At 60.6% G+C, this 57,671-nt stretch carries 47 protein-coding genes and 2 pseudogenes (2 of these 49 running past the window's edge); 24 read left to right on the top strand and 25 right to left on the bottom strand.

What is annotated here, in order from left to right:
• The 4 genes from AF70_RS11470 to iolC all read right to left on the bottom strand — a co-directional run.
• A protein-coding gene (locus AF70_RS11470) for a CoA-acylating methylmalonate-semialdehyde dehydrogenase (protein WP_019582692.1) crosses the window boundary here: on the bottom strand, window positions 1–678 show its start. Its footprint begins 825 nt before the window's first position; only the first 678 of its 1,503 coding nucleotides appear in the window; its start codon is at window positions 676–678; its stop codon lies off the left edge, out of view.
• Window positions 679–722: 44 nt separating this feature from the next.
• Window positions 723–1,532 carry a 5-deoxy-glucuronate isomerase gene (gene iolB / locus AF70_RS11465; protein WP_019582693.1) on the bottom strand — a complete coding sequence of 270 codons (810 nt, stop codon included), beginning with the start codon at window positions 1,530–1,532 and terminating at the stop codon, window positions 723–725.
• On the bottom strand, window positions 1,529–2,422 hold the full coding sequence (gene iolE / locus AF70_RS11460; RefSeq protein ID WP_018928033.1) for a myo-inosose-2 dehydratase: 894 nt from the start codon (window positions 2,420–2,422) through the stop codon (window positions 1,529–1,531). Before iolE ends, iolB begins: the two co-directional genes overlap by 4 nt.
• A gap of 183 nt (window positions 2,423–2,605) precedes the next feature.
• Window positions 2,606–4,543: a 5-dehydro-2-deoxygluconokinase gene (gene iolC, locus AF70_RS11455; RefSeq protein ID WP_019582694.1), complete on the bottom strand. Its 1,938-nt coding sequence runs from the start codon at window positions 4,541–4,543 to the stop codon at window positions 2,606–2,608.
• 311 nt (window positions 4,544–4,854) lie between these two features.
• Here iolC and AF70_RS11450 point away from each other — a divergent pair, with 311 nt between their 5' ends.
• Together AF70_RS11450 and AF70_RS11445 are read left to right on the top strand one after the other, a co-directional pair.
• Entirely contained in the window at window positions 4,855–5,775 is a 921-nt protein-coding gene (locus tag AF70_RS11450) for a MurR/RpiR family transcriptional regulator (RefSeq protein ID WP_007939390.1), read from the top strand.
• 109 nt (window positions 5,776–5,884) lie between these two features.
• Entirely contained in the window at window positions 5,885–6,496 is a 612-nt protein-coding gene (locus AF70_RS11445) for a glutathione S-transferase (protein ID WP_028941033.1), read from the top strand.
• A gap of 93 nt (window positions 6,497–6,589) precedes the next feature.
• On the opposite strand, the gene AF70_RS11440 is transcribed toward AF70_RS11445, so the two are convergent.
• Both AF70_RS11440 and AF70_RS11435 read right to left on the bottom strand, forming a co-directional pair.
• Complete coding sequence (locus AF70_RS11440) at window positions 6,590–7,831, bottom strand: M20/M25/M40 family metallo-hydrolase (protein WP_028941034.1); 1,242 nt, start codon at window positions 7,829–7,831, stop codon at window positions 6,590–6,592.
• Window positions 7,832–7,963: 132 nt separating this feature from the next.
• Window positions 7,964–9,037, bottom strand: coding sequence for a diguanylate cyclase (locus AF70_RS11435; protein ID WP_028941035.1), 1,074 nt, complete (start codon window positions 9,035–9,037; stop codon window positions 7,964–7,966).
• Window positions 9,038–9,297: 260 nt separating this feature from the next.
• On the opposite strand from AF70_RS11435, the gene AF70_RS11430 reads away from it, so the two are divergent.
• From AF70_RS11430 to AF70_RS11410, 5 genes are all read left to right on the top strand, one after another.
• Complete coding sequence (locus AF70_RS11430) at window positions 9,298–10,242, top strand: alpha/beta fold hydrolase (protein WP_018928038.1); 945 nt, start codon at window positions 9,298–9,300, stop codon at window positions 10,240–10,242.
• Between the two features lie 63 nt (window positions 10,243–10,305).
• Window positions 10,306–11,805, top strand: a complete 1,500-nt coding sequence (gene glcD, locus AF70_RS11425) for a glycolate oxidase subunit GlcD (protein ID WP_028941036.1) — start codon at window positions 10,306–10,308, stop codon at window positions 11,803–11,805.
• Window positions 11,805–12,854 carry a glycolate oxidase subunit GlcE gene (gene glcE / locus AF70_RS11420; RefSeq protein ID WP_028941037.1) on the top strand — a complete coding sequence of 350 codons (1,050 nt, stop codon included), beginning with the start codon at window positions 11,805–11,807 and terminating at the stop codon, window positions 12,852–12,854. Before glcD ends, glcE begins: the two co-directional genes overlap by 1 nt.
• Entirely contained in the window at window positions 12,855–14,072 is a 1,218-nt protein-coding gene (gene glcF, locus AF70_RS11415) for a glycolate oxidase subunit GlcF (protein WP_028941038.1), read from the top strand. It abuts the gene before it with no gap.
• A 130-nt stretch (window positions 14,073–14,202) separates the two neighbouring features.
• The gene (locus AF70_RS11410; protein WP_019582701.1) at window positions 14,203–15,594 is read left to right on the top strand and encodes a VOC family protein; all 1,392 of its coding nucleotides are present in this window, start codon (window positions 14,203–14,205) and stop codon (window positions 15,592–15,594) included.
• A gap of 121 nt (window positions 15,595–15,715) precedes the next feature.
• Here AF70_RS11410 and AF70_RS11405 read toward each other — a convergent pair whose 3' ends face one another.
• Entirely contained in the window at window positions 15,716–16,498 is a 783-nt protein-coding gene (locus AF70_RS11405; protein WP_019582702.1) for a tellurite resistance TerB family protein, read from the bottom strand.
• Window positions 16,499–16,605: 107 nt separating this feature from the next.
• On the opposite strand from AF70_RS11405, the gene AF70_RS11400 reads away from it, so the two are divergent.
• The 4 genes from AF70_RS11400 to AF70_RS11385 all read left to right on the top strand — a co-directional run bounded on the left by AF70_RS11400 (window position 16,606) and on the right by AF70_RS11385 (window position 19,425).
• A complete protein-coding gene (locus AF70_RS11400; RefSeq protein WP_018928044.1) occupies window positions 16,606–16,971 on the top strand; it encodes a VOC family protein in 366 nt (121 codons plus the stop codon).
• A gap of 197 nt (window positions 16,972–17,168) precedes the next feature.
• On the top strand, window positions 17,169–17,891 hold the full coding sequence (pcsA, locus tag AF70_RS11395) for a phosphatidylcholine synthase (protein ID WP_018928045.1): 723 nt from the start codon (window positions 17,169–17,171) through the stop codon (window positions 17,889–17,891).
• An 11-nt stretch (window positions 17,892–17,902) separates the two neighbouring features.
• Window positions 17,903–18,289, top strand: a complete 387-nt coding sequence (locus tag AF70_RS11390; RefSeq protein WP_019582703.1) for a DUF488 domain-containing protein — start codon at window positions 17,903–17,905, stop codon at window positions 18,287–18,289.
• Window positions 18,290–18,498: 209 nt separating this feature from the next.
• Window positions 18,499–19,425, top strand: a complete 927-nt coding sequence (locus AF70_RS11385) for a universal stress protein (RefSeq protein ID WP_019582704.1) — start codon at window positions 18,499–18,501, stop codon at window positions 19,423–19,425.
• Between the two features lie 181 nt (window positions 19,426–19,606).
• On the opposite strand, the gene AF70_RS11380 is transcribed toward AF70_RS11385, so the two are convergent.
• Together AF70_RS11380 and AF70_RS11375 are read right to left on the bottom strand one after the other, a co-directional pair.
• Window positions 19,607–20,419, bottom strand: coding sequence for a class I SAM-dependent methyltransferase (locus AF70_RS11380; protein WP_028941039.1), 813 nt, complete (start codon window positions 20,417–20,419; stop codon window positions 19,607–19,609).
• A 37-nt stretch (window positions 20,420–20,456) separates the two neighbouring features.
• The gene (locus AF70_RS11375; RefSeq protein WP_019582706.1) at window positions 20,457–20,729 is read right to left on the bottom strand and encodes a DUF4242 domain-containing protein; all 273 of its coding nucleotides are present in this window, start codon (window positions 20,727–20,729) and stop codon (window positions 20,457–20,459) included.
• A gap of 232 nt (window positions 20,730–20,961) precedes the next feature.
• Here AF70_RS11375 and AF70_RS11370 point away from each other — a divergent pair, with 232 nt between their 5' ends.
• Window positions 20,962–21,420 (top strand): GNAT family N-acetyltransferase, encoded by a 459-nt coding sequence (locus AF70_RS11370; RefSeq protein ID WP_019649302.1) that lies wholly within the window; start codon window positions 20,962–20,964, stop codon window positions 21,418–21,420.
• A 17-nt stretch (window positions 21,421–21,437) separates the two neighbouring features.
• Here AF70_RS11370 and AF70_RS11365 read toward each other — a convergent pair whose 3' ends face one another.
• From AF70_RS11365 to AF70_RS11355, 3 genes are all read right to left on the bottom strand, one after another.
• Window positions 21,438–22,646 (bottom strand): cytochrome c biogenesis protein DipZ, encoded by a 1,209-nt coding sequence (locus tag AF70_RS11365; RefSeq protein WP_028941040.1) that lies wholly within the window; start codon window positions 22,644–22,646, stop codon window positions 21,438–21,440.
• 87 nt (window positions 22,647–22,733) lie between these two features.
• The gene (locus AF70_RS11360; RefSeq protein WP_019582708.1) at window positions 22,734–23,006 is read right to left on the bottom strand and encodes a hypothetical protein; all 273 of its coding nucleotides are present in this window, start codon (window positions 23,004–23,006) and stop codon (window positions 22,734–22,736) included.
• A 50-nt stretch (window positions 23,007–23,056) separates the two neighbouring features.
• Window positions 23,057–23,320, bottom strand: a complete 264-nt coding sequence (locus AF70_RS11355) for a DUF2790 domain-containing protein (protein ID WP_019582709.1) — start codon at window positions 23,318–23,320, stop codon at window positions 23,057–23,059.
• A gap of 317 nt (window positions 23,321–23,637) precedes the next feature.
• Between AF70_RS11355 and AF70_RS11350 the strand changes: the two genes are divergently transcribed.
• Window positions 23,638–24,378 carry a response regulator gene (locus AF70_RS11350; protein WP_026286577.1) on the top strand — a complete coding sequence of 247 codons (741 nt, stop codon included), beginning with the start codon at window positions 23,638–23,640 and terminating at the stop codon, window positions 24,376–24,378.
• Entirely contained in the window at window positions 24,375–25,685 is a 1,311-nt protein-coding gene (locus tag AF70_RS11345; protein WP_028941041.1) for an ATP-binding protein, read from the top strand. The genes AF70_RS11350 and AF70_RS11345 overlap by 4 nt, the downstream gene beginning before the upstream one ends.
• 202 nt (window positions 25,686–25,887) lie before the next feature.
• Here the strand turns inward: AF70_RS11345 and AF70_RS11340 are convergent, their stop codons facing one another.
• From AF70_RS11340 to putP, 6 genes are all read right to left on the bottom strand, one after another.
• Window positions 25,888–26,211, bottom strand: a complete 324-nt coding sequence (locus AF70_RS11340) for a hypothetical protein (protein ID WP_028941042.1) — start codon at window positions 26,209–26,211, stop codon at window positions 25,888–25,890.
• 338 nt (window positions 26,212–26,549) lie between these two features.
• On the bottom strand, window positions 26,550–26,858 hold the full coding sequence (locus AF70_RS11335; protein ID WP_019582712.1) for a contact-dependent growth inhibition system immunity protein: 309 nt from the start codon (window positions 26,856–26,858) through the stop codon (window positions 26,550–26,552).
• Entirely contained in the window at window positions 26,855–31,519 is a 4,665-nt protein-coding gene (locus AF70_RS11330) for an RHS repeat protein (RefSeq protein WP_169342476.1), read from the bottom strand. Before AF70_RS11330 ends, AF70_RS11335 begins: the two co-directional genes overlap by 4 nt.
• Window positions 31,519–32,256 (bottom strand): DUF4123 domain-containing protein, encoded by a 738-nt coding sequence (locus AF70_RS11325; RefSeq protein WP_028939633.1) that lies wholly within the window; start codon window positions 32,254–32,256, stop codon window positions 31,519–31,521. The genes AF70_RS11330 and AF70_RS11325 overlap by 1 nt, the downstream gene beginning before the upstream one ends.
• The gene (locus AF70_RS11320) at window positions 32,246–34,264 is read right to left on the bottom strand and encodes a type VI secretion system tip protein VgrG (protein WP_028939632.1); all 2,019 of its coding nucleotides are present in this window, start codon (window positions 34,262–34,264) and stop codon (window positions 32,246–32,248) included. The genes AF70_RS11325 and AF70_RS11320 overlap by 11 nt, the downstream gene beginning before the upstream one ends.
• Before the next feature lie 255 nt (window positions 34,265–34,519).
• Complete coding sequence (gene putP, locus AF70_RS11315) at window positions 34,520–36,004, bottom strand: sodium/proline symporter PutP (protein WP_019581897.1); 1,485 nt, start codon at window positions 36,002–36,004, stop codon at window positions 34,520–34,522.
• 460 nt (window positions 36,005–36,464) lie between these two features.
• Between putP and putA the strand changes: the two genes are divergently transcribed.
• Both putA and AF70_RS11305 read left to right on the top strand, forming a co-directional pair.
• The gene (putA, locus tag AF70_RS11310; RefSeq protein WP_028939631.1) at window positions 36,465–40,418 is read left to right on the top strand and encodes a trifunctional transcriptional regulator/proline dehydrogenase/L-glutamate gamma-semialdehyde dehydrogenase; all 3,954 of its coding nucleotides are present in this window, start codon (window positions 36,465–36,467) and stop codon (window positions 40,416–40,418) included.
• Window positions 40,419–40,561: 143 nt separating this feature from the next.
• Window positions 40,562–42,364 carry an acyl-CoA dehydrogenase gene (locus tag AF70_RS11305; protein WP_028939630.1) on the top strand — a complete coding sequence of 601 codons (1,803 nt, stop codon included), beginning with the start codon at window positions 40,562–40,564 and terminating at the stop codon, window positions 42,362–42,364.
• Between the two features lie 119 nt (window positions 42,365–42,483).
• Here the strand turns inward: AF70_RS11305 and AF70_RS30065 are convergent, their stop codons facing one another.
• The 4 genes and pseudogenes from AF70_RS30065 to AF70_RS11290 form a co-directional block, all read right to left on the bottom strand.
• Complete coding sequence (locus tag AF70_RS30065) at window positions 42,484–43,215, bottom strand: methyl-accepting chemotaxis protein (RefSeq protein WP_371929200.1); 732 nt, start codon at window positions 43,213–43,215, stop codon at window positions 42,484–42,486.
• A 132-nt stretch (window positions 43,216–43,347) separates the two neighbouring features.
• Window positions 43,348–44,376 (bottom strand): annotated as a pseudogene (locus AF70_RS30060) (cache domain-containing protein); the annotation flags it as partial.
• Between the two features lie 145 nt (window positions 44,377–44,521).
• Entirely contained in the window at window positions 44,522–44,824 is a 303-nt protein-coding gene (locus AF70_RS11295; RefSeq protein WP_019581893.1) for a cell division protein ZapA, read from the bottom strand.
• Window positions 44,821–45,051 carry a hypothetical protein gene (locus AF70_RS11290; protein WP_019581892.1) on the bottom strand — a complete coding sequence of 77 codons (231 nt, stop codon included), beginning with the start codon at window positions 45,049–45,051 and terminating at the stop codon, window positions 44,821–44,823. Before AF70_RS11290 ends, AF70_RS11295 begins: the two co-directional genes overlap by 4 nt.
• 209 nt (window positions 45,052–45,260) lie before the next feature.
• On the opposite strand from AF70_RS11290, the pseudogene AF70_RS30055 reads away from it, so the two are divergent.
• From AF70_RS30055 to selO, 5 genes and pseudogenes are all read left to right on the top strand, one after another.
• A pseudogene (locus AF70_RS30055) lies at window positions 45,261–46,097 on the top strand (MCP four helix bundle domain-containing protein); the annotation flags it as partial.
• Window positions 46,080–46,952: a methyl-accepting chemotaxis protein gene (locus AF70_RS30050; RefSeq protein ID WP_371916747.1), complete on the top strand. Its 873-nt coding sequence runs from the start codon at window positions 46,080–46,082 to the stop codon at window positions 46,950–46,952. The pseudogene AF70_RS30055 and the gene AF70_RS30050, both read left to right, overlap by 18 nt.
• A 257-nt stretch (window positions 46,953–47,209) precedes the next feature.
• The gene (locus AF70_RS11280; RefSeq protein ID WP_019581890.1) at window positions 47,210–48,952 is read left to right on the top strand and encodes a potassium/proton antiporter; all 1,743 of its coding nucleotides are present in this window, start codon (window positions 47,210–47,212) and stop codon (window positions 48,950–48,952) included.
• A 34-nt stretch (window positions 48,953–48,986) separates the two neighbouring features.
• Entirely contained in the window at window positions 48,987–52,337 is a 3,351-nt protein-coding gene (mscK, locus tag AF70_RS11275) for a mechanosensitive channel MscK (protein ID WP_028939628.1), read from the top strand.
• Between the two features lie 48 nt (window positions 52,338–52,385).
• Window positions 52,386–53,849: a protein adenylyltransferase SelO gene (gene selO / locus AF70_RS11270; RefSeq protein ID WP_028939627.1), complete on the top strand. Its 1,464-nt coding sequence runs from the start codon at window positions 52,386–52,388 to the stop codon at window positions 53,847–53,849.
• A 6-nt stretch (window positions 53,850–53,855) separates the two neighbouring features.
• Here the strand turns inward: selO and AF70_RS11265 are convergent, their stop codons facing one another.
• Complete coding sequence (locus tag AF70_RS11265; protein ID WP_019581887.1) at window positions 53,856–54,218, bottom strand: type II toxin-antitoxin system PemK/MazF family toxin; 363 nt, start codon at window positions 54,216–54,218, stop codon at window positions 53,856–53,858.
• Window positions 54,218–54,487 carry a PbsX family transcriptional regulator gene (locus AF70_RS11260; RefSeq protein ID WP_019581886.1) on the bottom strand — a complete coding sequence of 90 codons (270 nt, stop codon included), beginning with the start codon at window positions 54,485–54,487 and terminating at the stop codon, window positions 54,218–54,220. The genes AF70_RS11265 and AF70_RS11260 overlap by 1 nt, the downstream gene beginning before the upstream one ends.
• A 269-nt stretch (window positions 54,488–54,756) precedes the next feature.
• Here AF70_RS11260 and trxC point away from each other — a divergent pair, with 269 nt between their 5' ends.
• Complete coding sequence (gene trxC, locus AF70_RS11255) at window positions 54,757–55,191, top strand: thioredoxin TrxC (protein WP_019581885.1); 435 nt, start codon at window positions 54,757–54,759, stop codon at window positions 55,189–55,191.
• A gap of 7 nt (window positions 55,192–55,198) precedes the next feature.
• Here the strand turns inward: trxC and AF70_RS11250 are convergent, their stop codons facing one another.
• Window positions 55,199–55,969 (bottom strand): ParA family protein, encoded by a 771-nt coding sequence (locus AF70_RS11250; protein WP_018928585.1) that lies wholly within the window; start codon window positions 55,967–55,969, stop codon window positions 55,199–55,201.
• Between the two features lie 356 nt (window positions 55,970–56,325).
• Between AF70_RS11250 and AF70_RS11245 the strand changes: the two genes are divergently transcribed.
• Together AF70_RS11245 and AF70_RS11240 are read left to right on the top strand one after the other, a co-directional pair.
• Window positions 56,326–57,051, top strand: coding sequence for a beta-ketoacyl synthase chain length factor (locus AF70_RS11245; protein ID WP_019581883.1), 726 nt, complete (start codon window positions 56,326–56,328; stop codon window positions 57,049–57,051).
• Window positions 57,027–57,671: the 5' portion of a 1-acyl-sn-glycerol-3-phosphate acyltransferase gene (locus AF70_RS11240; RefSeq protein WP_018928587.1), read on the top strand. Its footprint extends 168 nt past the window's final position; 645 of the gene's 813 nt are visible here — the first part of the coding sequence; its start codon is at window positions 57,027–57,029; its stop codon lies off the right edge, out of view. Before AF70_RS11245 ends, AF70_RS11240 begins: the two co-directional genes overlap by 25 nt.

The following is a 57,671-nucleotide window of genomic DNA, read 5'->3' as shown; positions in this document are numbered from 1 at the left end:
AAAGGAAATCGCCTCGATGTCCGGGTGTTGCAGCAAGGCATCGACCGCCGCCTTGTCGCCCTGGACCACGTTGAACACACCGTCCGGCAACCCGGCTTCGGTGAGCAAACGAGCCATCAACAAACTGGCGGATGGATCACGCTCAGACGGTTTGAGGATGAAGCAGTTGCCGGTGACCAGCGCCAACGGGATCATCCACAGCGGCACCATCACCGGGAAGTTGAACGGCGTAACGCCCGCGCAGACGCCCAATGGCTGGCGCAGGTTCCAGTTGTCGATGCCACCGCCGATGTTGTCGCTGAAATCGGTTTTCAGCAGGTTCGGCGCACCGCAGGCGTATTCGACGATTTCGATGCCACGGGTCACTTCGCCCTTGGCGTCGGAGAACACCTTGCCGTGTTCGCGGCTGATGATTTCGGCCAGTTCGTTGTGATGGCGATCGAGCAATTCCTTGAACTTGAACATCACCCGCGAACGGCGCAGGGACGATTGCTCGGCCCAGGCCGGGAACGCCTTCATGGCCGAAGCGACGGCCTCATCCACAGTCTTCTGGCTGGCCAGCCCGACCCGCGCCTGAACGCTGCCGGTGGCCGGATTGAAGACATTGCTGAACCGCTCGCTACCACTGTCCTGCAGCTGACCGTCGATGTAATGGCCTATGACCGGGGCGTCGCTCATTATTCTTGTTCTCCGTTCGAATGTTTGAATTCAGGCGTTGTAATTCAGAGATCCAGAAGCCAGCTGTGCTGCGGATCGTTATGGAACTGCCAGACGCGTTTCGGGCCGGCCATCACATTCAGGTAATACGACTCATAGCCGTAGGGCACGCTGACCGGGTGATAACCCTTGGGCACCACCACCAGGTCGCTGTTTTCCACCGCCATGGCCTGATCGATACTGCGATCGTCGGTGTAGACCCGCTGGAACACGAAGCCCTGGGGCGGGTTGATCTGGTGGTAATAGGTTTCTTCGAGAAAGCTCTGGTGCGGCAGATCGTCGGTGTCGTGCTTGTGCGGTGGGTAGCTCGACGAGTGACCGGACGGCGTACGCACTTCCACCACCAGCAGCGAATGGGCGGGCTCGGTGTCCGGCAAAATGTCGCAGACATAACGGGTGTTGGCACCCTTGCCGCGCACGCTGCGTTTCATGCTGTCGGGTTTGATCAGCCGCGCGCCGAGGTTTTCGGCGGTCGAACCGGGCGCCGCGCACACGGCGATTTGCACGTCGCTCAACGCCACCACCTGGGCCTGACTGCCGGGAGGCAAATACACGGCGAACGGTGATTTGTCTTCGAACACCGACTGGCGATCGCCGATGTTGTCCCAGTCGAACGCGCCCTGCCCCGGTGCTTCACCCTTGATGCCGACCCGACCGCTGAGCAGCACCAGGCACAATTCCTTGTCGCCCGCGCTGACCGGAAGGGTTTCGCCAAGACTCAGGCGGTAAGCGGCAAAACCGACGTATTCCAACTCACCCTGACCCAGCTCGACCATGGTCCGGCCGCGGGCATTGCTCTTGACCAACAGGCTCATCGCGCGGTCCTCTCGTCGAGCAAGGCACGCAAGGTGTCGTAGCCTTTTTTGGCGTAGACGTAACTCGGTGCCACCGCCGGATCCTGCTCAGCTTCCACCACCAGCCAGCCGTGGTAATCGGCGCCCAGTAGCACGTCGAGCAAGGCGCCGAAGTCGATGTCGCCATCGCCAGGCACGGTGAAGGTGCCGTTGATGATGCAGTCCGGAAAGCTCCAAAGGTTGTTGCGCGACAGTTGCACCACCGGTTTGCGCACATCCTTGAAATGCACGTGGCAGACCCGTTCGATGTGTTTGCACAGCACCTGCAGCGGTTCGCCGCCGCCCATGTAGCAGTGACCCGAATCGAACAGCAGGCCGACTTCGCTGCCGGTCAACGCCATCAGTTTGTCGATGTCGGCCGGGGATTCGACGTAGGCCCCCATATGATGGTGATAGGCCAGACGCACGCCCTGGGACAGGGTGAAGCGCGCCAGTTCGGTGAGTTTGTCGGCATATTCTTGCCAGGCCTGCTCGGTGTGGAAACGTGGGCGCTCGACCAGTGGAATGCGCTGGCCTTGAATGGAGTCGGCGACTTCGCCATAGACCAACACCTTGGCGCCGTTCTTCGCCAGCAGCTCGACATGGCTGCCGATGGCGTCGATTTCCTCGGCCACGGAACGGCGGGCCAGACGACTGGAATACCAACCGGACACCAGCGCCAGGTCATACGGGCGCAATACATCGCCGACGCCCTTGGCATCCTTGGGGAATTTGCCGTTGAGTTCGAAGCCTTCGTAGCCGATGTCCTTGCCTTCGCTGAGGGCGGTGCTCAACGGCGTCTCGCCACCGAGGGACGGCAGGTCGTCGTTGCTCCAGGAGATCGGGTTGATGCCAATTCGGATAGCGGGCATGGCTGCACCTTTTATTGTTTTCTCAAAAATGTTCAACCGATAACCTGTGGCCAGTGGCGCTCTTGTGGCGAGGGGGCTTGCCCCCGTTGGAGCGCGAAGCGGTCCCAAAATAGCGAGTGCTACGCACTCGAACGGGGGCAAGCCCCCTCGCCACAAAAAGCCCAATCGACCACATGACTTTGTTCAGGCTCGGGCCGTGCGCCAGGCATCGATCAGTTCGACGAAGGTGCCCTGCACCTGGCGAATCAGCGCTTCGTCGTCGATTTCACCGGCCAGCCACGCGCGGCTCGGTTCCTGGAAGATCGTCCGGCCCACGGCGAAACCACGGCAGGTCTGGCTCTGGCTGGCCTGTTGGAACCCTTCGGCCAGGGTCGCCGCCGGGGCATTCAGGCCCAGCAGCACCACGCCACGGCAATACGGGTCGCGTTCCTGGATCAGCTCGTCGAGTTGTTTCCACTCCTCGGCGCTTTGCGCTTCGATCTTCCACCACGCCGGGTAGATGCCCAGGTTGTAGAGGCGTTTGAGGGCGCGATAGAGCACGTCCGGATGCGGTGATGGGTGATCCTTGGGCGGAATGATCTCCAGCAGCAATTCATGCCCGCTGACTTGCGAGGCCTGATACAGGCCCTTGATCTGCGCTTCCTGCTCCAGACGCAGCAATGGCTCGTCGTCGGGATGGAATTGCACCAGGCATTTGATGATCTGTTCTTGCGGCCACGCGATCAGGTTGCTGCCGATCGAGCGCCCGTGTTCGAACGCCAATGGCCGCGAACCCTGCACTTCCACTGGCCGCGCCACCCACCAGCCGCGACCGGTGGCGGTGTTCAGCGAGTCCTGGCCGAAACGTTGATCGGCCAGCAAGCCGACATCGGCGTCGACGCCCTGCTCACGCAAATCCGCCTCGACCCGTTCCACGGCTTTGATAAAGAGTTGTTTGAGCTCGCAGATGGCGCTCAGGTCGCGCCCGCCCTTGTGGGCCAGCTCTACCAGTTGCCCGCGATGATCGAAGGCAAAAATGAACAGTTGCTTCCACTGTTTACGCGGCACGCTGACCTGATGCAGACGCTGCAATGTCACGTCCTGATCCGGCCGGGTGATCGGCACCGGGCTGTTGAACAGGTAATCGAGTTCGGCGCGGGTCGGCATCGCCGGGGCGCAGGCATGGCGCGACACCACCAGACCGCCGCAGGCATTGGCCAACTGGCAGCAGCGCTCGTCGCTGGCGTCCTCCAGCCAGCCACTGAGGAAACCCGACATGAAGGCATCGCCGGCCCCCAGCACATTCAGCACTTCGACGCGCACACCGGGATAGATCGCGCCGTCTTCGAGACGCGCCGGGATCGCCCCATGAATCACCGTGCAACCTTGCGGGCCGAGCTTGACCACCAGGGTTGCCGCGCTCAGGCGCCGGACATTGCGCAGCGCGGTGAGCAGATCCTCGGCGCCGCCGGCGATCAGGAATTCTTCTTCAGTGCCGACGATCAGGTCGAAACGCGGGAGGATTTTCTGCACGTGCTGGCTGACGTTCTGGTCGGCGACGAAACGGGTTTCGCCGTCTGCCTTGCCGGCCAGACCCCAGAGCACCGGGCGGTAGTCGATGTCCAGCACCCGTTTGACGTTATGCTTTTCGGCATAGTCCAGCGCCTGAATGCTCGCCTTGTAGACGCCGTCGGTGGAGAAATGGGTGCCGGTGATCAGCAGGGCTTTGCTGGAAGCGATAAAGGCTTCGCTGATGTCTTCGGCGCGCAACGCCATGTCGGCGCAGTTTTCGCGGTAGAACACCAGGGGAAAGGTTTCGCGATCCTTGAGGCCCAGCAGGACCATGGCGGTCAGGCGTTCCGGATCGACCTTGATGCCGCTGACGTCGCAGCCTTCACGGACCAGGGATTCAACGAGGAAACGGCCCATGTGGTCGTCCCCTACCCGGCTCAACATCGCCGACTTCAGCCCCAGCCGCGCGGTGCCGAAGGCGATGTTGGCGGACGAACCGCCCAGGTACTTGGCGAAGCTGCTCACATCCTCCAGCCGCGCCCCGACTTGTTGCGCATAAAGATCGACGCCAAGGCGTCCGAGGCAAATCAGATCCAATTGACGCCCACTGGCAAAACGAGTCTGGCCCATGCTGGCTCCTGTTATTTTTATCAGCCTGCGTTCGGGGCGATGAAGGCGCCGAACACTCTTGGTGGATGCAGACTAAAACGACCGGGGCCGAACAATCAATATTTATTCTATATATTTTTTACGTGGAATATTTTTTCCAATAAACTTTGATACAAGCGTTCCAGACACCGTGCATCGTTTCAGCAGACCCCAGGCCGATTGCAAGCTCAAGATTTTATTCCGGCCTACCCTGTAGACTGCGCACAGCCAACCTATTGTCAGGGGATGACGAGAACCGTCATCCCTATAAGAACAAGCCAGAAGGATTTCTTATGTCCCGCACCGATCAGCCGGCTACGACCGAGAGCTCGCCCGACAGCGATCTCGCCAGCCCTCCGATCAATGCCGAGCGTCTGTTGCAGCTGATCACCGAGGAGTACGAAAGTCTGCCGCGCCAGCTCAAACGCATCGCCAGCTACATGAGCCAGCAGAGCGACCGGATCATGGTCGACCGCATCAGCGACATCGCCCGCGAATGCGAAGTGCACCCGTCGGCCATCGTGCGCTTTTCCCAGCGCTTCGGCTTCAGCGGGTTCAGTGAAATGCAGGCGCTGTTTCGCGAGGCCTACACCCACAAGACCACGCCGGTGCAGAACTACCAGCAACGCATCCGCAGCATGATCGCCAACAAGTCGCAGAAGGCCAGCGGCGGCGACCTGGCGCGCGAATGCATCAACGCCACCCTGTCGGGTATCGAGCGTTTGGGGCTGGAACTCGATGACCAGGCCTTCGACAAGGCCGTAGACCTGGTGGTGAATGCCGATAACATCTACGTGGTCGGGGTGCGTCGCTCGTTTGCGGTGGCCGATTACCTGGTCTACAACCTGCAACACACCAACAAGCGCATCCACCTGGTGTCGGGCCTTGGCGGCAGCTACCGCGAGCAGATGCGCAGCGTGCGCGCCAACGACCTGGTGATCGCCATCAGCTTCACGCCCTATGGCAAGGAAACCCAGCACTGCCTGCGCATCGCCCAGCACCATCAGGCGAAAACCCTGATCATCACCGACAGCAACCTCTCGCCATTGGCCAAGCGCGCCAACACCGTGCTGCTGGTCAACGAGGGCAGTTCGTTTGCCTTCCGTTCATTGAGTGCCACCCTGTGCCTGTGCCAGGCGCTGTTCATCGCCGTGGCTTATCGACTGGAATTGAAGGTCGATGAGATTCATGAACAGGCAGGCTTTGAGGATTAGCCTTCGAGGATGAACGATAGGCCTGAGGATTAGCGCGAAACCGCTTGCAGGTCGCTGAACCTCGGCTAAGGTTGTCCCTCCCCAAGGACCGTCTGTAAGGAGAGGCTCAATGAAACTGATCGGCATGCTGGATTCGCCCTACGTGCGGCGCGTCGCCATTTCCGCCAAATGCCTGGGCATCCCGCTGGAACACGCGTCGGTTTCGGTGTTCAGGCACTTCGAGCAGTTCCAGCAGATCAACCCGGTGGTGAAGGCGCCGACGCTGGTGCTGGATGACGGTGAGGTGTTGATGGATTCAACGCTGATCATCGATTACCTCGAAGCCTTGGCCGCTCCGGGTAAAAGCCTGATATCCGACAATCCGGTTCAACGCTTGCGCTCGCTGCGGCTGATCGGCCTGGCATTGGCGGCGTGCGAGAAGTCGGTACAGCTTTACTACGAACGCAACCTGCGGCCAGCGGAAATTCAGTACGCGCCTTGGGTGGAACGGGTCGAAGGGCAATTGGCGGCGGCGTATTCGGCGCTGGAGCGGGAGCTGGAAAAACAGCCGCTGAAGACCGACGGCTCGATTGCGCAGGACGGGATTAGCTTGGCGGTGGCCTGGAGCTTTACCAACCTGGTGGTGCCGGATCAGGTGGAGGCCAAGCAGTTTCCACTGATCAACGCGTTTACGGCGTATGCCGAGGGGCTTGAGGTGTTTGTCGATACACCGATCGAGTAGGCAATACGCAGTAAGCCGAAACACTGAAAATCCCTGTGGGAGCGGGTTCCGCATTGGGCAATGCTCACCACAGGGCCCTGACGATCTGGCCGATTACCGCTTGGCCAATTCCATAATCATCCGCGACAGCAAATAAATCCGCGGCGCCACGCTTTCGACCTCGGCGTACTCCTCAGGCGTATGGATATTGCCGCCGACAATCCCGAACCCGTCCAGCGTCGGCGTACCAACACCCGCGGACAAACTCGCATCTGCCGCCCCGCCGCTGCCTTCTTCCGTCAACTTGCGGCCAATTTCGCCGTAAATGCCCTGGGCCATGGCCATCAAGCGATCCGATTCCGCCGTTTGCGGCATCGGTGGCAAGCCGCGCTTGAGGCTGGTGGTGACTTGCGTATCGGCAATCAGTTTGTCCTTCGACACCCGCGCCAGGTCCTTTTCGATCCGGTCGAATTCCTCCGGCACCGCCGCCCGCACATCAGCCTTGGCCGTAGCCTGATCCGGAATCACGTTGGTGCGGTCACCGGCCTTGAGCACGGTGAAGTTGATGGTGGTTTTCTTCGCTTCATCGCCCAGTTTGCCGAGTTGCAGAATCTGGTGCGCGGCTTCCATGGCAGCGTTACGCCCCAATTCCGGGGCAACGCCCGCATGCGCAGCCTTGCCTTTGACCTCGACCACGGCGGTAGCACTGCCTTTGCGCCAGACCACCAGGCCATCGGCCGGGCGACCCGGTTCGAGGTTGAGGGTCACGTCGTGGGCCTTGGCGGTTTTCTTGATCAGGTCAGTAGCGACGTCCGAGCCGGTTTCCTCACTGGCATCGAGCAGGAAGGTGATCTGCGCGTAGTCCTTGAAGTCGAGGTTCTTGAGGACTTTCAGCGCGTAGATCCCGGCGACGATGCCGCCCTTGTCGTCCATCACGCCCGGCCCATAGGCGCGGCCGTCCTTGATGTGGAACGGGCGCTCGGCGGCGGAGCCTTCCTTGAACACAGTGTCCATGTGCGCCATCAGCAGGATCTTCGCCTTGCCGGTGCCTTTGAGGGTAGCCAGCACATGGTTGCTCTCGTCCGGGGTGTTGGGCACCAGTTCGATGGTGGCACCCAGTTTCTTCAACTCTTCGATGGCGATGTCACTCACCTGGGTCAGGCCCGGTTCATAGCCGGAGCCGGAGTCGATGTTCACCAGCCGTTCCAGCAGTTTCAGGGCTTCAGCCTTGTACTGTTCTGCATCGGCGAGGACTTGTTTGTGGGGTTCGGCGAAGGCTGCGGGGGTGAAGGCGCCGAGGGCGAGGGTCAGGCCAAGACTGGTGGCCAGGAAGGAACGCGGGAGCTTGAACGTCATGAATCGATCCTTGTTTCGTGTCGGGGTCTTTAGACCCTACCTGACTACGACGCAAGGCTCTACACCGGATGCGACACATACAGATTTGATTCACCGCACATCCCCTGTGTGCGGGCTTGTGTGGTTATTGGGTTACACAGAATCAAGCAACTCTTTACGCGGCTTGCCGTCGCCATGGCAGATGACGCGGTTACGCCCGGTGGTCTTGGCTTCGTAGAGCGCCTGATCGGCGTCGTTGAGCCACAGGGTCGCGTCGTCATGGTCCGGGTTGAAGGCCGCCAGGCCGATGCTCAAGCTGACCTTCAGCGCCGGGTTCTGCTCGTAACCCAACGTGGCGAAACGAGCACGCAGCGCATCCATCGCCACGGCGGCGCGCTCCAGCGGCAGGTCCGGCAGCAGCACGCAGAATTCGTCGCCGCCATAGCGTCCGGCGACATCGGCGGCACGCAGGTTCTGCTTGAGGATTTTGCTCAGCTGACGCAAGACGATGTCCCCGGCGACATGGCCGTAGGTGTCGTTGATGGTCTTGAAATGATCGATGTCGATCAACGCAATCGCCCCGCCCTTCTGCTGGCGCCGGCAACGCTGAAACTCGATGTCCAGCTGGTCTTTCCAGGCGCCGTGATTCAGCAGGCCAGTCAGGCTGTCGGTGCGGCTCAGGGCCAGCAACTCGCGCTTGTGTCGGCCGAGGGTGTGGGCCTGACGGAAGCAGACCCAGCCCAGGGACATCGGATAAATCGACAGTAAAGGTAAACAGGCGTATAGCTGAAATGGACTGGTTTGCGGGACAAAAGCCGGCATGAACACCAGCAGCCCGAGGCCGATCCCGAGGATCTGCGCGACGGCGCCCGCCAACAGAAAACGCAAGCCACCGATGGCCACGTTGTGCATCGCCATCATCGACAGCGTAGCTGCGCTGGGCAGCGGATTGAACTGCATGGCGGCCACCCAGAAACCGCCGAGAAACGCGTCCACCAGAATGTTGCGGTGTTCGGCGTGATAAGGAATTTTCGCCCGACGCGCCCATTGATAGGCCACATGCGGCCAGATGACGCCGTTGAACAGCATCACCACCCAGACCCAGGGCGCGGGGTCGAGTGGATACATCCCTGCACCGACACACAATAGTCCAAGGGCCAGACCCAGGATGCGCGACCCATAAAGCCTCCTGGCCAATGAAAGTCCCTTTCCTCCCTTTTTTTCCATAGAGGCCTCTGTACTACTGAACCGAGCCTGACAACACATGGGTGAAAGTGTTTGAAGTCTATCAGGGGAACGGCGAATAGCCATCACCGGATGACGGTCTGACAGCTGGTAGCTCCAATAGTGTGGCATCGCGATGAGGCGAGTGCCCAATGTTTGTCTATACATGAAGTAAGGGATCGATAAACCACGATAAACAGGAGGCCGCTGCAGAGGCTCCGCCAACCACCCTCCGTCCTGATCACTGCAAAAGGAATAGCCTGATGCTTTTGTTGGTTGTCGCTATCGCCGTTTTCGCGGCCTGGAGCTGGTTGAGCTACCCGGCCATCGGTTACTGGCTCTATGACTTGAACATGGCGCTGGAGGCCCGGCTGTATCGGTTGCACAAGCTTATCGTGCCGATCACCGAAATGACCGTTTCGACCTGGCAGGGCGGGCCGTACGAAGCCTCCAGCAACATACTGATGCTGCACGGCTACAGCGCCGACAAGAATATCTGGCTGCGCTTCGCCCGGCATTTTGTCAACGACTACCGGGTGATCATCCCCGACCTCGCCGGCCATGGCGAAACCGGCTTCAAGGCCGGTGGTGGCTACGACATTCCGGTCCAGGCCAAACGATTGATCCAGTTGCTCGATGTCTGCGGCGTCGAGAAGGTGCACGTGATCGGCAATTCCATGGGTGGCTACATCGCGGCATGGCTGGCGGTCAATTACCCCGAGCGTATCGTTTCACTGGCGCTGCTCGATCCGGCTGGCGTCACTGCCCCGGAACCCAGCGACATGGAGCGCCACCTGGCTCGCGGCCATAACCCGTTCCTGATTCATTCCCGCGAAGAGTTTCAGCATTTCTACGCCATGACCATGGCTTCTCCGCCATGGGTACCGGGGATCGTGCTGGACGCCGTCGCCCAGCGCTATGAACAGCAGCGCGACGAACTGGAAGAAATCTTCAGGGACTTCCGGGCCAGCCCGCCGATGGAGCCAAAACTGCCCGATATCAAATGCCCGGCGCTGCTGCTGTGGGGGCGCAAGGACCGCTTGATCGACGTCAGCAGCGTGCCCGTCTGGAGCAAGGGCATCGCCGATCTGCGGGTGGAAATCTGGGACGGTGTCGGCCACATGCCGATGGTTGAGCAGCCGACCAAAACCGCACGCTTGTACCGGGAGTTTTTGCGGGCGCATCACATGACCCCCACCGCCTCATAGCAGCTGCTATGGGTTGGCGGATAATTCGGGAGGATGCTCGGCGATTCATACGAGGCGCGATTGATGAACATTCTTTACGACGAACGCATCGACGGCGCCCTGCCCAACGTCGACAAGGCGGTGCTGCTCAAGGCCTTGCAACAGGAGGTGCCGGACCTGGACATTATCTGGCGCGAGGAAGAACTCAAGCCCTACGAATGCGACGGTCTCTCGGCCTATCGCACCACGCCGATGCTGGTGGCCCTGCCCCGGCATCTTGAACAGGTGCAGGCACTGCTCAAGCTCTGTCATGCCCGGAACGTGCCGGTGGTGGCGCGCGGGGCCGGCACCGGGTTGTCCGGCGGTGCGCTGCCGTTGGACAAAGGCGTGTTGCTGGTGATGGTGCGATTCAACAACATCTTGCACATCGACCCCGCCGCCCGCACCGCACGGGTCCAGCCAGGGGTGCGCAACCTGGCGATTTCCCAGGCAGCGGCGCCCTTCGGTTTGTATTACGCACCGGACCCGTCCTCGCAAATCGCTTGTTCAATCGGCGGCAACGTCGCGGAAAACGCCGGTGGCGTGCATTGCCTCAAGTACGGCCTGACCGTGCACAACCTGCTGAAACTCGAAATCCTGACCCTTGAAGGCGAACACCTGACCCTCGGCGCCGACTCGCTGGACGCGCCGGGGTTTGACCTGCTGGCGCTGTTCACCGGCTCCGAAGGCTTGCTGGGGATCATCACCGAAGTCACGGTCAAACTGCTGCCCAAACCCCAGGTCGCCAAAGTCCTGCTGGCCAGTTTCGATTCCGTGGAAAAGGCCGGCCGCGCGGTGGCCGAAATCATCGCCGCCGGGATCATTCCCGGCGGCCTGGAAATGATGGACAACCTGGCGATCCGCGCCGCTGAAGACTTCATCCACGCCGGTTACCCAGTGGATGCCGAAGCGATCCTGCTGTGCGAACTGGACGGCGTCGAAGCCGATGTCCAGGACGATTGCGAACGAGTCCGCGAGGTGCTGCAACAGGCCGGCGCCAGCGAGGTGCGCCAGGCGCGGGACGAGGCCGAGCGCGTGCGGTTCTGGGCCGGACGCAAAAACGCCTTCCCGGCCATCGGCCGTCTATCGCCGGATTACTACTGCATGGACGGCACCATCCCCCGTCGCGAACTGCCCGGCGTACTCAAGGGCATCGCCAACCTGGCGCAAGAATACGGCTTGCGGGTGGCCAACGTGTTCCACGCCGGTGACGGCAACATGCACCCGCTGATCCTGTTCGACGCCAACCAGCCCGGCGAACTGGAACGGGCCGAAGCCCTCGGCGGCAAGATCCTCGAACTGTGCGTGAAAGTCGGCGGCAGCATCACCGGCGAGCACGGCGTGGGCCGGGAGAAAATCAATCAGATGTGCGCGCAGTTCAACAGTGACGAGTTGACCTTGTTTCACGCGGTGAAAGCCGCGTTTGACCCGCAGGGGCTGCTCAACCCCGGTAAGAACATCCCGACCCTGCACCGCTGCGCGGAATTCGGCGCGATGCACATCCACGCAGGAAAACTGCCGTTTCCTGAGCTGGAGCGTTTCTGATGGCGGACTTCGATGCCAGTGCAGCCCTGCTCGAGCAGGTCAGGCAAGCGCGAGAGAACGCCACGCCGCTGCGCATTCAGGGAGGGAACACCAAGGCGTTTCTCGGCCGTGAAGTGGCCGGGGAAGTGCTCGATACCCGCGCCCACTGCGGCATCGTCAGCTATGACCCGACGGAACTGGTGATCAGCGTTCGCGCCGGCACACCGCTGAGCGAACTGTTTGCTGCACTGGACGCCGCAGGGCAAATGCTGCCCTGCGAACCGCCGTCGTTTGGCGAAGGCGCCACGGTCGGCGGAATGATCGCCGCGGGGCTGTCCGGGCCGCGGCGCCCATGGGCCGGTTCGGTGCGCGACTTTGTCCTCGGTACGCGGGTGATCAGCGGCTTGGGCACTCACCTGCGCTTTGGCGGCGAAGTGATGAAAAACGTCGCCGGCTATGACCTGTCGCGCCTGATGGTCGGCAGTTATGGCTGCCTCGGAGTGCTGACCGAAGTCTCGCTCAAGGTGCTGCCCAAACCCCGGCAATGCTTGAGCATCAGCCTGGACATCGACTGCGCCCGCGCCTTGGCCAATCTGGCGCAATGGGGCCAGCAACCGCTGCCCATCAGCGCTGCCAGCCACGATGGCCAGCGTTTGTACCTGCGCCTGGAAGGTGGCGAAGGCTCGGTCGCGGCGGCCCATCAACGGCTCGGCGGCGAACCGTTGGACTCGGCCTATTGGTCCGACCTGAACGAACAACGACTAGACTTTTTTAATGAGGGTCTGCCGCTGTGGCGCTTGTCACTGCCCAACAACCTCGGGCCGCTGGACTTGCCCGGCGAGCAATTGATCGACTGGGGCGGTGCGCAACGCTGGCTGAAGACCGCAGCCGATAACATTCAATCACTGGCTCAGCAGCACGGCGGCCATGCCACCTGCTTCAGTCATGGCGTCACAGAAACGCCTTTCCAGCCCCTGGCCCCGGCGCTGCTGCGCTATCACCGGCAACTCAAGGCGCAACTCGACCCGCAAGGGCTGTTCAACCCTGGCCGGATGTACGCGGAGTTCTAGATGCAAACCAACCTTAGCGAGCAGTCCCGGAAACTGCCCCGCGCCGAAGAAGCGGACAAGATTCTGCGCACCTGCGTGCACTGCGGGTTTTGCAACGCCACCTGTCCGACCTATCAACTGCTCGGCGACGAACTGGACGGGCCGCGCGGGCGTATCTACCTGATCAAGCAAGTGCTCGAAGGCGCCCCCGCCACGGCACAGGCCCAATTGCACCTGGATCGCTGCCTGACCTGCCGCAACTGCGAAACCACCTGCCCGTCCGGGGTGGATTATCACAACCTGCTGGACATTGGCCGCGCCGTGATCGATCAAGCGGTGCCACGCCCGGCCAGTCAACGGCTATTGCGTCAGGGCCTGCGGGCATTGGCGCCAAACCCGATCCTGTTCAAGACCCTGCTGCAGATCGGCGCCACTTTCCGGCCGTTGCTGCCACGGGGGGTTGAGGCGAAGTTACCCCACGACCTCCCTGCTCCGGGCAAACGCCCCGTCCCTCGGCATGCGCGCCAGGTGTTGATGCTCGAAGGCTGCGTACAACCCGGTCTGTCACCGAACACCAACGCCGCGACGGCGCGGGTGCTGGATCGGCTGGGGATCAGCGTGATTGCGGTGCCGGAAGCCGGTTGTTGCGGCGCGCTGGACTATCACCTCGACGCCCAAGCCGTGGGCCTGGACCGCGCCCGACGCAACATCGACGCCTGGTGGCCGCACCTGGAAAGCGGCGCCGAAGCCATCGTGCAAACCGCCAGCGGCTGCGGCGCATTCATCAAGGATTACGGGCATCTGCTGGAGCGCGACCCGGTTTATGCGGCCAAGGCACGGCGAGTCAGCGAACTGGCGCTGGACCTGGTGCAAGTGCTGGCCGATGAACCGTTGGAACGGGTCTGCGCCGCCACCGACCGACGGATCGCCTTTCACTGCCCCTGCACCTTGCAGCACGCACAGAAACTCGGCGGCGCGGTCGAGGCCGTGCTGACGCGGTTGGGCTTCAATCTCACAGCTGTGCCCGACAGTCATTTGTGCTGCGGCTCGGCGGGCACCTATTCGATCACCCAACCGGAGTTGGCCCGGCAACTGCGCGACAACAAACTCAATGCGCTGGAAAGCGGCCACCCCGAAATCATCGCCACCGCCAACATCGGCTGCCAGAGCCACCTCAACAGCGCCGGGCGCACCCCAGTCAGGCACTGGATCGAATTGGTGGACCAAGTGCTGCGTTAACCGAACACTTCCGCGTTGCAAGAACAGTCCTTGGCAGAATGAAGTTCGTCAGAAACTTCGTTTGTCGGCGCCGCCGAAGGCTGCGATCTTTTCCGGCATCCGTTACGTCACTGCGCCAGGAATTTTTTTCATGAGCCACCCGAATTTCGTCAGCCCTGACCTGATCCGCCAACGCTTCTCCAAAGCGATGTCCGACATGTACCGCGAAGAAGTGCCGCTGTACGGCGCGCTGATGGAACTGGTGGAACAGACCAACCGCCACGTGCTGGACAGCGACCCGCAAATCGCCCGCCAGCTGCACAGCACCGGCGAAATCCAGCGGCTGGACCTGGAGCGCCACGGTGCAATCCGCGTCGGCACCGCCACTGAACTGGCAACCCTCGCCCGCCTGTTCGCGGTGATGGGCATGCAACCGGTGGGCTATTACGACCTGACCCCGGCCGGCGTGCCGGTGCATTCCACCGCGTTCCGTGCCGTGCATGAGGCGGCGTTGCAAGTCAGCCCGTTCCGGGTGTTCACCTCGCTACTGCGCCTGGAACTGATCGAAGACACCGAACTGCGGGCCTTTGCCCAATCAGTGCTGGACCAGCGTTCAATCTTCACCCCGGCTGCGCTGACGCTCATCGAGCGCGCCGAAACCCAGGGAGGGCTGACCGAATACGAGGCGCAGGACTTCGTCGCACAAGCCTTGGAAACCTTCCGCTGGCACCACAGCGCCACCGTCACCGCCGAGCAGTACCAACAACTCAGCGCCCAGCATCGACTGATCGCCGACGTGGTGGCGTTCAAAGGCCCGCACATTAACCACCTGACGCCGCGCACCCTGGACATCGACATCGTCCAGGCACAAATGCCCGCCCATGGCATTACCCCCAAAGCGGTGATCGAAGGCCCACCCCGCCGCCAATGCCCGATTCTGCTGCGTCAAACCAGCTTCAAGGCGTTGGACGAGCCGATTGCTTTTACCGATCAAGCCGAGATGCGCGGCAGCCACAGCGCCCGCTTCGGTGAAATCGAACAACGCGGCGCAGCGCTCACGCCCAAGGGCCGGGCACTTTACGACCGTTTGCTCAACGCTGCCCGGGATGAGCTCAAGGAGTTCCCCAACGAAGCCAATGCCGCACGCTACAACGCGCTAATGACGCAGCACTTTGGCGAATTCCCTGACACCGTAGAAGAAATGCGCCAACAGGAACTGGCGTACTTTCGCTACTTCATGACCGAAAAAGGCCTGGCGGCGGATGGGCTGAAAGACGCGTCTCTGGAGGATTTGCTCCGCGACGGGTATGTGCGGGTTGAACCGCTGGTGTACGAAGATTTCCTGCCGGTCAGTGCGGCGGGGATTTTTCAGTCGAACCTGGGGGACGCGGCGCAAACCCACTATGGTGTGCACTCGAACCAACAGGCGTTCGAAAAGGCGCTGGGACGGTCGACGATTGATGAGTTGGGCTTGTATGCCGAGACGCAGCGGCGATCGATCGAAGAGTGTTTTGCAGCATTGGGCTTGAAGGTTACCGATTAGGCGTTATGGCCGCGAAAAGATCGCAGCCCTGCGGCAGCTCCTGCAGAAATACGTATTTCATGCAGGAGGGGCCGCCCCGTCGTTCGTCGCGTCGTTGCCGGCACGGCACGTTTTCGACCTTTTAAGCCGCACCGCCCTTGGCCTGTTGCTCCAGGTGCAGTTGCAGCTCTGGATCGATCTTCAGCGCAGCGGCCAGTTCGTCCAGATAATTGCGCTCGGCATCCTGCTGATCGTCCACCAGCATCACGCTGGCCAGGTACATCTCGGCGGCCATGCCCGGGTCCTGGGCGGACTGCGCCACATCGGCGGCATCCAGCGGCCGGGCGACTTCGTCATCGAGCCATTGTTGCAGTTGCGGGTCGTCGGTATGGCGGCCGATTTCAGTGCTGATCATTTGTTTCTCGGCGTCGTCGATACGGCCGTCGGCCTTGGCGGCGGCGATCAAGGCGCGAAGGATGGCATGGCTGTGGTCTTCGATTTCCGGACCGGACAACAGATCAACGGTACGCGGCGCCTGTTGGGGTGCCGAGGCCTGGCTGCGTTGCCATGCCTGATAGGCCTGGAACGCCATCATCCCCAAAGAGGCCAGCGCCGCATAGTTGGTGCCGCCCGAGCGCGTTTGGCTTGAACCGCCCGAAGGGGAACCGCCGCCCAACAGACCACCGAGCAAACCTCCCAGACCTCCGCCGCCAGCACCTCCACCCGCGCTGCCACCCAACAGGCCACCGAGCAAGCCACCCAAATCGCCCAAGCCGCCTTGAGTCGACGCCGCACCACCACCTTGTTGCGACAACGAGCCCTGGCCGGCCCGCAGTAATTGCTCAAGCAAATCGCTGGTGTTCATGACGACGTCCTCATTGATGGGCAGAAACCAAGTCAGGCAACGATAGTCCTCGCCGGACATTCCGCCAACTCCGTCTGGCTGACGTCAAAAGGTGCCCCTTCACACTCCTGACAGAAACTGACAGCGCCTCCTTTTATGCTGCGTCCACCTTCTAATGGAGCAACCCCATGATCACTCCCCGTTTCATTTTGCTTTTCGTGGACAATCCCGCCGTCAGTGCACGGTTTTATGAGTTTCTGCTGGAGCGCAAGCCCGTGGAAGAGTCGCCGACCTTCGCCCTGTTTGTCCTGGACGACGGCTATAAACTGGGGCTCTGGTCGCGGCATACCGCCGAACCTGCAACGACTGTAACGGGCGGCGGAACCGAGCTGGCGTTCCCGGTAGAGTCCGCCGAGCAGGTCGATGCACTGTTTGCCAAGTGGAGCGCCCTGGGGCTGACCATGCTGCAAACACCGACCGAACTCGATTTCGGTCGCACCTTCGTCGCCCTTGACCCGGATAGCCATCGGCTGCGTGTGTTCTTTCCTCATTAAGCTGACAACACAGGCAGACAACGCTCATGACGTACCCCGGATATTTCCGGGGTATTTTTTTGCGCGGCGTCTAAGATTCAAAGGTGGTGAACCTTATCCCCGAAAATCCGGTCGATACCTGCAACCCGATCCGGTTTGCCGACACCCTCAATAGCAGGGTGATAACTGGCTTGCTTCATTTTCTGGAGAACGCCCCCGTGATATCCACCGTACACATCGCCAGGCTCAAAGCATGGGGCGCCCATGGTTTTACCGCCACCGGCGTGGTCACTGCTTTCCTCGCGACCCTCGCCCTGCTGGAGAACCAGCCCACCCATTGCCTGCTGTGGCTGGGCGTGGCGCTGATCGTCGACGGGCTGGACGGCGCGCTGGCACGCAAGGTCAATGTGCAATCGGTGCTGCCTAGTTTCGACGGCTCGATCCTCGATCTGGTGATCGACTACCTGACGTATGTGTTTATCCCGGCGCTGTTCATCTACCGTTACATCCCGTTGCCGGACTACACCCTGCTGCTGACCGTGTCGCTGATTCTGGTGTCGTCGCTGTTCTGCTTCTGCAACGTCAACATGAAGAGCAAGGACAACTACTTCCAGGGCTTCCCCGCTGCGTGGAACGTGGTTGCGCTGTGCCTGTACATCATCGGTCCGTCGCCGTGGATCACGTTGCTCACCGTGATCGGCCTGGCGCTGTTGACCGTGACTCGAATGAAATTCCTGCACCCGTTCCGCGTGCGCCGCTTCATGCCGATCAACATTGCCGTGACGGCCATCTGGTTGCTGTGCAGCTTGTCGCTGGTGCTCAACCATCCGGTCATCAATCCACTGGTGATGGGCCTGTGGCTGCTGATGTCGGCGTACTTCCTGGGGATCTGCATCTGGCGCACGGCGCTGGAGTGGTTCGACGGCTCGCGGCTCAAATAGGCACTGCAATCATGCCCATCCATATCGTGCGACTCGGCTCACCCCGCACCGCGAATGAAGGCCTGCGCCTGGGCACGGTACGCCGCCCGCCCCGTGGCGTACCGAAGGCCGAATTCGCCAGCCGTGATTTCTATGATGTGTGGCAACCGCTGCTGTCCCCCAGCCCCGAACTGGTGGCCGAAGCCAAAGCGGCAGAAGATGCCAAAGCCTGGGAGAACTTCAAGCGCAAGTTCAAGGCCGAGATGAACCATCCCGCGCCCAGTCAGCTACTGGACCTGTTGGCCGCCCTCTCCCATCAAACCTCACTGGCCGTGGGGTGTTACTGCGAAGACGAGGCGCACTGCCATCGCTCCGTATTACGGGAGTTACTGGAGGCTCGGGGCGCAAAGGTTGTTTAGATAAAAAGAACACCAAAATCCCCCTGTGGGAGCGGGCTTGCTCGCGAAGGTGGTCTGTCTGGCACATCGATGTTGGATATGCCGACGCCTTCGCGAGCAAGCCCGCTCCCACATTAGAACCGGACGAGGGGTTGATCATGGTCAATAATGAAAGGATTGAGATGTATTGAACGACCACCGTCTGCTCGCTTACCCACGGGAGGTTTGTCATGTCTGGTCAACCGCGCTTCATGCTGGTCGCCTCACCGCTGATGGAACACAGCCCCGCCTTTGACCGGGCTGCGATGCTGGCCAAGGCCGAGGGGGCGGCCCTGCACATCGTGGCCTTCGACTATCTGGAAGGCCTGGCGACCGCCAGCCTGGTCAACGAAAAGGCCATGGAGCAGATGCGCTTGGGCTATGTCGAGCGCCACCGCCAGTGGCTTGAAGAACAGGCCCACCCCTTGCGCAAGATCGGTGTGAACGTCACCACCGAGGTGGCCTGGGTCGAGCATCCGCTGGAGGAGATCCTGATTCACCTCAAGGAGCAGCCGATGGACGTGCTGATCAAGGCGCTGGATCATCCATCGCGGCTGTCGCGGCTGGTGTTTACCCCCCTCGACGTGCATTTGTTGCGTGAATGCCCGGTGCCGCTGCATTTCGTCAGCCATGCCACTCGCGCGTTGCCGCGCAAGATCGTCGCGGCGATCGACCCGTTTCACCGCGATGATCAATACAACAGTTTCAACGACCGGATCCTTCACGAAGCCTCAAAACTGGCGAGCGCCTGCAATGCCGAACTCGATGTGGTCTACGCCTATGACCTTTCATCCATCAGCGCGGACGAGTTCAACTTCTATAACGGTTCGGCGCTTTTCTCTTCGGACCAGGTCAAGACCCTGTTCGACCTCCAGGAGAATGCCTTCAACGAACTGGCCGCGCGCAACGGCATCGCGCCGGAGCAGCGGCACATGATCATGGGCAACCCCACCAAGGTACTGACCCACTACACCGAGACCCATGATGTGGATGTGATCGTCATGGGCCGGATCGGCCATCGCGGCATGGGCCGGTTGATCGGCAGCACGGTGGAGCATGTGCTGTACAAAATGCCATGCAGCGTGTGGGTGGTGTACACCGAGTCACTGGATGAGTGACTGCAACGGCTGAATACCAAATTGTGCACATACCTTTGTGGACGCGACCCCTGTGGCGAGGGGGCTTGCCCCCGTTGGGTCGCGAAGCGGCCCCAAAAGCTTTGCGACTGCTTCGCAGCCGAACGGGGGCAAGCCCCCTCGCCACAGGAGGTCGCGCCCACGGGGATTTTGTGTTCTCGACTCAGCGCCGGGTGATCACCACCTCCAGGTATTCGCTTGGCACCACCAACGACCGCTCCCCCGCTCGGTTCAGGCGCTTGAGCAGTTCCGTCAGGTCGTTTTCCAGGGCGGCGGCCCCTTCAGGTGGCAGGGTCGCAAAGGCCTTGTGAACCGGGCCATACCAGGTGCGGAAGGTGTCGATGAAATGAGCCGCCGAGCGATAGCGGAAATTGAACAATCGCCGCGTTACCTGAAGCACGAAGTCGCGCTGATCGAACTGTGAGTGCAACCACGCTTCAGAGCCCCAGTTTGAAGGCGGTTGAGCGCCCACGGGTGGCGGCATGTGGCGCCCCAGGACCTTGAACATCTGGCCAACGAAACCTTCAGGCGTCCAGTTGGCAAGGCCGATCCGGCCTCCCGGGCGGCACACCCGCGCCAATTCCGCGGCAGCCTTTGGCTGATCAGGGGTAAACATCACCCCAAAGGTCGAGAGCACAGCATCGAAACTGGCATCCTCGAAAGGTAGCGCCTCGGCGTCGGCCACCTGAAAGGTCACGTTCAGGTGTTCCGCCCGTGCCCGGTCTTCGCCGCGCTCAAGCAGCTTGGCCACATAGTCGGTGGACGTGACCTTACAGCCCCGGCGCGCAGCGGCAAGCGTGGCATTACCGTTGCCCGCAGCGACGTCGAGCACGAGCTCATCGCAGAGCAGGTCGCAGGCTTCAGCCAGTTGTTCGCCAACGATCTGTAACGTGGTGCCGATCACGGCATAGTCGCCGCTGGCCCACGCAGTCATCTGACGGTTTTTCAGGGCGGTGAGGTCAATGGGTGTACTCATGAAGTCTGCTCCGCTGCGGGTTGTAACGGGTCCCGGCTCACTCCGCCGTGGTGGGGTCGATGATGCTCATGACTCGGGAAACGCTGTTGATCGGAAAGCCACCTTGTTTGGCATGCTCCCTGATGAGCTCCTCGCTCGGCGCGATGTACACGCAGTAAATCTTGTCGCCCGTGACGTAACTCTGCTGCCATTGCACTTGCGGCCCCAATCCGCGCAACACATCGCAGGATTTTTGCGAGATCGCTTTGAGTTCCTGTTGTGGCAGTGCGCCGGCTCCCGGAAGCTCGCGTTCAATAATGAACTTAGGCATAACCCTCTCCCTTTCATGATCGTGATGGCAGGGTCGCAAGTGACCCCGTCCACAAACTAAAGCTCCCGGATAGGTATCCGTCCTGCCCGGTCGTCCGGCAGACTCACGAAATACACCGATCTCCGATACATGGTCATGCGTTTGTAACGCAGGATTAACACCCGCCCCCCGGGATTGCCGATGTGCCCTGAATCAGCTCTTATGGGCCACCGTTTTTTGAAAGGATTCCCCCATGCCTCGCCTGGACTGGCTCGCTCACCACATGCACCACAGCGACATCTTTGCTTCATGGATTCACCAACAATTCCACTATGAATACGCCGACCAGCCCTTGCCTCAGTGGCAACGGGAATTCGCTGACGGCCAATTCGACGGCACGTGGCAATGTTTGATCGCCCTGGATGAAGACCGCCTGTTGGGTGGTGCGGCACTGGCCACCGCCGACCTGGCTCACCGGCCTGACCTGGGTCCTTGGCTGGCTTGTGTGTTCGTCACCCCCCAAGCAAGGGGAAAAGGATTGGCGGAGCGTTTGATTGAGGGGATATGCGCGCAGGCCAGGGAACGTGGCGTGGCGAAGATCTATTTACACACCCGGGACCAGAGCGATTACTACGCCAGACGCGGATGGACAGTGCTGGAGCGTTTTCAGGCCTGGGAAAACGACCAATGGCTCATGGTGCGCAACCTGTGAGCCATTGATTGGAAAGGTTACGCGGCAGGCGCCTTGGCCTCTTCCAACAACTGCCGGATCATCTGCTCCTGAGTCTCGTAGCGACCCTCGCCAAAGTGGCTGTAACGCACCTGCCCCTTGGCATCGATCAGGTAGTGAGCCGGCCAGTATTGGTTGTCGAAGGCGCGCCAGATCGCGTAGTTGTTGTCGATCGCCACCGGGTAGGTGATACCGAGCTTTTTCACCTGATCGCGAACGTTGTCGAGGATGCGTTCGTAACCGTATTCCGGGGTGTGCACGCCGATCACCACCAGGCCGTCCTTTTCATATTTTTTCGCCCAGTCCTTCACGTAGGGCAAGGTGTGCTGGCAGTTGATGCAGTCATAGGTCCAGAAATCCACCAGCACCACCTTGCCGCGCAGGGAGTCGTTGCTCAGCGCTGGCGAGTTGAGCCATTCGACCGCGCCAGAGAGTGACGGCATCGCACCTTTGGCCGCGTCCATCGGGTCGGCCTTGACCTTGCTGACCAGGTAATCGACCACCTTCGGCACGGTTTCCAGCACCTGCTGTTCCACCGAGGTAACACCTTCGGAGGAGGTGCCGGCGAGCAATCTGTTATCGGTTCCGGTGGCAATGACCGCCGCCGCGACCAACACCCCAGCACCGGCGCCGCGACGCAGCCAACCGGTAACCGGAATCGACGGTTTCAAGCGATTGACCAGACCGCGACCGGCGAAGATCAAGGTGCCCAGTGACAACGCGCTGCCCAGGCCATACGCCACCAGCAGCAGACTGGTCTGAGCGTTGGCGCCTTGCAGCATGGCGCCGGTGAGGATCACCCCGAGGATCGGCCCGGCACACGGTGCCCAGAGCAGGCCGGTGGCGACGCCAATCATCACCGAGCCCAGCGGGCCGGACATTTTGCGAGTGTTGGGGTCGAGGCGATTGCCCAGCAACACGAACGGTCGCGCCAGCCAGCCGCCGATGCGCGCGGAGATCAGCGACAGCGCAAACAGCACCATCACGATCAACGCCGCATGGCGACCGGTGTTGTTGGCTTGTATCACCCAATCGCTGCTGACCACGGCCAGGCTGGAGATCAGGGCGAAGGTCAGGGCCATGCCACCGAGGGTGAGCAGGATCGAGGTGCGTGTGCGTTTAACACCGGCAAACAGAAACGGCACGACCGGGAGGATGCAGGGGCTGAGGACGGTCAAAATGCCGCCCAGGAATGCGATGAGAAACATGGGTTCACCTTGAGAATACGAGTCCCATGTGGGGGCTAGCCTGCTCCCACACTGGGAATATTGAGTTCATCAGAACAGTGCCTGGCTTCAAGCCATCTGGTTTTCCAACTGCTGGCCCTGTGGCGTCCGGCTGTAACCGTTCTCTGCAAGCAATTGCCCCTGCGGTGTGTGGCTGGAGCCATTCTCTGCAACCAATTGCCCCTGCGGTGTGCGGCTGGAACCATCCTCAGCCACCAGCGGCGTCAGTTGGAAGCAGGTGCTGCTGCCACAGCTGCTCTGTTCAACAGCCGCGTTGGCATGGGCGGCGACGCCGGCTACGGAGAAAACGATGGCGGTTAAAAAGCGGGTGACGTTGTTCATGGGGTTCTTCCTGTTTCAAAAAAGGGGTTGATAACGGGTGAGCAAGGGACTCAGTTGTCTTCGTTGCAGTTGTCCGCGAACTTGCTGTAATTCAGGGCCTGGGTTTTGCCTTGGGAATCCAGGTAGGTCATCCGCGCATTCACAATCCCGCAGGAAGGCGTGGCGTCCTCTTTCATCGACAGCACTTTCTGGATGTCCAGGTGCGTGCCATAGGTGTAGGTTTGCGGGGTGACATTGGCTTCGGCCCGGGCCGACAAGGTGCAGATGTTCAGGGCGGCAAACAGGCAGGCGGCGTAGACGGCTTTGGTATTCATGGTGGTTTCCTCGGGGCTTCAATGGGTCAATCGTTGCCAAATCGTTGATGGGGCCGAGGCGGTTTGGGTTTGCCTCGATGGAAGCCATTAGAAGCCCGCGAGGTATCCCGTCTGTGTCTGGAACAGGCGCGAGTAAATTGCTATGTATCAACACCGGCCGGCGATACACAGCGATACAAAACCCCTGAAACCGGCTGTTTTTGCGTCCCCGTGTATCCGCCGACAGGCCAGATACACTGCAATACAAACCGCTGCGGGCGAGCGAGCCTTGACTCGGTAGACTGCGCGAAAACTCCTACTCAAGAGGCATGGCTACCATGGAACACGTCGATCACATTCTCATCGTGGACGATGACCGCGAGATCCGGGAACTGGTAGGCAATTACCTGAAGAAGAACGGCCTGCGCACCACCGTGGTGGCGGATGGACGGCAGATGCGCGCGTTTCTGGAGACCACGCCGGTGGACCTGATCGTGCTCGACATCATGATGCCGGGCGACGATGGCCTGCTGCTCTGCCGTGAGCTGCGCGCCGGCAAACACAAGGCCACGCCGGTGCTGATGCTCACCGCCCGCAACGATGAAACCGACCGCATCATCGGCCTGGAAATGGGCGCCGACGACTACCTGGTCAAACCGTTCGCCGCCCGTGAACTGCTTGCCCGGATCAACGCCGTGCTGCGCCGTACGCGGATGCTGCCGCCGAATCTGGTGATCACCGAAAGTGGTCGCCTGTTGGCGTTCGGTCGCTGGCGCCTGGACACCTCGGCCCGGCATCTGCTGGACCAGGATGGCACCATGGTCGCGCTCAGCGGCGCGGAATATCGTTTGCTGCGGGTGTTCCTCGATCATCCTCAGCGGGTGCTCAATCGCGACCAGTTGCTGAACCTGACTCAAGGTCGCGACGCCGATCTGTTTGACCGCTCCATCGATTTGCTGGTCAGCCGCTTGCGTCAGCGCCTGCTCGACGATGCCCGGGAACCGGCCTACATCAAGACCGTACGCAGCGAAGGCTATGTGTTTTCCCTGCCGGTGGAAGTGCTCGGTGCGCCGTCATGAACCTTGCGCTGCACTGGCCCCGCACGCTGGCCTCGCGGCTGTCGCTGATTTTCCTGATCGGCCTGATCCTCGCCCAGGCGCTGTCCTTTGGCGCGCAGTACTACGAGCGTTACGAAAGTGCGAAAAATACGATGTTGGGCAATCTGGAAACCGACGTTTCGACCTCCCTCGCCATCCTCGACCGCTTGCCTGCCAACGAACGAGCGAGCTGGCTGCAGCGCCTGGAACGCACCAACTATGGTTATCTGCTGAATGAAGGTTCGCCCGGCACTCCGATGGCGCCCAGCGATGTGCCGATTGCAGTCCCCTCGATTCAGGACGCCATCGGCCATGAATACCCGCTGACTTTTACCGACATCCCCGGCCCGAAGAAACACTTCCAGGCCCATCTGAAACTGAAGGACGGCAGCCCCGTCACCATCGACGTGCGACCCGCGATGGTGCCTTTGTCCCCGTGGTTACCGGCGGTATTACTGGGGCAACTGGCGCTGCTGATCGCCTGCACCTGGCTGGCCGTGAGAATCGCCATCCGCCCGCTCACCCGCCTCGCCCAAGCCGTGGAAACCCTCGACCCCAACACCCACGCCGTGCACCTCGATGAAAAAGGCCCGACCGAAGTCGCCTACGCCGCCAGGGCATTCAATGCCATGCAAGCGCGCATCGCGGCGTATCTCAAGGAGCGCATGCAACTGTTGGCGGCGATTTCCCACGACCTGCAAACCCCGATCACGCGCATGAAACTGCGTGCCGAATTCATGGACGACTCCAGCGAAAAAGACAAACTGTGGAATGACCTCGGCGAGATGGAACACCTGGTGCGCGAAGGCGTGGCCTACGCCCGCAGCATCCATGGCGCCACCGAGGAAAGTCGCCGCACCGATCTGGATTCGTTCCTCGACAGCCTGGTGTTCGACTATCAGGACATGGGCAAAGACGTGCAGCTGGGCGGCAAAAGCGCCGCAGTGATCAACACCCGGCCCCATGCCTTGCGGCGAGTGCTGGTTAACCTGGTGGACAACGCGCTGAAATTCGCTGGCGCGGCTGAGTTGTGGGTGGAAACGAAGGCCGACGGCAGCTTGTCGGTGAAGGTCATGGACCGAGGGCCGGGGATTGCCGAAGAGCAATTGGCCCAGGTGATGCAGCCGTTCTACCGCGTGGAGAATTCGCGTAATCGCAGCACCGGCGGGACCGGGTTGGGGTTGGCGATTGCCCAGCAATTGGCGCTGGCGATTGGCGGGGCACTGACCTTGAGCAATCGCGTGGATGGTGGGTTGTGTGCGGAGCTCAAGTTGCCAAAGCCCCAATAAACACCGCCCATCCAATGTAGGTGTGGTGTTTGGGGGATTGTGTGCGGTCAGGCCCTTGTGGCGAGGGGGCTTGCCCCCGTTCGACCGCGAAGCAGTCGCAAAGCCCCCCCTAGCGAGCCTGACAAAACCGGATTGCTGATTTTGGGGCCGCTGCGCTGCCCAACGGGGGCAAGCCCCCTCGCCACAAAAGCCGCGCTAGACGCTACTCCGAAGGCCGAGCCCGCAACCGCCGTCCAATGACATCCAGCACATCGCAGCCATCGCGCAATGGAATGGCACAGAGCAAAGCAAAATCACTGAGAATGAAGGATTCGCACTCGACTGAACCGCGCATCGACATGTTCTCAAGCACCTGAGTAACTGCGCGAATTCGATAGCTGGCAGTGTCATACAAAACATCGATCGGCGCGTGGGTATCGACGAACAGGGTGGGCATGTCGGTGCAGTTGCCGGTGAGGGCCATGAAGCGGTTTTCGGGGTGGGGGATTGGTTTTTCGTAGGGTGGATCGGGTGTAAGCGTCTTCATCGATTTAAGTCCTAACGTATGGATTGAAGCCGCCAGAAATCACTTCCACGCGAATAGGTGGCGGCTGTACGCAGGTGTGGAAGACCGGGACGTTAGGCACCCGGCGCACTCGAAAGCGCCCCGCGCACAGCCACCATGAAACACAGACGATAAAAAACGCCGAACTGGTGGCGCTTGATGCGCCTAACGATAGAAGGGCTTCCACGCCCTGTCACTGAATTTGCAGTGACCGCCCAAAGACTATCGATGAGGCGCGCTGCGCACCAGTTCATGGAAACCGCTACAACTTGAAGGAAACTTCCGACGACTTTGCCCAGAAATTTCGCAGCAATTTTCCATCAAGGACGATCCAGCCGACTAGCCAATCTGTTGGCGATATGGAGCAACCACGACTCGCCTGATTCCCACGCATTCCAGTAGCAGTAGTAACAGCTCAGTTCTTTCAATAGGTAATCCCTTAACACCAGCTCATCTTTCCGCTGATCAAGCAGTGTGTTGAGTTCATGCTGGACTACCATCAGATCCTCGGGATCGGAGTCAGCTAAAAAAGCATCAATCACTTGCTCAGCCGTATCATGTTCGACCGTCCAATCTTGATGGAAGTACGCTCCAAAAAAGTCGTGTAACTCGGGAAATTCTTTGTTCATATCTCTGGAAACCCTGTCAGCAAAAAATATCCCTCAGGACGTCGGGCGTCTTTTATCAATACCAACAATACTTTCGAGGCTGGCACATAGTCGGTACTACCGTTAGGCAAACTGATTCCTACTGGCAGGTCGAATTGATGCGTAATGGTCGTCTTGCTCTTTTTACTTTTAAGGAACTTGTCGATCCGTTTTTTGTTTTCAGATAGCGCCCTCGCGACAGCCGACTCAGCAATAGCTCGATCAGGGAATGTTGAAGCGGCAGGGATAGTTGGCTCTGCTTCCAGTCTTTGTGCTAACTGCAAATCCGTTCTCCCGATATGCTTCGCAATAAGATGCCCTCCTTGGGCCTCGTGTGCTGCTAAACCACCACCCGGAACAATTTCGCTGAACGGCCCATCAGCCTCTATTTCTCCGGGACACGGTAGACATGCCAACCCCAACGGATCAACCCACCCCGTCGGATTCGGCGTGTACTGGTACTGGTTCAGCCCACCGGCTAGCTTGATCGGATCCGGTGTCAGATACCGACCCACCTCCGGATCATAGTACCGATGCCGGTTGTAGTGCAGGCCGCTCTCGGCGTCGAAGTACTGCCCCTGGAAACGCAGTGGTTGGTCGAGCTGCTCGCCTCCACCGAGTGCCAGATGCGTGAGCTTGCCGTAGGCGTTGTACTTCGCCGACCAGACAATCTCGCCACCGAAATCCGTCAGTTCCTGCGGCGTGCCGAGGTGGTCGAGTTGGTAGTAGAACGGGCAGGCCTTTTTCGGGCCTTTGCCGTCGAGCATGGCCAACGGGCGGAAGCTGCCCGGCTCGTAGACGTAGCTGCGGTAGTGCTCTTTGCTGCTTTCGGCGACGACTTGGTCGCCCTGCCAGAAGAACTCGGTAGTTTGGCCGTCGACGGTTTTGGCGATGCGGCGGCCGAAGGCGTCGTAGCGATAGCTCGCGCAACTTCCATCCGGCAACGTGACGCCGACCAGCCGATGCTGGCAGTCATAACGGTATTCGGTGACCAGTTTCTGCCCGGTGCCGCGGCGCTCGTGGATCAGGTTGCCGAAGGCGTCGTAGTCGTAATGGCGGTCGCCTTGCATCAACAGGCGATTGCCTTTGACGGTCGNCGGGCCNGGNCGNTCCTGCATCAGCANGTTGCCGGCCGGATCGTGGGCGAAGNTTTCCGGTGGNTCGTCGCGGGTGTGGCGGACGCGGGTCAGGCGGTTGAGTGCGTCGTAGTAGTAGCTGCGCTGGCCGTGACGGCTGTCGGCGATGGTCGCCAGGTTGCCGTTGACCGCGTAGCTGTAGTGGCGCAGGTACAGCGGCCGGGTTTGCTGGTTGATCGCGTGGGCTTGTAACCGGCCTTGTTCGTCGTAGTGGTATTGGCTGGTCAGTTGTCCTTGCTGGCGTTGCTGTTCGCGGCCGAAGACGAACTGGTGGCTGGTGAGCCGCGCGCCGTTGAGGTCAATGGCCGTCAGCGCACCACCCTTGGCGTGGTGGTAGTCGAGTTTGCTGCCGTCCGGCAGGCGCAGGCGGTTGAGCTGCCCGCAGGCATCGTAGCCATAACGCAGCGTGCCCCAGCCTTGGTGCTCGGTGATCAGGCGGTCCTGCTGGTCGTATTCGAATTCCAGCGGATGGTCGTGTCCGTCGTCGACGCTGGTCAGCCGGCCCAACGAGTCGTAGCGGTATTGGACCTGGATGCCGTCGGGCAAGGTCTTGACCAGCAACCGCCCGGCCGAGTCCCGTTGATAGCCCGTGACAAGCTGCGAGCCGTCATCGCCGAACTCGGTTTTCTCCAGCAGGTGCCCGTTGAGATCGTAGGCGTAGGCGGTGCGGCGGCCGTCGAAGCCGGTTTCCTGTCGGATCAAGCCGCCTGGCGTGTAGTCCAGCCGATATTTTTCGCCGGATTCGTTCTCGATTTCCGTGAGCAGCAGCTGCGCGTTGTCGTAGCGATAACGCAATTGCGTACCGTCAGGGTTAATCCGGCGGCTGACCAAATGCAGATCGTCGACATATTCGTAACGCGTGATGCGGCCCAGTTCATCGCGTTCGGCAGTGATCTTGCCGTAGGCGTTGTAGCTGAACCCACGGGTGGCCCCGGTAGGCAATGTCGTCTGGATCAGTCGGCCAACGGCGTCCCATTGGTACTGGGTAACCGCACCGTGTTCGTCCTGACGAGTCGTCTGCCGTCCCAGCGCATCGTAGGAAAACGTTCGCTGCCCACCATCCGGCAGTGTTTCCTCAAGCAACTGGCCCAGGGCATTCCAGACAAAGACATGGCGACTAGTGTCCGGGTAGCGGATCGACAGTAGCCGGCCTTGTTCGTCGTAGTGGTAATGGGTGACCTGACCGTCCGGATCGGTCGCCTCGGTGACATCGCCCTGGGCATTGCGCCGGTAGGTCCACACCGCTTTGCCGCGATAGCGCGCATGCAGGAAACCGTTGCGATACTCGTAGGATGTCGGTTCGTCCTCCGGCGGAATCAGCGCCACCAATCGTCCGACGTCGTCGTAGCGGTATTCAGTGACGGCCCCGAGTGGATCCTGCTCGGCCACCAACCGGCCCTGCTCGTCGTAGGCCTTGAGCTGTTCACCGCCATCCAGCCCAACCCGGCGCACCAGCCGCGCCCGGTCGTCGTGGACGTAAACCTCTTCACTGCCGTCGATGTTCAGGACCGTGACGCTGCCCGCATCATCCCAGACGTAGCGCGCATCCATCTGCGCAAACGACGCCCAGTGCCGCACGCAGCGCGCCGCCTTGCCGGACCTTTCCCACTCCCAGAAGAAACTCGCGCCACCGGCCAGTTGCCGCTGCAAAATTACGTGGTTGTCGTCGTAGTCGTAACGTTCGCTTTCGCCGGCGGCATTGCTCGCTTCGATCAGTTGATCGCGTTCGTCGTAGTGATAACTGACCAGCGTCTGCTCGGTATACCAGGCCTCGGCGAGGGTCTGCGCCGGGCGGAAACACTGGTAGTCGACGGCGATCAGGTGGGCGCAGTCGTAACGCAACAGCAAGGCGCGGCCGGCGCCGTTGTCGAGGCGCTGAATGCGCTCCTGGCGGTCGCGGGTGATGCGCAGGCGGTTGTCGTAGGCGTCGCTGATCGCCGTCAGCCGACCCTGGTGAAAGTGGTAGAACCGCGTGTCGTCGCCGGCCTGGGCGAGGATCAGTTCTTCAGGGGCATCGCCGAGATAAATCGCCGCGCGCGACAGGCTGTTGTGGATCGCCGGGCGTTCGCTGCTCGGCAGCGGGAAAGTGGTGCGGCGGTTTTCGTGGTCGATCCAGATGACCTGGTCGCCGTCGATCTCCAGTCGATGGGCGAGCGAATGGCTCCAGCCAAAGCCGAGGCCGCAGTCGATCTCGGCGGCGCTGGTGCGATAGAGTCGGGTGAAGTCGAACGGCAGGATGCCGTCCAGCGCACCGTCGGTGAGGGTCAGCAGTTCTTCGCCGGTGACCATCGACACCGGGCATTTGTTGGTCGCAGTTTTGTCGACTGAGTCGGCGCTGTCGCCGTTGGGGTTTTTCGCCTGATCCGGGGAGTCGTCGTGGTGTTCGTTTTGCTTGAGTGTGGTGTTGCGTTTGGCATCCCAGCGCAGTTGCATCCGGCCTTTTTTCAGGCCCGCTGCAACACCGCGTGCGGCGACCGCTTTGTACTGGTCGACGTACTTCATGAAGGCGCTGAGGATATTGAACGTTGCCTCAACGAAGCGCATCGCGAGACTGGCCAGCCCCATCCCGTATTTAAGACCGCGAGCCGTTAAATAGGCTTTGGCGGCGGGTATGCCGACACCTGTGAAAGCCAGTACCGAAGCAATCAGAATATCGATCAGCACCGAGACGATGACTTGGCTGGCCGCCTCTGCCGCGTTGCCGGCGATCTCGCTGGGCGGCAGCATTTCCAGCCAGAGACTGGCAGTACGCAACAGTAAACAGAGCGCCGCTTCGTCACTGGCCAGTAGCTGGATTTTTTGCATCACTTGCGGTGATTTTTCCGCCAGCTCACGCAACTGATCGGCACCGCTGCCCAACCGCTCTGCGAACCGGCCGGGATCCTTGAGGATGTCCGAGAGCAGGCTGAGGCTGTCCCAAACGCCCATGACTGCCGCCCAACTGCCCGCAAGCAGGCCGCTACCGGCAGCCGCAAAAGTCGATTGCGACCACTGAGGTTTGAAACCTTCCCACTCACTGCGTAGCCAGCCCTCCAAGTCGCTGGTCAGGCCTTTGTAAGAATCAAAAAGATCGTTGATTTTCGAGGGTGCAACTTCACCCTGGACATGAACGCGATAGAACTTGCCGGGTGTGCCTGTGAACTGCCCTTTACCATGTTCATCGAGCGTGACTGGCGTGCTTTCGCCGCCATCAACGGCAATCACATCGACCTGAATATTCCCCAATGGAATGTCATAAACCGATTCGAACTTGCTCTCGATCTGCAGAGTTCCGCCGTCCGGACACTGCGCAAGACCCGAGATAAAATCATCGTCGCCACTGCTCACCGCAGTCGTGGTGTCGCCGAGTTTTATCACCCGCTCCATATCCAACAGCGAAGGCATGTCCATCGCCCGGCTGACCTTGTCCGCATTCCGGCTCAAGAAGTTGCCAAGCTGTTGGCGATACAAAACCAGTGTGTCTTTGAAACCGTCGAGCTCCTGCTCGATCCGTACGATCTGATCCATCAGTCCAGCTCCGTCATCAGGTAATCCACCAACGCTGATTTCGGCGCTTGAGGCAGGTCGGGCGTCTCAAGAAAGCTCGCGACTTTGCGCCGCAACACGCTTTCGGAGAACGCCTCATAAAGATCAGGACGGTCCTCGCTCAACCACTTCAGCAGGTTGTTGATATGCGTTGTCGCGGACTCGGTGGCTAGGTGGTTGAGCAGCGATTCAGATACTTCCCACCAGGGGAAAACCCTGGCGCTCTTCAGCGCGCTGCCACCGATATCCAGCGGTTGGCCATTGATCAGGCAGCGCCCGATCACCGGCATCAGTTGCGCAGCGTTAACCTCGGCAGACTGCAGAATCGGCAGCACATAGCGCCCATCCCAATAGCGGAAAAACACTGCGTTGCCGTTGGGCATCAGAACGTGTGTGAGGCTGCGCAAATGCTCGACCAATGCCTCTTGAGTGGCGCAAGACACCGCCAGCCACCCCCAATCGCGAGACTCAGTGGTGGCGACCCAATCCAGAAACTCACTGTCAGCAGCGACGATTCCGACATAGGGCATCACCGCTTCCCACTCGGCGTAGGCAGTACCAGCCCAGATCGGGCTCGGCGCTTGAGACGTGATCGAGCATTGCCAGGCTTTGAACGGTTCAGCTGCACTGGCGCTGCTGAAAATCGCGAATAGTTGCTCCGACGGTTGCAGTGGCTGGCGCTCCAACCAGGCGCGAGGCGACAAAACATCAGGCAGCACAGACACCGTCCTTACAGCGCTCACACTCTTCGCAGAACGGCGCATCGCTTTGCAGGCTGAGAATCTGCGCGGCACTGAGCAGCGCCGCCGGGGCTGCTGCAAGTTTCAACGGCACATCCGGCAAGCTCGGCGCAGAAGCCATGGCCGCCATCAGAGCACCACCGACCTGAATCGGCACGCTGCTGAAAATCCCGCCGGGGCCGATGTTGATCCACTGCCCGCCCGCCTGAATGGTCGCGCTGGCGCCGCCGTCGATGACCACTTGCTGGCCGGCGCTGACGTGGAATTGCTGACTGGCATTGAGGGCTTGATTGCTCACGCGAATGTGCCGGTCGCCGACCACCACCAGGTGATCGTCCAACCGCACTTCGGTCTGGCGCTGGCCGTGGGTGATGCGTTTTTCGTCGGCCTTCAGCTCATGGCGGGCGGTGCCGGTGACGACGATGCTGCGCCGGTTATCGACCTGCACCTGTTGATCGTTGAGGACGTGCTGAGTCCAGTTGCGCTGGGCGCGCAGGTAGATTTCCTCGGCGCCTTTGCGATCCTCGATGCGCAATTCGTTGTAACCGCCGCCACCGGGACTGCTTTGGCTGCGGAAAATACTGCGGGTCTTGTCCGCCGGCAGATCGAGGGGCACAGGCGTCGCGGCGTTGGGCAGGCAACCCATCACCAGCGGTTTGTCGGCATCGGCATCGATAAACCCCACCAGCACTTCCATGCCGACGCGCGGAATCATCACGCTGCCGTAACGGTCGTGAGCCCAGCCCGTAGCGACGCGCAACCAACAACTGGAGTGTTCGTTGAGCTGCCCGTCGCGGTCCCAGGCAAGCTGAACCTTGACCCGACCATACTCGTCGCAATGGATTTCGCTGTCCGTCGGGCCGGTGACCACGGCGGGTTGATAGCCGAGCATCCGTGGCTTTTCCGGCCCCAGCGGTGGGCGAAAAGAAACGTCCCACGGTGTCGCCAGAAACGTATTGCGATAGCCCTGGAAATCATCCGGGCTGTCGCTGGTGGCCGACTCCTCCAGCACTTGCGGCTGACGGCCGCGGTGTTCGATTTCGGTGATCAACCACAAGTCATTCCACGCCTGACGCGGGTGTTCGGCCAGGTGTAGGAAATGCCCGCTGGCCAAAGCGGATTCATCGCCGCGACCTTCGGCCTGACGGTAATCCGCGCTGTGCCGTTCCAGCGCTCGTTGAGCCAGATGCTTGCCGTGTTCACGATCAGTGAATTGGCCGGGGAAGTGGTAGTCCTCCAGCACCGGCCGCTGCTCGCTGTCGAGGCGGCTCTCGAGTTGCAATCGCGGTTTCTGGAAGTCGTAGTCACGACGGGTGACTGCGGTGGTGCGGGTTTCCAGCCGTACATTGAAACGCTTGATGGCCGGTGCATCCGCGGCCATCCCGCTGCCCGGCAGGTACAGCGTCGGTTCGGGCAAGCGAGGGAAAACTGTCTGATCGTCGCCGAACACCAACAGATGGCCGTCGGGGCTGTGCTGGAAGTGGTAGTGAATACCGACCTCGGCACACAGGCGCTGGATGAACGCCAGATCGCTTTCAGCGTATTGCACGCAGTACTCGCGCTGGGGGTAATCACTGCCGAGCCGGAACTCGAAGGCGTCGCGTTGGATGCCGTGGTCCTTGAGGATTTGCGTGACGATCGTCGGCACACTTTTGTGCTGGAAGATCCGCTGATTGATACGCCGGTCGAGATACGCCAGACGCGGTACGAGACTGATCTGGTACCCCGTCAGACGGTGCCCGGAATCGCTTTGGCCGACGCGAAGAATCTGACCATGAATACCGGAACCTTGCGTATCGAAACTCAGAAACGCCTGACGATGCAGCAGGCTTTCGAGCTCTATGTCGGGTCGCTCGCTGACCAGTTCCAGGTCAAAACGGTAGGGTTGGCTGATGGCTTCCTTGCCCGTGAACTCAAGCACCTTGAGCTCATTCTGGACGCCGTCGAGGGTCAACGTGAAACGCGGTTGATTGGCAGGCGCGAACATCCGATGTGTCTCTGCAGAATGAAGGCGGGCGATTCTGCATGAGCGACAAGGGGTGTTGATGGAGGGACAAGGAAATCAGATTTACCCTGCTTTTTTAGGGATTTTTCCTTCAAAAAACTGGATAAGGCACTACAGACATTCCTGTCAGAAGCACCGCCGAACAAATGTGGGAGCACAAAAAAAAACGGCCCGCCTCCAAAAGGAAGCGGGCCGTTTTCATGTTCGGCGAAAGGTCAGAGCATCAGCTCATCCCCCTCACTGGTTCAGGCGGAAATCCTTCTCGGCCGCGGCGAAGCGCGAAAGCATGCCGCTGGTCGGCGCGCCCATTTTGCTGACGATGTAGATCGCCAGGCTGGCGAAGATGAAACCAGGGATGATTTCGTACAGGCCCAGCAGTTCGAAGTGTTTCCAGACGATCACAGTGATCGCGCCGACCAGGATGCCGGCCAGTGCGCCGTTGCGGGTCATGTTTTTCCAGATCACGGAGATCAGAACAACCGGACCGAACGCAGCACCGAAACCTGCCCAGGCGTAGCTGACCAGACCCAGTACACGGTTTTGCGGGTTAGCCGCCAGAGCGATAGCGATCAGCGCAACCAGCAGCACCATGGCACGGCCGACCCAGACCAGCTCAACCTGGGAAGCACTTTTACGCAGGAAAGTTTTGTAGAAGTCTTCGGTCAGGGCGCTCGAGCACACCAGCAATTGGCAGCTCAGCGTACTCATCACCGCCGCCAGAATGGCCGACAGCAACACACCGGCAACCCACGGGTTGAACAGGATTTTCGCCAGTTCGATGAACACACGTTCGTGGTTTTCGCTCACCGGCAAGGCCAGGGCAGGGTTGGCCGAGAAGTAAGCGATGCCGAAGAAACCTACCGCGACGGTGCCGCCCAGGCACAGGATCATCCAGGTCATGGAGATGCGACGGGCGTTGGCGATCGACTTGACCGAATCCGCCGCCATGAAACGCGCCAGGATGTGCGGCTGGCCGAAGTAGCCAAGACCCCAGCCCATCAGCGAAATCACGCCGATGAAGGTGGTGTTTTTCAGCATGTCGAAGTTGCTTGGGTCTTGCGCTTCAATGGCCAGGAACGTGGTGTCGATGCCGCCAGTGGCCAGCAGTACGATGATCGGCGTCAGCAACAGGGCGAAGATCATCAACGTGGCTTGTACGGTGTCGGTCCAGCTCACTGCCAGGAAACCACCAACGAAGGTGTAGGCAATCGTCGCCGCAGCACCGGCCCACAGCGCGGTCTCGTAGGACATGCCGAAGGTGCTTTCGAACAGACGGGCACCGGCCACGATGCCGGAAGCGCAGTAGATGGTGAAGAACACCAGGATCACGACCGCGGAGATAATCCGCAGCAGGCCGCTTTTATCTTCGAAACGGCTGGAGAAGTAGTCCGGCAGGGTCAGCGCATCGCCGTTGTGCTCGGTCTGCACACGCAGACGGCCGGCGACGAACAGCCAGTTCAGGTAAGCACCGACGATCAGGCCGATGGCGATCCAGCTTTCGGAAAGACCGGACATGTAGATAGCGCCCGGCAGGCCCATCAACAACCAGCCGCTCATGTCGGAAGCACCGGCAGAGAGTGCGGTCACGACGCTGCCCAGGCTACGGCCGCCCAGAATGTAGTCAGAAAGGTTGTTGGTGGAGCGATAGGCCATGAAGCCGATCAGCACCATTGCTGCGATGTAGATCACGAACGTGATCAGGGTTGGATTGCTTACGCTCATTGAGTTACGCCCTGGCATTGTTTTTATGTAGCGGCGGCTGGTGAACCGCTCGCAAACGATGACGTTTGACAGACGATTCGGGGGCCCGCGCATTTATGACTGATGTTTCCCCAGGAAAGCCATCAGCCGGTGCTCCGATTTTTTGACCGGTTGCACCTTGGCCGCGAATGCTATTCAACAATGCAAATAAGGTGCAACCAGTTTCGTTCGAATAAGTTGCACCTAATCGGATTTACCTGAAAACAGTCGGTTTTTGCTCCTTTTTAGGGCGTTTTCCGGATTGCGCTAGAAGTAAAAGCACCAAGCAGGAGCGGTCCGGGTGTACCAGAATTTATTTCCTGACGAGCTGCTTATTATTCCGGCAAAAAAAGGGTTGCACCCGGTTGCACCTCAACCAGCGCACAGCTAATCTTGCCGTCAGCTGATGCCACGCGGTCGTGGCAAACATGAGGATAAAAATATGGCTACCACCACCCTTGGGGTCAAACTTGACGACCCGACCCGCGAACGCCTCAAGGCCGCCGCGACCTCGATTGATCGCACGCCGCACTGGCTGATCAAGCAGGCAATTTTCAATTACCTGGAAAAACTCGAGGGTGGTGCAACCCTGTCCGAGCTGAACGGTTTGAATGGCAAGGAAGTCGATGAAGCCGGCGAGGTCCACGTCGATCACGCGCACCAGTGCTTCCTGGAATTCGCCGAAAGCATCCTGCCGCAATCGGTGCTGCGCGCCTCGATCACTGCCGCTTACCGTCGCCCGGAACCTGAAGTGGTGCCGATGCTGATCGAACAAGCTCGCTTGCCGGCACCGATGGCCGACGCCACCAACAAGCTCGCCGCCTCGATTGCCGAGAAACTGCGTAATCAGAAGAGCGCCGGCGGCCGTGCCGGAATTGTTCAGGGCCTGTTGCAGGAATTTTCCCTGTCCTCCCAGGAAGGCGTGGCGCTGATGTGCCTGGCCGAAGCGCTGCTGCGCATCCCGGACAAAGGCACCCGCGACGCGCTGATCCGCGACAAGATCAGCACCGGCAACTGGCAACCTCACCTGGGCAATAGCCCGTCGCTGTTCGTCAACGCCGCCACTTGGGGCTTGCTGCTGACCGGCAAACTGGTCGCCACCCATAACGAAGCCGGCCTGACCTCGTCCCTGAGCCGCATCATCGGCAAGAGCGGCGAGCCGATGATCCGCAAGGGCGTCGACATGGCCATGCGCCTGATGGGCGAGCAGTTCGTCACCGGCGAAACCATCGCCGAAGCCCTGGCCAACGCCAGCAAGTTCGAAGCCAAAGGCTTCCGCTATTCCTACGACATGCTGGGTGAAGCCGCCCTCACCGAACATGACGCCCAGAAGTACCTGGCCTCGTACGAACAAGCCATCCATGCGATCGGCAAAGCCTCCCACGGTCGTGGGATTTACGAAGGCCCGGGCATTTCGATCAAGCTGTCCGCCTTGCACCCGCGTTACAGCCGCGCCCAGTACGAGCGCGTGATGGACGAGCTGTACCCGCGCCTGCTGTCGCTGACCCTGCTGGCCAAGCAATACGATATCGGCCTGAACATCGACGCCGAAGAAGCCGACCGCCTCGAGTTGTCGCTGGATCTGCTGGAGCGCCTGTGCTTCGAGCCGCAACTGACCGGCTGGAACGGTATCGGTTTCGTGATCCAGGCTTATCAGAAGCGCTGCCCTTACGTGATCGACTACGTGATCGATCTGGCTCGCCGCAGCCGTCATCGCCTGATGATCCGCCTGGTGAAAGGCGCTTACTGGGACAGCGAAATCAAACGCGCCCAGGTCGAAGGCCTAGAGGGCTATCCGGTCTACACCCGCAAGGTGTACACCGACGTTTCCTACATCGCCTGCGCGCGCAAACTGCTGTCGGTACCGGAAGTCATCTACCCGCAGTTCGCCACGCACAACGCCCACACCCTGTCGGCCATCTATCACATTGCCGGTCAGAACTATTACCCGGGTCAGTACGAGTTCCAGTGCCTGCACGGCATGGGCGAACCACTGTACGAACAGGTTGTAGGCAAAGTCTCCGAAGGCAAGCTGAACCGTCCGTGCCGCGTGTACGCTCCGGTCGGCACCCACGAAACCCTGCTGGCGTACCTGGTGCGTCGTCTGCTGGAAAACGGCGCGAACACCTCGTTCGTTAACCGCATTGCCGACCAGTCGATCTCGATTCAGGAACTGGTGGCCGATCCGGTGGCCAGCATCGAGCAGATGGCGACGCTGGAAGGCGGCTTCGGCCTGCCGCACCCGCGCATCCCGCTGCCACGTGACCTGTACGGTGCCGAGCGCGCCAACTCCAGCGGCATCGACATGGCCAACGAACATCGTTTGGCTTCGCTGTCGTGCGCGCTGCTGGCCACCGCGCACAACAACTGGAAAGCCGCGCCGATGCTCGGTTGCGCCTCCAGCACTGAAACCCCTGCGCCAGTCCTGAACCCGTCCGATCTGCGTGACGTGGTGGGCCACGTGCAGGAAGCCACCGTCGAAGACGTCGACAACGCGATCCAGTGCGCCTTGAATGCTGCGCCGATCTGGCAGGCCACGCCGCCGGCCGAACGCGCCGCGATTCTGGAACGTGCCGCCGATTTGATGGAAGGCGAGATCCAGCCGCTGATGGGCCTGTTGGCTCGCGAAGCCGGCAAGACGTTCGCCAACGCCATCGCCGAAGTGCGTGAAGCCGTGGACTTCCTGCGTTATTACGCGGTGCAGGCACGCAACGATTTCACCAACGACGCCCACCGCCCACTGGGCCCGGTGGTGTGCATCAGCCCGTGGAACTTCCCGCTGGCAATCTTCAGTGGCCAAGTGGCTGCTGCTTTGGCCGCCGGTAACCCGGTACTGGCCAAGCCTGCCGAGCAAACCCCGCTGGTCGCTGCTCAAGCCGTGCGCCTGCTGCTCGAAGCCGGGATTCCGGAAGGCGTGCTGCAACTGCTGCCGGGCCGTGGCGAAACCGTCGGTGCCCGCCTGGTCGGCGACGATCGGGTCAAAGGCGTGATGTTCACCGGCTCCACCGAAGTCGCGCGCCTGCTGCAACGCAACATCGCCGGTCGCCTGGATGCCCAGGGCCGTCCGATTCCGCTGATCGCCGAAACCGGCGGCCAGAACGCGATGATCGTCGACTCCTCGGCACTGACCGAACAAGTCGTCATCGACGTGGTGTCGTCAGCCTTCGACAGTGCTGGTCAACGCTGCTCGGCGCTGCGGGTGCTGTGCTTGCAGGAAGATTCCGCTGATCGTGTCATCGAAATGCTCAAGGGCGCCATGGCGGAATGCCGTCTTGGCAATCCAGAGCGCCTGTCCGTGGACATCGGCCCGGTGATCGACGCCGAAGCCAAGGCCGGCATCGAGAAGCACATCCAGGCCATGCGCGACAAAGGTCGCAACGTGTACCAGGTGGCGATCGCCAACAGCGAAGAAGTCAAACGCGGCACCTTCGTCATGCCGACCCTGATCGAGCTGGAAAGCTTCGACGAGCTGCAACGGGAGATCTTTGGCCCGGTGCTGCACGTGGTGCGCTACAAGCGCAAAGACATCGACCAACTGATCGGCCAGATCAATGCATCCGGCTACGGCCTGACTCTCGGCGTGCACACTCGCATCGACGAAACCATCGCCAAGGTGATCGACAACGTCAACGCCGGTAACGTCTACGTCAACCGCAACATCGTTGGTGCCGTGGTCGGCGTGCAACCGTTCGGCGGCGAAGGCCTGTCGGGCACCGGTCCGAAGGCTGGCGGTCCGCTGTACCTGTACCGCCTGCTGTCGACGCGTCCTACCGACGCGATCGAACAATCCTTCGCTCGCGGCGATGCTATCGCTGCACCGGATGTGCGTCTGCGTGACGCCATGAGCAAACCGCTGACCGCGCTGCAAGCCTGGGCCGACAGCAACAAACTCACGGATTTGAGCGCCCTGTGCGTGCAGTTCGCGGCGCAATCGCAAAGCGGGATCACCCGCGTGCTGGCCGGCCCGACCGGCGAGCGCAACAGCTACGCCATCCTGCCGCGCGAACACGTGCTGTGTCTGGCGGATGTAGAAGGCGATCTGCTGACTCAACTGGCCGCGGTATTGGCCGTCGGCGGCTCGGCGGTGTGGCCGGACGCGGAACCGGGCAAGGCCTTGTTCGCACGTCTGCCGAAAGAAGTGCAGGCACGGATCAAGCGGGTAGCCGACTGGACCAAGGACGAAGTGGTGATTGATGCCGTTCTGCATCATGGCCATTCCGATCAGCTGCGTGCGGTGTGCCAGCAAGTGGCCAAGCGGGCGGGGGCGATTGTCGGGGTTCATGGTTTGTCCCAGGGTGAAACCAACATTGCGCTGGAGCGTCTGGTAATCGAGCGGGCGTTGAGCGTAAACACCGCTGCGGCGGGTGGTAATGCCAGCTTGATGACTATCGGTTAAACCGTAATAAAGCCGGGCGCCTGCAATGGGCGTCCGGTTTTTCAAGCAAGATCTTTTGCTTCTCCATCACCAAGATCAATCATCCTGTTCAGCCTCTATTCCCACGCCTAGACTCGGACCATCCCAAATAAAGGTAGGCCGCCATGTCCGAGACGTTGCTCAGTTCCCGCAATCTGGCTTTCGAGCTGTATGAAGTCCTTGATGCCGAGGGCCTGACCCAACGTGAGCGTTTCGCCGAGCACAATCGCGAGACCTTCGATGCCGCCATCGGCACCGCCCGCAACATCGCCGAGAAGTTCTTCGCCCCGCACAACCGCAAGGGCGATGAGAACGAGCCGCGCTATGAGGACGGTCAGGCGATTCTGATTCCAGAAGTGAAACCGGCAGTGGATGCCTTCCTCGAAGCCGGTTTCCTCAACGCCGCGCGCAGTTTCGATGCCGGCGGCATGCAACTTCCTACGCTGCTGTCCCAGGCTTGCTTCGCGCACTTTCAATCGGCCAACGCGGCGTCGACCTCCTACCCGTTCTTGACTATGGGCGCGGCCAACCTGATTGAAAGCTTCGGCACCGATGAGCAGAAGCAGCGTTTTCTGCAACCGATGATCGACGGTCGCTTCTTCGGCACCATGGCACTGACCGAGCCCCACGCTGGCTCATCACTGTCGGATATTCGTACCCGCGCCGAGCCGGCGTCCGACGGCACCTATCGACTCAAGGGCAACAAGATCTTCATCTCCGGCGGTGACCACCCGCTGTCGGAAAACATCGTGCACATGGTGTTGGCCAAGTTGCCGGACGCACCGGCTGGGGTGAAGGGGATCTCGCTGTTTATCGTGCCCAAGTTTTTGGTCAACGATGACGGCAGTCTCGGCAAGCGCAACGATGTGCTGCTGGCCGGTTTGTTCCACAAGATGGGCTGGCGCGGCACCACCTCCACCGCGCTGAACTTCGGCGACAACGGTGAGTGTGTCGGCTATCTGGTGGGCAAGCCGCACCATGGCTTGAGCTACATGTTCCAGATGATGAACGAGGCGCGGATCGGTGTCGGCATGGGCGCGGTGATGCTGGGCTACGCCGGGTATCTGTATTCCCTGGAATACGCCCGCGAGCGTCCGCAAGGTCGGGTGCCGGACAGCAAGGATCCGACCACCGCACCGGTGGCAATCATTCAGCACGCCGACGTCAAACGCATGCTGCTGACCCAGAAAGCCTACGTCGAAGGCGCGTTCGACCTCGGGTTGTACGCCGCGCGGCTGTTCGACGACACCACGACGCTTGAAGGCGAAGCCGAGCGCAAACAGGCCCACGAGCTATTGGATCTGCTGACGCCGATCGTCAAATCCTGGCCGTCGGAGTTTTGCCTGAAGGCCAACGAACTGGCGATCCAGATTCTCGGCGGTCACGGCTACACCCGCGAATATCCGGTGGAGCAGTATTACCGCGACAACCGCCTGAACCCGATCCATGAAGGCACCCACGGCATTCAGTCGCTGGACTTGCTGGGGCGCAAACTGGCGCAAAACGGTGGCGCGGGGCTCAAGCAATTGATCCGTCTGATCGCCGACACCGCCGAGCGGGCGCAGGCGCATGAGTCGCTGACTCCATTGCGTGAACCGCTGGAAAAACTGGTGGCTCGCCTGCAAACCGTGACCATCGGCCTGCTGACCGATCTGGCCCAAGGCAAGGTCAACAGCAGCCTGGCGAACTCGGCGCTGTACCTGAAAGTGTTCGGTCATACAGTGATCGGCTGGCGCTGGCTGGAACAGGCGATTCGTGCCGAGGAAGGGTTGGCCAAGGCTAATGCGGCGGATGTGAGCTTCTATAAAGGCAAGTTACAGGCGGCGCGGTATTTCCTGACGTGGGAAGTGCCGGGTTGCCACCATGAACTGGCGATTCTTGAGGCGCGGGATGATGTGTGCCTGAGCATGCAGGATGAGTGGTTCTGACCCCCTCACACTGATCGTTCCCACGCTCCGCGTGGGAATGCCTCAGGGGACGCTTCGCGTTCCAATGGGACGCGGAGCGTCCCGGGCTGCATTCCCACGCGGAGCGTGGGAACGATCGGTTAGGTGAGTTTGAAACTGCCCATCTGCCGCGCCAAATCATCGGCCAGGCGCTGCAACGTCTGACAGTCTTCACGACAAGCCCTGACCTCCCCCGCCGTCGCCCGCGCCAAATCGGAAATGCCCTGCACGTTGCGGTTGATCTCTTCCGTCACCGCCGATTGCTCTTCCGTCGCTGTGGCCACCTGATGGTTCATGTCGCTGATGTGCTCGACCTGCCCGGTAATCGCCGTCAACGACGCCCCGGTGCGCTGGCTTGACTCAACCCCCGTGCCGGTCGCCGCTTGCCCGGCGTGCATTGAAGACACTGCATGCTCCGCGCCCTGCTTGAGGCTGCCGATCATCTGCTGGATCTCGTCGGTGGACGACTGCGTCCGTCGCGCCAGGGTCCGCACTTCATCGGCCACCACCGCAAAGCCGCGCCCCATATCCCCGGCCCGCGCCGCTTCGATGGCGGCGTTGAGCGCGAGCAAATTGGTCTGCTCGGAAATCCCGCGAATCACCGCCAGCACTTGATCGATGGACGCCACCTGCAGGGCCAACTCACCCACCGCTCCGGCGGCGACGCCAATTTCGTCAGACATACTTTCTATATGCCGAATCGACCCACCCACCACTTCCCGCGCCTGCAGCGCTTCATCCCGCGCGGTTTGCGAAGCGACCGCCGCGTTGCCAGCGTTCTGGGCGATTTCCTGCACGGTCAGCCCCATCTCATGGACGGCGGTGGCAACCATGTCGGTCATTTCCTGCTGACGTCCAGAACGCTCAGCAGTGTTGTCCACCACCCGCGCCACCTGGCCGACCGCCGTGCGTAAACGCTCACTGGTGGCCAGCACTTCGCCGATCATCTCGCGCTGACTTTCCAGGAACCGATTAAAGCCGCGAGCCAGGTCACCCAACTCATCGGCGCGGCTGGAATCTAACCTGTGGGTCAAATCTCCACCACCGCTACCGATGGCAACCAACGCCGCTGTTACCTGACGAATCGGTCGCACCAATCCACGAGCCAGCAACACCACCAATAAAAGACAAACCAACGCCACCGCCAGACCAATGCCGCCGCTCATCCACATCGCCCGGCGAGCTTCAGCGTAGATCTGCGACTGCGGCACTTCGGCCACCAGGGTCCAGCCCAGATCACGCAGCGGCAGGCTCAAGGCCAGAAACTCTTCGTCATCGCGCGCAAAACTGCTGCTGCCAGACGCGGTGGAGGTCATCACCGCTTGCGCCGCCGAAGCGCCGATCTGTTCGACCAGCGTACGTTTGCCGCTGAACTGCGCCTCGGGATGAACCTGGATCAAACCGTCGGAGCGCACGAGATAGACCTTGCCGCGCTCACCGAAGTTGAAGTTGTGGATCAGCTCCGACAGCTCTTTCATGCTCAGGCCCAGCCCGGCCACGCCCACGACTTTACCGGCCTGCTCGACCTTGAGGTCGATGAACAGCGCCAACTCGCCGGTGGCGGTGTCATTGTCGATATTGAGGGTGCGCGGTTGATTGCTGTCGAGGAACGAATAGAACCAGGCGTCATTGGGATTGGAGCGGCTGAGTGTGCGGTCCAGGCCCTTTTCGGTGAGGTAATGGTTTGAAGCGGCACCGATGATCAGCGCGGTAAAGGCTTTGTGCTCAGCGCGGATGCCTTCCAGGTAACTGACGAAGGTCGCGGTCTGGGCAGTGTTTTCGCCTCCGGCCAACCAGTCGCGCACCATGCTGTTACTGGCGATGTCCTTGGCGGCGGTGAGGGGTTGAACGAGGATGCGCTCGATGTCGTTGCGCATCGCTTCGATGCTCGACGGCAACGCCTGCTCGACCAGATAGCGCTGGGCGAGGCGGTTGACCACGAGGGTATAAATGCCAACCACGATCAGAATACTGACCAGCAGGGCGGTGCCCATGCTCAGGATCAACTGCCATTGAATACTGCGTCGCCAGACCTGCATGGAGCACCCCCAAAGAATAAGAGGCTGAAACACTGCAACAGCCATGCCGATTGTATACAACACAAACGACAATTTATTCTTTGGTTGTGCGCAAAGCCGCTCAGGCCTGTTTGATCGTCTTGGCGATCACTTCAACCGTGGCGCTGACTTGCTCTTGGTAACGGTCGAGTTCCTGCTGGTGACGCTTTTGCATTTCGATCTGCTGCGAGCACAGATTCATCGCCGCCAGCACCAGCAAGCGGTCACCGATCAGCGCCGGGTATTTCTTTTTGGTCTCGGCCAGAGCGGCCTTCAACATTAAGGCGGCGTCCAGCAGGGTCTGCTCTTCCCCGGCCGGCGCCTTGATTGAATAGTCTTCACCTAGAATCGAGACGACTTTTACCCCTGCGGCGCCGTAACTCATGCGCTGACAGGGCCGGCGCTGACGCGCTCAACCAAGGCCTGAATGCGTGCAACGGTGGCGCCTTGTTTCTCTTCCTGCTCCATCAGGCTCAGTTGCAAGCTTTCGTTTTCATCCTTGACCTGGGCCAGCTCCGCACTCAGGGATTGATTGGTGCCGAGCAGAACCTGGTTCTGTTGCACCAGGTCGCTGACCAGTTGTTCCAATTGGCTTAGGGATGCTTCTAACATTTTGATTTTCCGGGCATTTTCAAAGGGCGCGTACGATAAAGAAAAGTCACTGTGGAAGCCAGGGTTATGCAGGCGCAAGGCCTTGATTTTCCTGGCAGTCGACCTTCCTCGCGAACTTTAAAGACTGTGATTGGCGGTTCTGGTTCCTGCACTTCGTCGTCGCGGCCCTACTGCGACAAATACGCGCAGCGACTCAAGACTTTAGTCGTATGACCGATAAGTCATCCATACAACAGTCTCAGCCTCGCACGGAGGCGCTTTTTTCGGTGAACACCATGTCCCTAAGAAATATGAATATCGCACCGCGGGCGTTCCTCGGTTTCACCCTGATTGGCGCCATGATGCTGATCCTGGGGGTGTTCGCCCTGAACCAGATGAGCAAGATTCGCGGCGCCGCCGAGGAGATCACCTCAAACAGCGTACCGAGCATTAAAAGCCTCGACGAATTCACTCAGCTGACCCTGCGCCTGCGTGTGCTGGCCTATCGTCTGCTCGTGAATCGTGAGCCGGACGTCCAGCAGAAAACCATCGAGCTGCTGGAAACCCGAAACCAGCAGATCCGAGCGGCTCAGGCATCCTACGAAAAGTTGATCGCCAGCCCACAGGAACGTGCAGCCTATGATCAGTATGTGCAGTTACTGGGGCAGTACCGCCAGATCGAAGACCGGATGAAGAGCCTGTCGCGCAACAATCAGATCGACGAACAGCGCACACTGGTCAATACCGATTTGCTGAACAACTCTGAAGCCATGAACACCGTGCTCAATCGCTTGCTAGAGATCAACACCCAGCAGACCATCGACACCAACCAGCAAGCCGCCGACCAGTATTCTTCGGCCTTCAACCTGGTGGTGACCCTGCTGGTCATCGCCACCGGCCTGACCCTGCTGTTCGCCTGGCTGCTGACCAACAGCATCACCAAACCGATCGCCAACGCCCTGAGCGCCGCCGAAGAAATCGCCGAAGGCAACCTGACGCGCCCGATCACGGTCGATGGCGAAGATGAAGCCGGTCGTCTATTGGCCGCCATGGCGAAGATGCAGGACAAACTGCGCGACACCCTGCAACGGATTTCCGGTTCGGCCACCCAACTGGCATCCGCTGCGGAAGAACTGAACAGTGTCACCGACGAAAGCGCCCGTGGCCTGACCCAGCAGAACAACGAAATCGAACAGGCCGCCACCGCCGTCAACGAAATGACCAGCGCCGTGGAAGAAGTCGCGCGCAATGCCGTGAGCACTTCCGAAGCCTCGAAAAACGCCACCACTTCGGCGGGCGACGGTCGTGACCTGGTACAGGAGACCGTCAGCGCCATCGAACGCATGAGCGCCGACGTGCAGAGCACCGCCACTCTGATCGGCGATCTGGCCAACGAGTCGCGAGACATCGGCAAAGTGCTGGACGTGATTCGCGGCCTGGCTGACCAGACCAACCTGTTGGCGTTGAACGCTGCCATCGAAGCGGCCCGTGCCGGTGAAGCCGGTCGTGGTTTTGCGGTGGTTGCCGACGAAGTGCGCGCCCTGGCCCATCGCACCCAGCAGTCGACCAGCGAAATCGAACGCATGATCGGCAGCATCCAGAGCGGTACCGAACACGCCGTGGATTCGATGCGTAACAGCACCGAGCGCGCCGAGTCGACCTTGAACATCGCGCGCGGTGCCGGCCTGTCGCTGGACACCATCAACAGCGCCATCGTCGAAATCAACGAGCGCAACCTGGTGATCGCCAGCGCGGCCGAAGAGCAGGCGCAGGTGGCCCGTGAAGTGGACCGCAACCTGGTGAACATTCGTGACCTGTCGGTGCAATCGGCCACCGGCGCCAACCAGACGAGTGCGGCCAGCAACGAACTGTCGCGCCTGGCGCTGGACCTGAACAACATGGTTGGGCGGTTTAGCCTGTAACGGCTGCGCCCTGTGGCGAGGGAGCTTGCTCCCGCTCGGCTGCGAAGCAGTCGCATTGACCCACGCGTTGAACCTGGCGCACCGCAGCGCCGGTTTGGGGGTCGCTACGCGGCCCAGCGGGAGCAAGCCCCCTCGCCACAGGGGATGATCGCCGTCAAAAGCTTTTTGACAGCATCACATTTCAACAGGTTAGAATCGCTGGCACGCGGACTGCATGGTCAGTTTGCGCCCGCCTTTACGCTTCCGGAGTACTGCCTTTGAATGCGACGACCATCAACAGCCTGTTCTTGATCGGCGCGTTGCTGGTAGGTGCGAGCATTCTGGTGAGCTCACTTTCATCGCGCCTCGGGATCCCGATTCTGGTGATCATCCTTGCGGTGGGCATGTCGGCCGGTGTCGACGGCGCCGGCATTATTTTCGATAACTACCCCACGGCTTATCTGGTCGGCAACCTCGCCCTGGCAGTGATCTTGCTCGACGGCGGCTTACGCACCCGGGTGGCGAGTTTTCGCGTGGCGTTATGGCCGGCGCTGTCGCTGGCCACGGTCGGGGTGTTGATCACCACCGGGCTGACCGGGATGGCGGCGGCGTGGTTGTTCGACCTGAACCTGATTCAGGGCCTGCTGATCGGCGCCATCGTCGGTTCCACCGATGCCGCGGCCGTGTTCTCGCTGCTCGGCGGCAAAGGCCTGAACGAGCGGGTGACCGCCAGCCTGGAGATCGAATCCGGCAGCAACGACCCGATGGCAGTGTTTCTCACCGTCACCCTGATCGACATGCTCGCCAGCGGCCAGACTGGCCTGCACTGGAGCCTGCTCGGGCACTTGCTGCGTGAGTTCGGTATTGGCGGCGTCATCGGCCTCGCCGGTGGCTGGCTGATGCTGCAACTGGTCAACCGCATCCACCTGGCCACTGGTCTTTATCCAATTTTGGTAATTGCCGGCGGCCTGGTGGTGTTCGCCCTGACCAACGCTCTGCACGGCAGCGGCTTTTTGGCGGTGTACCTGTGCGGCCTGGTGATCGGCAACCGCCCGGTACGCAGCCGTCACGGCATTTTGCATATGCTCGACGGCATGGCCTGGCTGGCCCAGATCGGCATGTTCCTGGTGCTGGGGCTGCTGGTCACGCCCCATGACCTGCTGCCGATCGCTTTGCCGGCGCTGGGCCTGGCGCTGTGGATGATTCTGTTTGCCCGCCCGCTGTCGGTGCTGGCTGGCCTGCTGCCGTTCAAGGCGTTCCATGGACGCGAGAAGGCATTCATTTCCTGGGTTGGCCTGCGCGGTGCCGTACCGATCATTCTGGCGGTGTTCCCGCTGATGGCGGGCCTGCCCAATGCTCAACTGTATTTCAATCTGGCGTTCTTTATCGTGCTGGTGTCGCTGTTGGTGCAGGGCACAAGCCTGCCGTGGGTCGCCAAGCTTTTGAAAGTGACCGTCCCGCCGGAGCCCCTGCCGATCTCCCGATCGGCGCTGGAAGTGCATGTCACCAGCGAGTGGGAACTGTTCGTGTATCGCCTCGGTGCCGAGAAATGGTGCATCGGTTCACCCCTTCGCGAACTGAAAATGCCCGAAGGCACACGTATCGCGGCCCTGTTTCGTGGCCAGCAACTGCTCCATCCGTCGGGTAGTACGGTGCTCGAAGTCGATGATTTGCTCTGCGTGATCGGCCATGAACACAACCTTCCGGCCCTCGGAAAACTCTTCAGCCAGGCACCGCAACGGGGGCTGGATTTGCGCTTCTTCGGCGACTTCGTACTCGAAGGAGACGCCCAGCTGGGCGCGGTTGCTGCCCTGTACGGATTGAAAGTCGAGGGCATCGATCCGAACATGTCCCTGGGCCACTTCATTGCCCAGAAAGTGGGCGGCGCTCCAGTCGTCGGTGACCAGGTGGAGTGGAACAACACCCTCTGGACCGTCGCGGTCATGGAAGGGAACAAGATTGGGAAAGTGGGCGTCAGATTCCCCGAAGGAAGTCGCCCCGGCCCCGGCCTGTTCCTCTAAACTCCTTACTTCGTCTCGTTTTCGATCGGTCTCTATGTCAACTCTGCGTACCTTTTTCATCATGGCCCTGCTGGGCTTGAGTCTTTCCATCAACACGCTGCAAGCCGCCGAGCCGCCGTCCAGCGAAGCCGTGCAAGCGAGTCTGGACAAGATCGCTGACCGCAAACTGCCGGAGGCCGATCAGAAAGCCCTGCAAGCGGTCCTGCAGAGCACGCTCACCCAGCTCAACAACCGGCGTGATTACGACCAGAAGCTGATCGATCTCAAGCAGCAGTTGACCAACGCTCCAAGGCAGAACATCGAGAACCAGCGCGAGCTGACCCGCCTCAAGGCCGCCAAAGTGGTGCCGGTGGGGCAGCGCTATACCAAAGAGACGATTCAGCAGCTTGAGCAACTGCTGACCGAACGTTCCACTCAACAAAGCGACCTGCAGAAAGCCCTGGCCGAAGCGAACAGCCTGATCATTACCGCCCAGACCCGCCCCGAGCGCGCCCAGGCCGAGATCTCTGCCAGCCAGACGCGCATCCAGCAGATCAACAACATCCTCAAACTTGGCAAGGACAGCGGCAAGACCCTGACCGCCGAGCAACGCGATCAGCTCAACGCCGAGCTTGCGGCACTGAACGCCTTGATTCCGTTGCGTCGCCAGGAACTGGCCGGCAACAGCCTGTTGCAGGACCTGGGCAACAGCCAGCACGACTTGCTGTCGGAAAAATCCGATCGCCTGGATCAGGAGATCCAGGACCTGCAAACCCTGATCAACCAGAAACGCCTGGCCCAGTCGCAAGAGACCGTGACCCAGCAGTCCATCGAGGCGCAGAAGGCCGGTGGCAGTAGCCTGCTGGCCACCGAAAGCGCGGCCAACCTGAAGCTCTCCGACTACCTGCTCAAAAGCACCGACCGCCTCAACGAAGTCACTCAACAGAACCTGCAGACCAAGCAGCAACTGGACAGCGTGACCCAGAGCGACTCGGCGCTGGACGAACAGATCAACGTGCTCAAGGGCAGCCTGCTGCTCTCCAAGATTCTCTACAAACAGAAACAGGCCCTGCCGCGTCTAAGGCTCGACCGCGACTTGGCCGACCAGATTGCCGACATTCGCCTGTATCAGTTCGAAGTCAGCCAGCAACGGGAACTGCTCAGCAACCCGATCACCTACGTCGATAACCTGCTGGCGACTCAACCACCCGAGCAAGTCACCCCGCAACTGCGCAAGAGCCTGCTGGACCTGGCCAACACCCGCGCAGACCTGTTGGAGCGCTTGAATCGCGAACTGAGCGCGGTGCTCAACGAATCCATCACGCTGCAACTCAATCAGAAACAACTGCTCAGCACCGCGCAAAGTCTGCGGGCTACGCTGGACGAGCAGATGTTCTGGATTCCCAGCAACAAGCCGCTGGATCTTGAGTGGATACATAACGTACCGGAACGCCTGCAACGCCAGGTCACGACCCTGCCATGGGCCTCGAGCCTGAGCGAATTGACCGATGGCCTGACGCAACGACCGCTGCTGTTCCTGCCGCTGGCCTTGCTGATCGGCGCGCTGCTGTGGCGCCGCAAAAATCTCTATGCCCGCCTGAACAAAGTTCACCAGGACATCGGCCATTTCAAACGCGACAGTCAGTGGCATACCCCGCAAGCGATTCTGATCAACATCCTGCTGGCGATGCCGGTTTCACTGGGCCTGGCGTTGTGCGGCCTGGCCTTGCAGATCGACGCCCGCGGGCAGAACGCCAATATGGGCGCGGCGCTGTTGCAGATGGCCCAAGCCTGGTTGGTGTTCTACACCGCCTACCGCATCCTCGCACCGGGCGGCGTGGCCGAACTGCATTTCCGCTGGGAAAAACCCCAGGTCGAATTCCTTCAAGGCTGGATTCGCCGGCTCGGGCTGGTGGTGATGGCTCTGGTGACCGTGGTGGCGGTCGCCGAACTGCAACCGGCGACGCTGGCTGATGATGTGCTCGGCATGCCGGTGGTACTGACCTGCTACGCCTTGATGGCCTGGCTGCTCAGCCGGCTGCTGGTCAGCAGCCCGACCCACGAAAACGCCTCGCTGTTCCGCAAGGCCGTGGGAGTCATGTTCACCGTCCTGCCGATCGCGTTGTTCGTCGCGGTGTGCTTCGGCTACTACTACACCGCGCTGAAACTCAGCGACCGGTTGATCAACACCCTGTACCTCTTGATGTTCTGGCTGGTGATCGAAGCCACCTTCGTGCGCGGCCTCAGCGTTGCGGCACGCCGCCTGGCCTATCAGCGCGCCCTGGCCAAACGCCAGGCTGCGAAAGAGGCTGGCGACGGCGAAGCGGTGATCGAAGAGCCGACCCTGGACATCGAGAAGGTCAACGAGCAGTCCCTGCGACTGATCCGCCTGGCCCTGCTCGGCGGTTTCATCGCGGCGCTGTACTGGGTCTGGTCAGACCTGATTTCGGTGTTCTCGTACCTGGACAACATAACCCTCTACGAATACACCAGCGGCACCGGCGCCAACATGAGCATGGTGCCGATCAGCATCGGCGACATGCTCGGCGCACTGATCATCATCGGCATCACCTTCGCGCTGGCGCGCAACTTGCCGGGTCTGCTGGAAGTGTTTGTGCTGTCCAAGCTCAACCTGGCCCAGGGCAGTTCCTACGCCACGACCACGTTGCTGTCCTATGTGATCGCCGGTGTCGGTTTCGTCTCGACCCTGTCCACGCTCGGCGTGAGCTGGGACAAGTTGCAATGGCTGGTGGCGGCGCTGTCGGTGGGTCTCGGTTTCGGGATGCAGGAAATCTTCGCCAACTTCATCTCCGGCATCATGATCCTGTTCGAACGCCCGGTGCGGATCGGCGACACCATCACCATCGGCAACCTGTCGGGCACCGTGAGCAAGATCCGCATCCGTGCCACGACCATCACCGACTTCGATCGCAAGGACATCATCGTCCCGAACAAGACGTTCATCACCGGGCAACTGATCAACTGGTCGTTGACCGACACCATCACCCGGGTGACCCTCAAGCTCGGCGTCGACTACGGCTCGGATCTGGACCTGGTGAAAGAACTGTTGCTCAAGGCCGCCCGCGATAACCCGCGTGTGCTGAAGGACCCGGAACCCCACGTGTACTTCCTGAACTTCGGCGAAAGCACCCTCGACCACGAGTTGCGCATGCATGTGCGTGACCTCGGTGACCGCAACCCGGTGCTCGATGAGGTCAACCGCTTCATCAATCGCGAGTTCAAGAAGCAGCACATCAACATCTCGTTCCGGCAGATGGAGGTCTATCTCAAGAACCTTCAGGGCCAGGAGTACAAGATGGTGCCGATCGAACCGGAAGCCAAAACCGTTGTTCCGGCACCCACCAGCAAACCGCGGCAAGAGCCGCCGCCTGTCGAACTCGACTAAGCGCGCTATCCCTAGCAGAATGCTCGGACATTCTGCTGGAGATGGCCGTTGAAAGCCCTCGACGAACTGACCTTCGACAATCGCTTCGCCCGCCTGGGCGATGCGTTCTCAACCCACGTCCTGCCCGAGCCCATTGCGGCTCCGCGACTGGTGGTCGCCAGCCCCGCCGCCATGGCGCTGCTGGACCTGGACCCGGCCGAGGCCGAAACGCCAGTGTTCGCCGAGCTGTTCGGCGGCCACAAGCTGTGGGCTGAAGCCGAGCCGCGGGCGATGGTCTATTCCGGGCATCAATTCGGCTCCTACAACCCGCAGTTGGGCGACGGGCGCGGCCTGTTGCTGGGCGAGGTCTATAACGAAGCCGGCGAGCATTGGGACCTGCACCTCAAGGGTGCCGGTCAGACGCCTTACTCACGCATGGGCGATGGACGGGCGGTGCTGCGCTCCTCGATCCGCGAGTTCCTTGCCTCCGAAGCCCTGCATGCCCTGAACATTCCCACCACGCGCGCACTGTGCGTGATCGGCTCTGACACGCCGGTCTGGCGCGAGAAACAGGAACGCGCGGCCATGGTCCTGCGCCTGTCGCCGAGCCATGTACGCTTCGGGCACTTCGAATTTTTCTACTACACCAAGCGCCCCGAGCAGCAGAAAGAACTCGGCGAGCACGTGCTGGCCATGCACTTCCCACACTGCCTGGAGCAGCCGGAGCCGTACCTGGCGATGTTCCGCGAAATCGTCGAGCGTAATGCCGAACTGATCGCCAAATGGCAGGCCTATGGGTTCTGCCACGGCGTGATGAACACCGACAACATGTCGATCCTCGGCATCACCTTCGACTTCGGCCCGTTCGCCTTCCTCGACGACTTCGACGCCCACTTCATCTGCAACCACTCCGATGACCAGGGCCGCTACTCCTTCAGCAACCAGGTACCGATTGGCCAGTGGAACCTCAGCGCCCTCGCCCAGGCCCTGACACCGTTCATCAGCGTCGAAGCCCTGCGCGAGACCCTCGGCCTGTACCTGCCACTGTTCCAGGCTCACTACCTGGACCTGATGCGCCGCCGCCTCGGCCTTACTACCGCTGAAGACGACGACCAGAAACTGCTGGAGCAGCTGCTGCAACTGATGCAGAACAGCGGTGTCGATTACAGCCTGTTCTTCCGCCGCCTGGGCGATGAATCACCCGAACTGGCCGTCGCCCGCCTGCGTGATGATTTCGTCGACATCAAGGGCTTCGATGCCTGGGGTGAGCGCTACATCGCCCGGGTTGCCCGTGAAGGTGAAGCTGATCAGGCGCTGCGCCGCGAACGGATGCATGCGGTCAATCCGCTGTACATCCTGCGCAATTATCTGGCGCAAAAAGCTATCGATGCGGCGGAAAGCGGCGACTATTCAGAAGTTCGTCGACTGCACGCGGTACTGAGCAATCCGTTCGAGGAGCAGCCGGGGATGGAGAGCTACGCCGAGCGGCCACCGGAATGGGGCAAGCATCTGGAGATCAGTTGTTCGTCGTAAAGCCGGCTAATCCAGAGGATCTATGGCGCTGACGACTCGAGCGACGATGTCTGCCATCGTGACGTCATCAAGTCGTTCGATAAACTTGGCCGAACCATCGCGAACACGTTGCTCAATGTCAAAACTGCGTACCTGATTACACACTGCAACGCCGTTTGTTTCGTGGCCGGACACGATAACCGCCAGACCTGAATTTCGACTGAAACTCCCGCCACTGGTCACGGGTACAGTCATGCTGACACCCAGTGCGTTGATTTCCCTTGGCGTTATCACCACGAAGCGATGACGATTCATCATCTCTCGTCCTGCGACCGGATTCGGATCAATCCAATAGACATCGCCCCGCTGCGGGGCTTGTCGACGCACCATTAACCGAGCTCCCGGCCGACTGGATCGCCTTCACGCGCAAAGGCTGTCTGTGCGTTCAATTCGGCCATTGCTTCGGAGCCCTCAAGCAACTCTTCAAGGCTGTAACGCTTGCGAGGCGGCTGGATAACCGGACGAGCTATCAACTCGCCATCCACCACATTCAATTCCAATTGTGCCCCCACCTCCAGGTGCAGGAGCTTCAATAAGGTAGGCGGAAGAGTAATCACCGCTGCGCCGCCTTGTCGGCGGATTTTGGAGGTCACGGACATGGGATAACTCCGATCCGAAAATTGAAAGGTATCGATTTCTCGATAAGTGCAACAAAAGTAGCACGCAGATAACGGCAAAGCGAACTCTCCATAGACGATTCGGGATTCTGAAGCCTTCTTCCAGCGTAGCTACCGATCACAGACCGAATGCCCGATTAAATGTGAGCATTTGCGACACTCACTCCACAAACATCTCCCTTCAAAGACTTGATATATCCCGCTCCCGACTCCAAATCAGCTTCATACGCTCACCCGCTCGGAGGCCGCCCATGCCCGCCCCACTCCTCATCCCCTGCCCCCACTGCAACGGCCTGAACCGCATCCCCGCCGAGCGCCTCAACGATCATCCAAAGTGCGGCCGCTGCAAGGCTGATGTCCTGCTGAACAAGCCGTTCGAATTGAAGCAAGGCGATTACGCCAGTCAGATCAAGGGTGACCTGCCGTTGCTGGTGGATGTGTGGGCGGATTGGTGCGGGCCGTGCAAGTCGTTTGCGCCGGTGTTCGAGCAGGCGGCGGGGCAATTGGCGGGCAAGTGTCGGCTGGCCAAGCTGGACAGCGAGGCGAATCAACAGTTGTCGGCGCAGCTGGGGATTCGCTCGATCCCGAGCCTGATTCTGTTCAAGAACGGCCGGGAAGTGGCTCGCCAAAGCGGGGCCTTCCCGTTACCGCAGTTGATGAGCTGGTTGCGCAGTCAGGGGATCTGATTGCCTTTCAGGCATTTTCCAACAGGTTGTGCAGTTCGACGAATTGCTGGGTCAGCTTGTGCCGCGGGTCGAGGTGGATCAGCGGCGTGTTGGCCTGATGGGATTCGCGCATGCGCACCGAACTGGCCAGGTACACCGGCAGCACCGGCAGCCCTTCGGCGATCAGTTCGTCGAGGATTTGCTGGGGCAGGCTGGCGCGAGCCTGGAACTGGTTGACGACAATGCCTTCGACTTCCAGCCCTTCATTGTGGTCGTCCTTCAACTCTTCGATTTCCGCCAACAGCCCATACAGCGCCTGGCGCGAGAAGCTGTCGCAGTCGAAGGGGATCAGCACACGATCAGCAGCGATCAAGGCCGAGACGGCATAGAAATTCAGCGCTGGCGGGGTGTCGAGATAGATCCGGTCGTAATCACCGTCCAGCTCCTCGAGCAATTTACGCAGCTTGTTGATCTTGTGTTTGGCCTCAAGCTTGGGCTGCAAGTCTGCCAGCTCGGCGGTGGCAGTGATGACGTGAAGGTTGTCGAACGGAGTTTCGTAGATGTCGACCTGACCTTTCTTCGAGAACGGCCCGGAGGACAGGGTCTGCTTGAAGAAGTCGGCGATACCCATCGGGATATCCTCACCGGTGAGCCCCGTCAGGTATTGAGTGGAGTTGGCCTGGGCATCGAGATCCACCAATAACGTGCGATAGCCTTCGCTGGCGCTGACCGCCGCCAGATTGCAGGCAATGCTTGATTTGCCCACGCCACCTTTCTGATTGAACACCACGCGCCGCATGTCTAAACCTCCGTGTATCAAAGAATCACCGAGTGTAGTAGTCCACATCGCTGCTTAGCTACCTCGCCAGCATCTAGACTACACAGTCATAGGCAAATCTCTGGCCGGAAAAGCTGCCAACTCGTCCATTGATAGCAGACAGTGCCGACAGACATGTCCGCCGCATTGTGGATAATGGCCAAATGACAGCCTTTCGCGAACCAGACGGTACATTTCGTTGCGCAAAATGTAACCAGCATTTGCTACACGTCCGCAGCACCGGGATAATGCGCGCCACTCGGCGTTAAGCGCCACGTCAGGTCAGCCGCGGTTCTTGCGACTCACCGCGTTAAAGGAAGCCCGCAGGGGCGGGATGAATGTCTGTGATCAACTTCAACATCGCCCAATGGCGCGCTTGGGCCCCTGGGCTTGAAAGCGTGGATGATTGGCAGGCCTGGAGCCGACAACCGGTCGTGCTCGAGCCCAGCGATGCCGCCCCGGATGTGTCGTTTCTGCCGGCCATGCAGCGTCGGCGACTCAGCCGTCTGGCGCGGATGGCGTTCAGTGTCGGCTGGCCCTTGGCCGATGGTCATCCGGATTTACCGTTGGTCTTTATTTCTCGCCACGGCGAAACCCCGCGCACCTTCGAAATTCTCAGCGATCTGGCGACCGACCAACCGTTGTCGCCCACCCAGTTCAGCCTGTCGGTGCACAACGCGGTCATCGGTCTGTGGTCGATCATGCGTGGCGAAACCAGCGAAATGACCGCCCTCGCCGCCGCAGGCGATGGCCTTGAACACGGCATGCTGGAGGCCGCGGCGCTGCTTGAGGAAGGCGCGCCCGCAGTACTGCTGATCGTCACCGAAGAGCAACCGCCCGCCGCCTACTCCGCCTGGATCGATGATGTGCCTTTCCCTTATGCGGTCGGCCTGTTGATCACCCCCGGCAATCAGTGGCAACTATCGCTGAACAGCGCCCCGCACACGTTGTCCAAAGCCCGCTGGCCCCATGCCCTGAATCTGTTGCGTACGCTGCTCGGCCAGCAAACAACCTGCCAACATGCCTGGAAAAATCGTGTATGGACCTGGCAACGCAACCCGTAACCGATAAGAACCGCGACGCCTACTACTGGCGCCTGCTGGCCACCGCCGCAAGCTTCACCCTGTTCGGGTTGAGCAGCCTGTGCCTGCGACTGGTGGTGTTCCCGTTGTTGAACTGCCTGCCGGGAGACGCTCAGGTCCATCGTCAGCGCGCGCGACATACGGTCAGTCGGTGTTTCTGGTTTTTCATTCGGTTCATGGCGCGCAGTGGCGTGCTGACCTATGACATACAGGGGGCGGAAAAGCTCGGGCGTCCAGGCCAAATGATCGTCGCCAACCACCCCTCGTTGATCGATGTGGTGTTTTTGATCGGCCTGGTGCGCCACGCCAACTGCGTGGTCAAGAAAAGCCTCTGGGAAAACCCGTTCACTCGCGGTCCGCTACGCTGTACCGAATACATCAGCAACGATGGCAGCATGGACATGCTCGACGCCGCTGCCGACGCGCTGAAAAGCGGTCAGACCCTGATCATCTTTCCCGAGGGCACCCGGACCCGACCCGGCCAACCACCGGCCTTTCATCGGGGGGGCGCGGCAATCGCGCTGCGCGGTGCGAGAATCCTCACCCCGGTGATTATCAAGGTCAACCCGACCACATTGACCAAGGCCGAACCCTGGTATCGG

The organism is Pseudomonas sp. KD5, assembly GCF_012932895.1.
Classification (GTDB): Bacteria; Pseudomonadota; Gammaproteobacteria; order Pseudomonadales; family Pseudomonadaceae; genus Aquipseudomonas.
The sequence above is the reverse complement of the archived record's forward strand: the minus strand, read 5'-3'. Positions and strand labels throughout refer to the sequence as shown.

Excerpts from the sequence above, each read along its gene's own strand:
- iolB (WP_019582693.1), bottom strand. The coding sequence starts at position 1,532 with ATGAGCCTGTTGGTCAAGAGCAATGCCCGCGGCCGGACCATGGTCGAG.
- iolE (WP_018928033.1), bottom strand. The coding sequence starts at position 2,422 with ATGCCCGCTATCCGAATTGGCATCAACCCGATCTCCTGGAGCAACGAC.
- iolC (WP_019582694.1), bottom strand. The coding sequence starts at position 4,543 with ATGGGCCAGACTCGTTTTGCCAGTGGGCGTCAATTGGATCTGATTTGC.
- AF70_RS11450 (WP_007939390.1), top strand. The coding sequence starts at position 4,855 with ATGTCCCGCACCGATCAGCCGGCTACGACCGAGAGCTCGCCCGACAGC.
- AF70_RS11445 (WP_028941033.1), top strand. The coding sequence starts at position 5,885 with ATGAAACTGATCGGCATGCTGGATTCGCCCTACGTGCGGCGCGTCGCC.
- AF70_RS11440 (WP_028941034.1), bottom strand. The coding sequence starts at position 7,831 with ATGACGTTCAAGCTCCCGCGTTCCTTCCTGGCCACCAGTCTTGGCCTG.
- AF70_RS11435 (WP_028941035.1), bottom strand. The coding sequence starts at position 9,037 with ATGGAAAAAAAGGGAGGAAAGGGACTTTCATTGGCCAGGAGGCTTTAT.
- AF70_RS11430 (WP_018928038.1), top strand. The coding sequence starts at position 9,298 with ATGCTTTTGTTGGTTGTCGCTATCGCCGTTTTCGCGGCCTGGAGCTGG.
- glcD (WP_028941036.1), top strand. The coding sequence starts at position 10,306 with ATGAACATTCTTTACGACGAACGCATCGACGGCGCCCTGCCCAACGTC.
- glcE (WP_028941037.1), top strand. The coding sequence starts at position 11,805 with ATGGCGGACTTCGATGCCAGTGCAGCCCTGCTCGAGCAGGTCAGGCAA.
- glcF (WP_028941038.1), top strand. The coding sequence starts at position 12,855 with ATGCAAACCAACCTTAGCGAGCAGTCCCGGAAACTGCCCCGCGCCGAA.
- AF70_RS11410 (WP_019582701.1), top strand. The coding sequence starts at position 14,203 with ATGAGCCACCCGAATTTCGTCAGCCCTGACCTGATCCGCCAACGCTTC.
- AF70_RS11405 (WP_019582702.1), bottom strand. The coding sequence starts at position 16,498 with ATGTCCGGCGAGGACTATCGTTGCCTGACTTGGTTTCTGCCCATCAAT.
- AF70_RS11400 (WP_018928044.1), top strand. The coding sequence starts at position 16,606 with ATGATCACTCCCCGTTTCATTTTGCTTTTCGTGGACAATCCCGCCGTC.
- AF70_RS11390 (WP_019582703.1), top strand. The coding sequence starts at position 17,903 with ATGCCCATCCATATCGTGCGACTCGGCTCACCCCGCACCGCGAATGAA.
- AF70_RS11385 (WP_019582704.1), top strand. The coding sequence starts at position 18,499 with ATGTCTGGTCAACCGCGCTTCATGCTGGTCGCCTCACCGCTGATGGAA.
- AF70_RS11380 (WP_028941039.1), bottom strand. The coding sequence starts at position 20,419 with ATGAGTACACCCATTGACCTCACCGCCCTGAAAAACCGTCAGATGACT.
- AF70_RS11375 (WP_019582706.1), bottom strand. The coding sequence starts at position 20,729 with ATGCCTAAGTTCATTATTGAACGCGAGCTTCCGGGAGCCGGCGCACTG.
- AF70_RS11370 (WP_019649302.1), top strand. The coding sequence starts at position 20,962 with ATGCCTCGCCTGGACTGGCTCGCTCACCACATGCACCACAGCGACATC.
- AF70_RS11365 (WP_028941040.1), bottom strand. The coding sequence starts at position 22,646 with ATGTTTCTCATCGCATTCCTGGGCGGCATTTTGACCGTCCTCAGCCCC.
- AF70_RS11360 (WP_019582708.1), bottom strand. The coding sequence starts at position 23,006 with ATGAACAACGTCACCCGCTTTTTAACCGCCATCGTTTTCTCCGTAGCC.
- AF70_RS11355 (WP_019582709.1), bottom strand. The coding sequence starts at position 23,320 with ATGAATACCAAAGCCGTCTACGCCGCCTGCCTGTTTGCCGCCCTGAAC.
- AF70_RS11350 (WP_026286577.1), top strand. The coding sequence starts at position 23,638 with ATGGAACACGTCGATCACATTCTCATCGTGGACGATGACCGCGAGATC.
- AF70_RS11345 (WP_028941041.1), top strand. The coding sequence starts at position 24,375 with ATGAACCTTGCGCTGCACTGGCCCCGCACGCTGGCCTCGCGGCTGTCG.
- AF70_RS11340 (WP_028941042.1), bottom strand. The coding sequence starts at position 26,211 with ATGAAGACGCTTACACCCGATCCACCCTACGAAAAACCAATCCCCCAC.
- AF70_RS11335 (WP_019582712.1), bottom strand. The coding sequence starts at position 26,858 with ATGAACAAAGAATTTCCCGAGTTACACGACTTTTTTGGAGCGTACTTC.
- AF70_RS11320 (WP_028939632.1), bottom strand. The coding sequence starts at position 34,264 with ATGTTCGCGCCTGCCAATCAACCGCGTTTCACGTTGACCCTCGACGGC.
- putP (WP_019581897.1), bottom strand. The coding sequence starts at position 36,004 with ATGAGCGTAAGCAATCCAACCCTGATCACGTTCGTGATCTACATCGCA.
- putA (WP_028939631.1), top strand. The coding sequence starts at position 36,465 with ATGGCTACCACCACCCTTGGGGTCAAACTTGACGACCCGACCCGCGAA.
- AF70_RS11305 (WP_028939630.1), top strand. The coding sequence starts at position 40,562 with ATGTCCGAGACGTTGCTCAGTTCCCGCAATCTGGCTTTCGAGCTGTAT.
- AF70_RS30065 (WP_371929200.1), bottom strand. The coding sequence starts at position 43,215 with ATGGTTGCCACCGCCGTCCATGAGATGGGGCTGACCGTGCAGGAAATC.
- AF70_RS11295 (WP_019581893.1), bottom strand. The coding sequence starts at position 44,824 with ATGAGTTACGGCGCCGCAGGGGTAAAAGTCGTCTCGATTCTAGGTGAA.
- AF70_RS11290 (WP_019581892.1), bottom strand. The coding sequence starts at position 45,051 with ATGTTAGAAGCATCCCTAAGCCAATTGGAACAACTGGTCAGCGACCTG.
- AF70_RS30050 (WP_371916747.1), top strand. The coding sequence starts at position 46,080 with ATGGCGAAGATGCAGGACAAACTGCGCGACACCCTGCAACGGATTTCC.
- mscK (WP_028939628.1), top strand. The coding sequence starts at position 48,987 with ATGTCAACTCTGCGTACCTTTTTCATCATGGCCCTGCTGGGCTTGAGT.
- AF70_RS11265 (WP_019581887.1), bottom strand. The coding sequence starts at position 54,218 with ATGGTGCGTCGACAAGCCCCGCAGCGGGGCGATGTCTATTGGATTGAT.
- AF70_RS11260 (WP_019581886.1), bottom strand. The coding sequence starts at position 54,487 with ATGTCCGTGACCTCCAAAATCCGCCGACAAGGCGGCGCAGCGGTGATT.
- trxC (WP_019581885.1), top strand. The coding sequence starts at position 54,757 with ATGCCCGCCCCACTCCTCATCCCCTGCCCCCACTGCAACGGCCTGAAC.
- AF70_RS11250 (WP_018928585.1), bottom strand. The coding sequence starts at position 55,969 with ATGCGGCGCGTGGTGTTCAATCAGAAAGGTGGCGTGGGCAAATCAAGC.
- AF70_RS11245 (WP_019581883.1), top strand. The coding sequence starts at position 56,326 with ATGTCTGTGATCAACTTCAACATCGCCCAATGGCGCGCTTGGGCCCCT.